The sequence below is a fragment of the Chitinophaga filiformis genome (assembly GCF_023100805.1).
GTDB classification, from domain to species: Bacteria; Bacteroidota; Bacteroidia; order Chitinophagales; family Chitinophagaceae; genus Chitinophaga; species Chitinophaga filiformis_B.
Window position 1 is genome coordinate 1,441,785 of sequence record NZ_CP095855.1, and the last position, 57,671, is coordinate 1,499,455.

The 57,671-nt window shown below is 46.5% G+C and carries 43 protein-coding genes (2 of these 43 cut by a window edge); 35 read left to right on the forward strand and 8 right to left on the reverse strand.

What is annotated here, in order from left to right; all coding sequences use genetic code 11:
* Positions 1-323 carry the 5' portion of a sigma-70 family RNA polymerase sigma factor gene (locus MYF79_RS06060; protein ID WP_199654813.1) on the reverse strand. The gene continues 259 nt to the left of window position 1, outside the view, so only the first 323 of its 582 coding nucleotides appear in the window; it begins with the start codon at positions 321-323; its stop codon lies off the left edge, out of view.
* A 314-nt stretch (positions 324-637) separates the two neighbouring features.
* On the opposite strand from MYF79_RS06060, the gene uvrA reads away from it, so the two are divergent.
* Entirely contained in the window at positions 638-3,454 is a 2,817-nt protein-coding gene (gene uvrA / locus MYF79_RS06065) for an excinuclease ABC subunit UvrA (RefSeq protein WP_247813025.1), read from the forward strand.
* 162 nt (positions 3,455-3,616) lie between these two features.
* On the opposite strand, the gene MYF79_RS06070 is transcribed toward uvrA, so the two are convergent.
* Entirely contained in the window at positions 3,617-4,057 is a 441-nt protein-coding gene (locus tag MYF79_RS06070) for a DUF4293 domain-containing protein (RefSeq protein WP_199654814.1), read from the reverse strand.
* A gap of 121 nt (positions 4,058-4,178) precedes the next feature.
* Here MYF79_RS06070 and MYF79_RS06075 point away from each other — a divergent pair, with 121 nt between their 5' ends.
* The 16 genes from MYF79_RS06075 (at position 4,179) to MYF79_RS06150 (ending at position 30,440) form a co-directional block, all read left to right on the forward strand.
* Positions 4,179-6,470, forward strand: coding sequence for an NADP-dependent malic enzyme (locus MYF79_RS06075; RefSeq protein ID WP_247813026.1), 2,292 nt, complete (start codon positions 4,179-4,181; stop codon positions 6,468-6,470).
* A gap of 99 nt (positions 6,471-6,569) precedes the next feature.
* Positions 6,570-7,601, forward strand: coding sequence for a hypothetical protein (locus MYF79_RS06080; RefSeq protein ID WP_247813027.1), 1,032 nt, complete (start codon positions 6,570-6,572; stop codon positions 7,599-7,601).
* 56 nt (positions 7,602-7,657) lie between these two features.
* Positions 7,658-8,401, forward strand: a complete 744-nt coding sequence (locus tag MYF79_RS06085) for an MlaE family ABC transporter permease (RefSeq protein ID WP_247813028.1) — start codon at positions 7,658-7,660, stop codon at positions 8,399-8,401.
* Positions 8,402-8,473: 72 nt separating this feature from the next.
* Positions 8,474-9,277, forward strand: coding sequence for an ABC transporter ATP-binding protein (locus MYF79_RS06090; RefSeq protein ID WP_247813029.1), 804 nt, complete (start codon positions 8,474-8,476; stop codon positions 9,275-9,277).
* A 64-nt stretch (positions 9,278-9,341) separates the two neighbouring features.
* Positions 9,342-10,223, forward strand: coding sequence for a succinate--CoA ligase subunit alpha (sucD, locus tag MYF79_RS06095; protein ID WP_247813030.1), 882 nt, complete (start codon positions 9,342-9,344; stop codon positions 10,221-10,223).
* A 220-nt stretch (positions 10,224-10,443) separates the two neighbouring features.
* Positions 10,444-16,548, forward strand: a complete 6,105-nt coding sequence (locus tag MYF79_RS06100) for an alpha-2-macroglobulin family protein (protein ID WP_247813031.1) — start codon at positions 10,444-10,446, stop codon at positions 16,546-16,548.
* 97 nt (positions 16,549-16,645) lie between these two features.
* Positions 16,646-17,953 (forward strand): AAA family ATPase, encoded by a 1,308-nt coding sequence (locus tag MYF79_RS06105; RefSeq protein WP_247813032.1) that lies wholly within the window; start codon positions 16,646-16,648, stop codon positions 17,951-17,953.
* Entirely contained in the window at positions 17,950-18,666 is a 717-nt protein-coding gene (locus MYF79_RS06110) for an HNH endonuclease (protein WP_247813033.1), read from the forward strand. The genes MYF79_RS06105 and MYF79_RS06110 overlap by 4 nt, the downstream gene beginning before the upstream one ends.
* A gap of 172 nt (positions 18,667-18,838) precedes the next feature.
* The gene (locus MYF79_RS06115; protein WP_247813034.1) at positions 18,839-21,211 is read left to right on the forward strand and encodes an ABC transporter permease; all 2,373 of its coding nucleotides are present in this window, start codon (positions 18,839-18,841) and stop codon (positions 21,209-21,211) included.
* Between the two features lie 27 nt (positions 21,212-21,238).
* Positions 21,239-22,294 carry an NAD(P)/FAD-dependent oxidoreductase gene (locus MYF79_RS06120; RefSeq protein WP_247813035.1) on the forward strand — a complete coding sequence of 352 codons (1,056 nt, stop codon included), beginning with the start codon at positions 21,239-21,241 and terminating at the stop codon, positions 22,292-22,294.
* A gap of 84 nt (positions 22,295-22,378) precedes the next feature.
* On the forward strand, positions 22,379-24,127 hold the full coding sequence (aspS, locus tag MYF79_RS06125) for an aspartate--tRNA ligase (RefSeq protein WP_247813036.1): 1,749 nt from the start codon (positions 22,379-22,381) through the stop codon (positions 24,125-24,127).
* Between the two features lie 210 nt (positions 24,128-24,337).
* On the forward strand, positions 24,338-24,868 hold the full coding sequence (locus tag MYF79_RS06130; RefSeq protein ID WP_247813037.1) for a glucosaminidase domain-containing protein: 531 nt from the start codon (positions 24,338-24,340) through the stop codon (positions 24,866-24,868).
* A gap of 46 nt (positions 24,869-24,914) precedes the next feature.
* The gene (locus tag MYF79_RS06135) at positions 24,915-26,333 is read left to right on the forward strand and encodes a GDSL-type esterase/lipase family protein (protein ID WP_247813038.1); all 1,419 of its coding nucleotides are present in this window, start codon (positions 24,915-24,917) and stop codon (positions 26,331-26,333) included.
* On the forward strand, positions 26,305-27,579 hold the full coding sequence (locus MYF79_RS06140; protein ID WP_247813039.1) for a GDSL-type esterase/lipase family protein: 1,275 nt from the start codon (positions 26,305-26,307) through the stop codon (positions 27,577-27,579). Before MYF79_RS06135 ends, MYF79_RS06140 begins: the two co-directional genes overlap by 29 nt.
* Positions 27,576-29,060, forward strand: coding sequence for an MBOAT family O-acyltransferase (locus MYF79_RS06145; RefSeq protein WP_247813040.1), 1,485 nt, complete (start codon positions 27,576-27,578; stop codon positions 29,058-29,060). Before MYF79_RS06140 ends, MYF79_RS06145 begins: the two co-directional genes overlap by 4 nt.
* A gap of 72 nt (positions 29,061-29,132) precedes the next feature.
* Positions 29,133-30,440 (forward strand): porin, encoded by a 1,308-nt coding sequence (locus MYF79_RS06150; protein ID WP_247813041.1) that lies wholly within the window; start codon positions 29,133-29,135, stop codon positions 30,438-30,440.
* Between the two features lie 2 nt (positions 30,441-30,442).
* On the opposite strand, the gene MYF79_RS06155 is transcribed toward MYF79_RS06150, so the two are convergent.
* From MYF79_RS06155 to MYF79_RS06165, 3 genes are all read right to left on the reverse strand, one after another.
* On the reverse strand, positions 30,443-31,489 hold the full coding sequence (locus tag MYF79_RS06155) for a sensor histidine kinase (RefSeq protein WP_247813042.1): 1,047 nt from the start codon (positions 31,487-31,489) through the stop codon (positions 30,443-30,445).
* Between the two features lie 149 nt (positions 31,490-31,638).
* Positions 31,639-32,322 carry a response regulator transcription factor gene (locus tag MYF79_RS06160; RefSeq protein WP_199654833.1) on the reverse strand — a complete coding sequence of 228 codons (684 nt, stop codon included), beginning with the start codon at positions 32,320-32,322 and terminating at the stop codon, positions 31,639-31,641.
* A 171-nt stretch (positions 32,323-32,493) separates the two neighbouring features.
* The gene (locus MYF79_RS06165; RefSeq protein ID WP_247813043.1) at positions 32,494-33,240 is read right to left on the reverse strand and encodes a DUF1003 domain-containing protein; all 747 of its coding nucleotides are present in this window, start codon (positions 33,238-33,240) and stop codon (positions 32,494-32,496) included.
* Between the two features lie 125 nt (positions 33,241-33,365).
* On the opposite strand from MYF79_RS06165, the gene MYF79_RS06170 reads away from it, so the two are divergent.
* The 11 genes from MYF79_RS06170 (at position 33,366) to MYF79_RS06220 (ending at position 49,811) form a co-directional block, all read left to right on the forward strand.
* On the forward strand, positions 33,366-35,561 hold the full coding sequence (locus MYF79_RS06170) for a hypothetical protein (protein WP_247813044.1): 2,196 nt from the start codon (positions 33,366-33,368) through the stop codon (positions 35,559-35,561).
* Between the two features lie 161 nt (positions 35,562-35,722).
* Positions 35,723-37,396 (forward strand): ABC transporter ATP-binding protein, encoded by a 1,674-nt coding sequence (locus MYF79_RS06175; RefSeq protein WP_247813045.1) that lies wholly within the window; start codon positions 35,723-35,725, stop codon positions 37,394-37,396.
* Between the two features lie 51 nt (positions 37,397-37,447).
* Positions 37,448-41,215 (forward strand): DUF3857 domain-containing protein, encoded by a 3,768-nt coding sequence (locus tag MYF79_RS06180; protein WP_247813046.1) that lies wholly within the window; start codon positions 37,448-37,450, stop codon positions 41,213-41,215.
* A 127-nt stretch (positions 41,216-41,342) separates the two neighbouring features.
* Entirely contained in the window at positions 41,343-42,479 is a 1,137-nt protein-coding gene (gene atpB, locus MYF79_RS06185; RefSeq protein WP_247813047.1) for a F0F1 ATP synthase subunit A, read from the forward strand.
* A gap of 45 nt (positions 42,480-42,524) precedes the next feature.
* Entirely contained in the window at positions 42,525-42,806 is a 282-nt protein-coding gene (gene atpE, locus MYF79_RS06190) for an ATP synthase F0 subunit C (protein ID WP_012788904.1), read from the forward strand.
* Positions 42,807-42,923: 117 nt separating this feature from the next.
* On the forward strand, positions 42,924-43,418 hold the full coding sequence (gene atpF / locus MYF79_RS06195) for a F0F1 ATP synthase subunit B (protein WP_247813048.1): 495 nt from the start codon (positions 42,924-42,926) through the stop codon (positions 43,416-43,418).
* 95 nt (positions 43,419-43,513) lie between these two features.
* Positions 43,514-44,074: an ATP synthase F1 subunit delta gene (atpH, locus tag MYF79_RS06200; protein WP_247813049.1), complete on the forward strand. Its 561-nt coding sequence runs from the start codon at positions 43,514-43,516 to the stop codon at positions 44,072-44,074.
* Positions 44,075-44,161: 87 nt separating this feature from the next.
* The gene (gene atpA, locus MYF79_RS06205; protein ID WP_247813050.1) at positions 44,162-45,739 is read left to right on the forward strand and encodes a F0F1 ATP synthase subunit alpha; all 1,578 of its coding nucleotides are present in this window, start codon (positions 44,162-44,164) and stop codon (positions 45,737-45,739) included.
* A 188-nt stretch (positions 45,740-45,927) separates the two neighbouring features.
* Positions 45,928-48,078 carry a TonB-dependent receptor gene (locus MYF79_RS06210; RefSeq protein WP_247813051.1) on the forward strand — a complete coding sequence of 717 codons (2,151 nt, stop codon included), beginning with the start codon at positions 45,928-45,930 and terminating at the stop codon, positions 48,076-48,078.
* A gap of 53 nt (positions 48,079-48,131) precedes the next feature.
* Positions 48,132-48,779, forward strand: a complete 648-nt coding sequence (locus MYF79_RS06215) for a hypothetical protein (protein ID WP_247813052.1) — start codon at positions 48,132-48,134, stop codon at positions 48,777-48,779.
* Positions 48,780-48,959: 180 nt separating this feature from the next.
* On the forward strand, positions 48,960-49,811 hold the full coding sequence (locus tag MYF79_RS06220) for a class I SAM-dependent methyltransferase (protein ID WP_247813053.1): 852 nt from the start codon (positions 48,960-48,962) through the stop codon (positions 49,809-49,811).
* A gap of 66 nt (positions 49,812-49,877) precedes the next feature.
* On the opposite strand, the gene pdxA is transcribed toward MYF79_RS06220, so the two are convergent.
* Positions 49,878-50,951, reverse strand: coding sequence for a 4-hydroxythreonine-4-phosphate dehydrogenase PdxA (gene pdxA / locus MYF79_RS06225; protein WP_247813054.1), 1,074 nt, complete (start codon positions 50,949-50,951; stop codon positions 49,878-49,880).
* A 112-nt stretch (positions 50,952-51,063) separates the two neighbouring features.
* Here pdxA and rsmA point away from each other — a divergent pair, with 112 nt between their 5' ends.
* The 4 genes from rsmA to MYF79_RS06245 all read left to right on the forward strand — a co-directional run bounded on the left by rsmA (position 51,064) and on the right by MYF79_RS06245 (position 53,873).
* A complete protein-coding gene (gene rsmA / locus MYF79_RS06230) occupies positions 51,064-51,813 on the forward strand; it encodes a 16S rRNA (adenine(1518)-N(6)/adenine(1519)-N(6))-dimethyltransferase RsmA (protein ID WP_247813055.1) in 750 nt (249 codons plus the stop codon).
* Positions 51,810-52,739, forward strand: coding sequence for an NAD(P)-dependent oxidoreductase (locus MYF79_RS06235; protein ID WP_247813056.1), 930 nt, complete (start codon positions 51,810-51,812; stop codon positions 52,737-52,739). The genes rsmA and MYF79_RS06235 overlap by 4 nt, the downstream gene beginning before the upstream one ends.
* Positions 52,740-52,914: 175 nt before the next feature.
* Positions 52,915-53,388 carry a transcription elongation factor GreA gene (greA, locus tag MYF79_RS06240; RefSeq protein WP_199654847.1) on the forward strand — a complete coding sequence of 158 codons (474 nt, stop codon included), beginning with the start codon at positions 52,915-52,917 and terminating at the stop codon, positions 53,386-53,388.
* 89 nt (positions 53,389-53,477) lie between these two features.
* Positions 53,478-53,873, forward strand: coding sequence for an HIT family protein (locus MYF79_RS06245; RefSeq protein WP_199654848.1), 396 nt, complete (start codon positions 53,478-53,480; stop codon positions 53,871-53,873).
* Here the strand turns inward: MYF79_RS06245 and MYF79_RS06250 are convergent.
* Both MYF79_RS06250 and ruvC read right to left on the reverse strand, forming a co-directional pair.
* Positions 53,851-54,555, reverse strand: a complete 705-nt coding sequence (locus MYF79_RS06250) for a response regulator transcription factor (protein WP_199654849.1) — start codon at positions 54,553-54,555, stop codon at positions 53,851-53,853. The genes MYF79_RS06245 and MYF79_RS06250 overlap by 23 nt on opposite strands.
* Before the next feature lie 157 nt (positions 54,556-54,712).
* The gene (ruvC, locus tag MYF79_RS06255) at positions 54,713-55,273 is read right to left on the reverse strand and encodes a crossover junction endodeoxyribonuclease RuvC (protein WP_247813057.1); all 561 of its coding nucleotides are present in this window, start codon (positions 55,271-55,273) and stop codon (positions 54,713-54,715) included.
* A gap of 76 nt (positions 55,274-55,349) precedes the next feature.
* On the opposite strand from ruvC, the gene MYF79_RS06260 reads away from it, so the two are divergent.
* From MYF79_RS06260 to MYF79_RS06270, 3 genes are all read left to right on the forward strand, one after another.
* Positions 55,350-56,297, forward strand: a complete 948-nt coding sequence (locus tag MYF79_RS06260; RefSeq protein WP_247813058.1) for a lysylphosphatidylglycerol synthase domain-containing protein — start codon at positions 55,350-55,352, stop codon at positions 56,295-56,297.
* Between the two features lie 9 nt (positions 56,298-56,306).
* Positions 56,307-57,095, forward strand: coding sequence for a DUF3108 domain-containing protein (locus tag MYF79_RS06265; protein ID WP_247813059.1), 789 nt, complete (start codon positions 56,307-56,309; stop codon positions 57,093-57,095).
* A 121-nt stretch (positions 57,096-57,216) separates the two neighbouring features.
* Positions 57,217-57,671, forward strand: partial view of a response regulator transcription factor gene (locus tag MYF79_RS06270; protein WP_199654853.1) — the 5' portion only. Its footprint extends 247 nt past the window's final position; only the first 455 of its 702 coding nucleotides appear in the window; the start codon lies at positions 57,217-57,219; the stop codon falls past the right edge of the window.

Consider the following 57,671-nt stretch of genomic DNA (forward strand, 5'->3'; position numbering starts at 1 on the left):
ATATCTTTGTCGTCACTGGTTTTGATGATAGGCGTACGCTTGATCTTACGGAAGTGATCCACACACAGGTTATGCGCAATACGCATGGCCCAGGGCAGGAACTTTCCCTTTTCAGTATAGCGTTCAGCTCTAATGGTATCTATGATCTTTATAAAGGTATCCTGGAAAATATCTTCAGCCAGGAATGCATCTTTCACGAGTAATACGATAGAGGTATAGAGCTTATCCTTGTGCCTGTGCACTAATTCTTCCAATGCGGAAGCATGACCCTTTTTGAAAAGAGTAATCAGCTGCTCATCACTTAGTTTGTACATTATTTGCATAAACTTCTACAATAGCGGGTTTAAAATAAAAATAGGACTTGTGACAGTCGTAGGAAAATGTGTAGAGTTTATGCTATAATAGGTAGTTTTTAGTTTAGTAAAATAGATCCTGAAGTGGCCTTCAGTTCTCTCATCTAATGCAAATATAATGTAATAGTTCAATAAAACAATCCCTCCTTCGTGCAATTTTCGGCTGATTTAATACAGGCTGCAATCCGTCGAATTGACCCATGGTTGCCGGTTTCCCTTATAACATGTTCAGGTAGAACGGAATTAGCCCGGAATGGTTTACTTTCGGTATTTTTGCATCCATTATGGCTACTAAAGTGAAGAAAACGGAAACAATAACTGATGATCAGTCAGTTAGTACACAAGATCAGATTTTCATTAAAGGCGCTCGTGTTCATAACCTCAAAAATGTGAGCGTAGGCATCCCCCGGAGCAAGCTGGTAGTCGTGACGGGAGTATCCGGTTCGGGCAAGTCTTCACTGACCATGGACACATTGTATGCTGAAGGACAACGCCGTTATGCGGAAAGTCTCAGCTCCTACGCCCGCCAGTTCCTCATGAGAATGAACAAACCTGATGTCGACTATATCAAGGGCATCTGCCCGGCCATTGCCATCGAACAGAAGGTGATCACCCGTACGCCCCGGTCTACCGTAGGGTCCATGACGGAAATCTACGATTATCTCCGCCTGCTCTTTGCCCGTATTGGCAAAACATATTCCCCAATTTCCGGTCAGCTCGTGAAAAAACATGAAGTGAGCGACGTGGTGGATTTTATCAAAAAGCTGCCTTCCGGCTCCAAGATACAACTGCTGGTTACCTTTCGCCGTCACGCTAAACGTGATGTGAAGGAGGAATTGCAAATTCTCATGCAGAAAGGCTTCTCCCGCCTGTATGTGAAAGAGAAAGGTGCCGGTTCCCTGCTGCGCATCGAGGAACTGTTGGACGAAAAGAAACCTTCCTTACCAAAGGATGCATACCTGCTGGTAGACCGTCTGGTGGCGAAAGCGTTTGAAGAAGACGACCTGCACCGTATTGCAGATAGCGTGCAGACAGCGTTTTACGAGAGTGAAGGCGACTGCCTGGTAGAAGTGGATGGCGGAGAGCTGAAACACTTCTCCAACCGTTTTGAACTGGATGGTATGCAGTTCGAAGAGCCGGTTCCCAACCTGTTCTCCTTCAATAACCCTTACGGGGCCTGCCCGGTTTGTGAGGGCTTCGGACAGGTGCTGGGCATTGACGCCGACCTGGTGATCCCTGACAAACGCCTGAGTGTATATGAAAACGCCATCGCGCCCTGGAGAGGAGAGAAGATGGGCGAGTACAAGGAGGCGCTGATCAAAGCCGCCAGGAAGTTCAATTTCCCGATCCATAAGCCGATAGTTGACCTTACAGAGGAGCAATACCAGCTGCTGTGGACAGGCAATGAGCACTTCTACGGGCTGAATGAGTTCTTCAAGATGGTGGAGCAGAACCTCTATAAAGTGCAGTACCGTGTACTGCAATCCCGCTACCGTGGCCGTACTACCTGCCATGAGTGCGGAGGAGGCCGTCTGAGGAAAGAAGCCTTGTATATCAAGATAGGTGGCGCAAACATCGCCAACCTGGTGGATATGCCGGTAAGTAATCTCAATGAATGGTTCAAAAAACTGGAGCTGAGTGAATACGATCAGCAGGTGGCGAAAAGGATACTGGTGGAAATTGACCACCGTCTGAAAACCCTGCTGGACGTAGGGCTTGGTTATCTTACCCTCAACCGTGTAGCCAATACACTGAGTGGCGGAGAAAGCCAGCGTATACAGCTGACCCGCTCGCTGGGCAGTAACCTGACCAATTCGATGTATATCCTCGATGAACCGAGCATCGGTTTGCATGCACGCGACACACATCGCCTGATCAACGTACTGAAGGAATTGCGTGACCTGGGCAACACCGTTGTGGTAGTGGAACATGATGAAATGATGATGGAAGAGGCGGATTACATCATCGATATGGGACCGCTGGCCAGTCACCTGGGTGGTGAAGTGATCTTTGCCGGCAATTATCAGCAGATACTAAAAGACACGAAAAGCCTGACAGGAAAGTACCTGAGCGGACAGCTCCGCATAGAGCCGCCTGCCCGCACCCGCAAATGGAAGAAGGCGATTAGCCTCGAAGGCTGCCGTCAGCATAACCTGAAGAATATTGATGTAGACTTCCCCTTACAGGTACTGACTGTGGTGAGCGGTGTGAGTGGTTCCGGTAAGACCACGCTGGTGAAACAGATACTCTACCCTGCTCTCATGAAACTGAAGGGAGAGTTTGCAGAGCGTGTGGGACAACACCGCGCCCTTAAGGGAGCAGTGGATGATATTACCCAGATCGAGATGGTAGACCAGAACCCGATCGGTAAGTCATCCCGTTCCAACCCGGTAACCTACATCAAGGCATACGACGAGATCCGTGACCTGTTTGCAAAGCAGCCCCTGAGTAAGATGCGCGGTTTCCAGCCAAAACATTTTTCCTTCAACGTAGACGGAGGTCGTTGTGATGCCTGTAAAGGAGAAGGGGAAGTGATCGTTGAAATGCAGTTCCTGGCAGATGTGCACCTGCAGTGTGAAAGCTGCGGTGGCAGACGTTTCAAGGATGAAGTACTGGAAGTTACCTATAAGAACAAGAATATCTACGATGTACTGGAAATGAGTGTGGAGGAATCCCTGGATTTCTTCAAGGAAGAAAAGGACGTCTGCAATAAGATCCGTCCGCTGAGCGATGTGGGCCTGGGTTATGTGAAACTGGGACAGAGCAGCGATACCCTGAGCGGTGGCGAGGCACAGCGTGTGAAGCTGGCTTCGTTCCTGGGTAAGGGAAAGGCACAGGGACATATCCTCTTCATCTTCGATGAACCAACTACCGGTCTGCATTTCCATGATATCAAAAAGTTACTGGCCTCTTTCAATGCCCTTATTGAACAGGGACATACCGTACTGGTCATTGAGCACAATATTGACGTGATCCGTAGCGCTGACTGGGTGATAGACCTGGGGCCGGAAGGCGGCGCCGGTGGCGGACAGCTGCTGTATGCCGGATTGCCCGAAGGACTGAAGAACGTGAAGGAAAGTTATACCGGTAAATACCTTTAAGTGCCTGCTTCGTTAAGAAGCATCGGGAATGAAGAAGGATTAAATACAAACAGGGGCCTGGAGAGCATTTGAACATCACCAGGTATCCGGATAAAAAAGAGGCTGTCTGCACTTCGTTTGAAGCAGACAGCCTCTTTTTATTTAATCTGTTTATGGGGATAATTACCTCAGTCTGTCGAGTGATTTGATCAGTTTCTCATCTTTATAGATGCCTCTTGCAGCCATAAAGAGGAAGATCAGGATCAATATTGGCAGGAAGGCACCGGGTAAATAAGAAGAATCAGAAATATGTTTACCTCCTTCCTGTAGTTTATTGGCTGTGCTCAACACTTCAAAATATTGCAGCGCAATAGATGCAATTGCCAGGAAAATGTTTAGTATGGTGAGCCGGAACTGTAGCTTACGGTTCTTGAACAGGAAGATGCAGAAGAGGGCCAGTGCTACGATCAGCATGTAAACTACAAATACAATGAAACTGGACTGAGCCTTGAAATAACTTATGGTTCCGTCGCTTAGCGTGGCTTTCCAGATATTCATGAACCAGGTGCCTATGCCGGCCGCTGCTGCCAATAGAAGATAAAGACTTTGAATGCGTTGTATCATGTTTGTCAGGGAGATTAATCGTCGTAAAAATAAGTAAATATTGTGAACCTACTCTTTTGTGCTAGTGCCTGTTCTTTTAATACTTCGTATATTGCACGCCCAAGAACAATCTTTTATTGAAATGGCAAGAAAACAGAACAAGCAGGATGCATTGGATTATCATGCATTGGGGCGGCCTGGAAAAATCGAAGTAATACCTACAAAGAACACCAAGACACAATGGGATCTTTCGCTGGCCTACTCTCCCGGAGTAGCTGAACCTTGTAAGGAAATTCACAAAGACGTAGAGAATGTGTACAAATATACCGCCAAAGGTAACCTGGTAGCGGTGATCAGTAATGGTACAGCAGTTCTTGGCCTGGGAGATATCGGCCCTGAAGCCGGTAAACCTGTAATGGAAGGGAAAGCTGTATTGTTCAAGATATTCGCAGATATCGATGTGTTTGATATTGAGCTGAATACAAAGAATGTAGACGAGTTTGTACAGGTTGTGAAAGCGATGGAACCAACTTTTGGGGGCATTAACCTGGAAGACATCAAAAGTCCGGAATGTTTCGAGATCGAAGAACGTCTGAAGAAAGAACTGAAGATCCCTATCATGCACGATGACCAGCATGGTACGGCCATCATCTCCAGTGCGGCTTTGCTGAATGCCCTGGAACTGGTAAAAAAGAAGATCGATAAAGTTAATATCGTTGTAAATGGCGCCGGCGCAGCCGCTATGGCTTGCGTAAAGCTGTATGTAGCCCTGGGAGCCAAACGCGAGAATATCATCATGTTTGACAAGGATGGCGTGATCAATGTTTCCCGCCCTAACCTGTCGGATATGCACAGGCAGTTTGCCACCAAATCCAAAGTGACCGAGCTGGCAGAAGCATTGAAAGATGCAGATGTATTTGTGGGATTATCTGTCGGGAATGTAGTAACACCCAACATGATCAAGAGTATGGCAAAGAACCCGGTTGTATTCGCTATGGCGAATCCTGATCCGGAGATTGCCTATGATCTGGCCATTGCTTCCCGTCCGGATGTGATAATGGCTACCGGCCGTTCCGATCATCCTAACCAGGTGAACAATGTATTGGGTTTCCCTTACATTTTCCGCGGAGCACTCGACGTACGCGCTACCCAGATTAACGAGGAAATGAAGCTGGCAGCGGTACATGCCCTGGCGGAACTGGCTAAGGAATCTGTGCCGGATATTGTGAACCTGGCTTACAATGAGAGAAATCTCTTCTTCGGACCAAGATATATCATTCCAAAACCGCTTGATCCCCGTTTGCTCAGCCATGTAGCACCCGCGGTGGCCCGTGCTGCTATGGATAGCGGGGTGGCTCAGCAGCCTATTACCGACTGGGAGGCATATATTGAAGTACTGAACAAACGCCTCGGACTGGACAACCAGCTGTTCCGCGTTATTGGTACAAAAGCCCGTCAGGACCCACGCAAGGTAGTATTTGCAGAAGCAGATAACCTGAAGGTGCTGAAAGCATCCCAGGTGGTGAGAGAGGAAGGGATTGCCTACCCGATCCTGTTGGGCAATGAACTGCGTATCCGCAACCTGGCGGCTGAAAATGGCATTGAACTGGACGATACCGTGATCATCGATCCGAAGAGTGATGAAATGCACGATAAACGTCATAAGTTCGGAGAACTCTTCTTCAAAAAGCGCCAGCGCAAAGGTTTCAACCAATACGAAGCGAAGAAGGTAATGCGTGAGCGTAACTACTTTGGTTGTATGATGGTGGAAACGGGAGAGGCAGATGCGCTGATCTCCGGTCTGACGCGTAATTATCCTGATACGATCCGCCCTGCCCTGCAGGTGATAGGAACTGAAGATAATGCCAAGCGCGTTGCGGGTATGTATATCATCAATACCAAGAGGGGACCGTTGTTCCTGGGAGATACCACCGTGAACTTCAATCCCACAGCGGAAGAACTGGCAGAGATCACCATCCTGGTGGCCAATGAAGTAAGGCAGTTCAACATCACGCCACGTATTGCGATGGTATCTTACTCCAACTTCGGGTCCAGTCCAACCCCTGAAGCACAACTGGTGAGCAGGGCGCGTGAAATAGTAAAGCAGAAAGATCCTACCCTGATCGTAGATGGTGAGATCCAGGCTGCCATGGCCTTCAACCAGGAGATCCTGAAGGACAGCTATCCATTCAGTGAGCTGCTGGGACAGGAAGTGAACACCCTGATCTTCCCAAACCTTGCTGCAGGTAATATTGCATACAACCTCCTCCAGGAAGTAGCGGGTTTCGATGCTATCGGGCCGGTACTGCTGGGGATGAAGAAACCCGTGCACATCCTCCAGCTGGGCAGCACTGTACGTTCCATTGTGAACATGGTGAATATTGCCGTGGTGGATGCACAGCATAAATGTTGCGACGGGAAAAGTAAAAAATAAATGATCAGGAATTAGGTATTCCGGACCTGGTATATGTGAATTGACGCAGTATCAGCTCGGGAATGCTTAATTCCTGATTTTTTTGATTGATATTTGGGTATGCAGCACATATCCAAGAAAAAGGCATTTTTCCCGCTGAACCCTGCATTCAGGGGATATCTCAAACTGTATGAGAGAGAGGTAAGATTACCCGTGTCTTACGAGGAGTTGCGTTATTTTGATAACAGCATTCCGGTCTATGATAAAGCGGGTAAGGATACTTTATGGGAATCCGTATTTTATCCGCAGAGCATGTATCACCAGCTACAGGCCGGCCTGAAAAGGATTTACTCCATCCTGAAGGCTGGTGGTGATCAGACAGCAGAAGAGCACCTGGAGGTGGAACGTATCGATTACTGTACGTTCGGCAATTCCCACCCTTTCCGTATCAGGATCCGGAATACGTACAATGATGTGTACGATTACTTCTATATCAAGATAGCAGATGCCTCCCGTATTTACGGGCTGGAACTGGAACACATACTGTCGCCCTACTGGATCAACTTTATGATAGATGGCAATACGCTGGTGGAAGAGCATATTGCCGGTGTACCTGGCGATCAGTTTATACTACATTACCTGGACAGACCAGAGTTCAATCCGAAACGTATAGCCAAAGAGTTTGTCAAATTCAATGAGCGTTGTTTTGTGCGTTTACTGGGAGATATGCGTTCCTATAATTTCATTTTTGACATTACCCAGGACTTTGATGATGTGCAATTCCGTATACGGGCCATCGATTTTGACCAGCAGTTCTATGAAGGGAAACGAACGCTGTATATGCCGCAGTTCTTCAAAGAGAACCGCGTCTTTGTGGAGCTGGCCATGAAGCACCTGAATGCGGAAGTAGTTAAGCAGTATCAGCAGGAAGAGCGTTCTGTAATAGCCCGGAGGATCAAAACGCAGCGGCACCGTATAAAAGACCTCAGGGATGTGATCATGACGGACCAGGTTTCTTTCCCTGAAAAAGTTTCCCAGCTGGGCCATGAGCTGGCAGAATATTATGACGATCCTGTCTTTTCGCGTTGTAAAACAATGGGTGAGATCATAGAACGCAGTCTGAAGCGGTTGCTGGTGAGAAGTCTTAAATGAGTGGAAAAGGCCCGGGCTATGTAGTCCCGACTATTTTTCGCTATCTTTGGCCAGTTATGGAGTTTAGATTCTTTCATCATTTCGGAAGCTACCTGCTTATGCTTAAAGGCATGTTTTCCCGCCCGGAAAACATGAAAATGTTCTGGCGGGAGTTTATGCGGCAGTGTGTGGATATAGGCATCGGATCGTTTGGCATTGTATTTATCATTTCCTTATTTATGGGAGGGGTGACCACCCTGCAGATCGCTTATCAGCTGGTCAGCCCACTTATTCCCAAGTCCACCATTGCGCAGGTAGTGAGGGACACCATTATCCTCGAATTTGCGCCTACACTGACCTGTATCGTACTGGCAGGGGTGGTAGGTTCCAAAATAGCTTCAGAACTGGGTAATATGCGTGTATCTGAACAGATAGATGCGCAGGAGATCATGGGTATCAATACAAAAGGATACCTGATCATGCCCAAAATACTGGCAGCAGTGATCATGATACCCTGCCTGATCTGTATTTCCGGCTTCCTGGGTATCTGGGGCGGGGAAAAAGCAGGTGAACTGGGAGGAATTCTATCTTCAGATCAATACTGGCAGGGGCTCAGGCAGGAATTCAGGGCGTATAACATCTTTTTTGCCCTGTTCAAATCGTTCGTATTTGCTTTTATTATTGCCAGTGTTCCTTCTTATTATGGATATAATGTGGAAGGAGGCGCTTTAGAGATCGGTAAAGCCAGTACCAGTGCAGTGGTGGTAACCTGTGTCCTGATATTGTTCATGGATTATCTGCTGGCGGCGCTATTGTTATAAAAGCTCCATCCGTTGTAGCGGAAAGGATCAGTCCCGGTTTGCTAGCCCCGGATTTATAATTCGCAATTGTTTATGATTGAATTGGTTAATATTAAGAAAGGCTTTGGAGATAAGATCATTCTTCCGGATGTATCTGCTGTGATGGAGACCGGTAAAGTGAACCTGATCATTGGCAGCAGTGGCAGCGGAAAGACCGTAATGATGAAATGTATGGTGGGGCTGATGCAGGTCGATGCCGGTAAAGTGGTATACGATGGAAAGGATTTTACGGGCATGAACGACCATGAGAAGAAGGAGATCCGCCAGCAAATAGGCATGCTTTTCCAGGGATCGGCCCTGTTTGATAGTATGACAGTGGAGCAGAATGTTATGTTCCCCCTGGATATGTTTGGCAAAGGTACTCTCCGGGAAAAGAAAACCCGTGTGATGGAGTGCCTGGAAAGGGTGAATCTGAAAGATGCAGCAAAAAAGTACCCGGCTGAGATCAGCGGGGGGATGAAAAAGAGGGTAGGGATCGCCCGGGCTATTGTGCTGAACCCCAAGTACCTGTTCTGTGATGAGCCCAATTCCGGTCTGGACCCCCAGACTTCCCTGCTGATAGATAAGCTGATCAAAGATTTAACACTGGAGTATAATATTACCACTGTGATCAATACCCATGACATGAACACCGTAATGGAAAGTGGGGATCATATCGTGTATATGTACCAGGGACGTAAGCAGTGGGAAGGAAGTAATAAAGACATCGTTTTCAGTAAAGATGAGAAACTGAATGACTTTATCTTCGCATCCGAGTTCCTCCGGGATGCAAAAGAAATGAGGCAGATGGAAATGTTCCAGGACCAGAGCTGGCGGAATAAGCTCAAAAAAGATTGATTTGGAATTTGGCATTAGGACTTTAATTTTGCCGATATCATTATAAAACAATAAACCAAGCGCGATGAGTGTTTTAGTTAATAAGCATAGCAAAGTGATTGTACAGGGCTTTACCGGTACAGAAGGCACATTCCATGCCACACAGATGATAGAATATGGCACGCAGGTAGTAGGCGGCGTTACGCCGGGAAAAGGCGGCACCAAGCACCTGGATCGCCCGGTTTTCAACACGGTAGATGATGCTGTAAAGGCTACCGGCGCTGATGTTTCTATCATTTTCGTTCCACCAGGATTCGCTGCAGACGCTATCATGGAAGCTGCTGAAGCCGGTATAGAACTGATCGTATGTATCACTGAGGGCATTCCCGTTCAGGATATGATCAGGGCTAAAAACTTCCTGGTTGGCCGTAAGAGCCGTCTGATCGGACCAAACTGCCCTGGTGTAATCACTGCTGAAGAAGCTAAAGTAGGCATCATGCCAGGTTTCATTTTCAAGAAAGGTAACATTGGTATCGTATCCAAATCCGGTACCTTAACATATGAGGCTGCAGATCAGGTAGTTAAGGCTGGTCTGGGTGTTTCTACAGCTATCGGTATCGGTGGAGACCCTATCATTGGTACCCCTACCAAAGATGCGGTTGAACTGCTGATGAACGACCCTGAAACTGTAGGTATCATCATGATAGGTGAGATCGGTGGTAGCATGGAAGCTGACGCTGCAAAATGGATCAAAGAACACGGTACCAAGCCGGTAGTTGGTTTCATCGCGGGCCAGACTGCTCCTCCGGGCCGTCGTATGGGCCATGCCGGGGCTATCATCGGTGGCGCTGATGATACAGCAGCTGCAAAAATGAAGATCATGGCTGAATGTGGTGTGCACGTGGTAGAAAGCCCTGCTAACATTGGTAAGACAATGGCAGAGGTACTGAAAACCGTGAAAGCATAATAATCAGAAAGTTATGTAATATAATATCCTCCCACGGGTGAAGCCGTCGGGAGGATTTTTTTTGTCCCCGAAGTTATTTTGTTGACTTTTATGCCAAAAACCCTGTGGAATGGAAGCTTTTTTCGCATCCTATTCCGGAGTAAAAGAATATCAAATGCTATCCCATATGCGTCTTATCGTAGCTGTTTTTATTTTTTCAATTTTAAGCTGTAAAACTGTTATGGCCCAGTTTAACTATGACACCCACTGGAAGAAGGTACAGGAATTAGATGGAAAAGGCCTGTTCAGATCAGCATTGCTGGAACTTGATGTGATCTCAGACAATGCTGTAAGACAGCAGAATGAGGTACAGTTGCTGAAGACCTATATTTACCGCATCAGGTATGTGGCCCATCTTGAAGAGGGGAAGAGCGAAAAGGACAAAAATGTAAGCTGGAAAACACAGACCTTTTCCCCGACTGCGCGGGCCATTATGAAAAGCCTGCAGGGAGAGTCCCTGCAGCGATACCTGGAGAACAACAGGTTTGAGCTTTATCAGCGTACAGACATAAAAGGAGACACGTCAACGGATGTCTCCACCTGGAGTGAAGCCCGTCTTCACCGGGAAATAACAGCCGCCTATGAAGCCTCTTTACAGGATGTTGCAGCGCTGAAACGGGTGGACATCAGTAAGTATGAAGATATCCTGCAGGCAGGTACAGGAAATGGCCGGAAACTGCGCCCTACATTGTATGACCTGGTTGCACACCGTGCCCTGGATTACTATAAGTCAGGAGAGAGCCAGATCACCAGCCCGGAAAACCAGTTTGAGCTGACCGACCCGGCGGCTTTCGCTACCGCGGATGTTTTTATGCAACACCGGTTTGCTTCTGCCGATTCTGCCTCCCTGCAATACAAGGCTGTATTGCTGCTGCAGGACCTGATGCGTTTTCATGCGCAGGACAGGGCGGCCCTGCTGGACCTTGACCTGGAGAGAACAACCTATATGAACCAGGTAGCAGTGATGCCTGATAAGGAAGCCCTGTACGTAAAGCTGCTGAAAGCCCAGGAAAAGGCTTATGAAGGGGAAAAAGAGGTGACACAGGTAATGTCTCAGCTGGCTTATTATTATTACAAGGAAGGGAGTAAAAAGGAAACGAGTGTAGCAGAAGGGATGACGCCTGCAGCAGCAATGCAGCTGGCAAAAACAATTTGTGAAAAGGCAATAGCGCTGGCCCCTGTTTCTGTTGGAGGAGCCAGTTGTTTCGACCTGCTACAAGGCATAAAAGGAAAAGATCTCAGGCTGGAAACAGAACTGGTAAACGTGCCGGGAATGCCATTCCGCACCCTGGTGACTTACCGGAATACAGATAAGATCTATGTAAGGGTGGTGCATATAGACGAGGCTTTCCGTAGCTCACTGCGTGCAGCGCAGGAAGACTACCGGGACACGACCAATAAATACTGGCGTTCTATTGTGGGCAGGCAGCCATTGAAAACCTGGGAACAATCCCTGACCGGTTCAGGAGATTTCAGGGAACATGCTGCAGAGATAAAGATAGACGCTTTACCGGTCGGTACATATATGCTGGTGGCCAGTGCGAACAAAGATTTTGCGCTGAAGGAGAACCTGCTGGCCATACAGTTCATCCATGTGTCGAACATCAGTTATATACTTCGTGAATATAATGAAGATGATGTTACCAGCAGGTATTACGCATTGCACCGGCAAACAGGGCAGCCGTTGCCGGGGACAAAGCTGACTGTCTGGGGCACCAATGAATACGGCCGGTCGGCTAAGTTAACGCAGGTGCAGACTTACACCGCCAACCAGGAAGGCATTATAGACGTACAATGGGATAACAAACGTCAGAACGTAAGGCTGGAATGGAAGAATGGGGAAGATCAGCTGTTTATAGACGATTTTAAGTACGTATACAGTTATAAGTATCAGCAACAGTCAGACGAATTAAAAGACCAGCATAACAGCTATATTTTCACAGACAGGGCCATTTATCGTCCTGGTCAGACGCTTTATTTTAAAGGCATCGCGCTGACTGCCAATCCTGGTGGTGCAAAGAGCAAAGTGATACCCGGACTGAATGCAACTATTGAGTTGTATGATGTGAACGGAGAGCTGGTGGATAAACTTGACGTAACAACAAATGAATATGGCGCCTACGCCGGTAAATTTACGCTGCCTACCGGAAGACTGAATGGGGAATTCCACCTGCAGGAATCCGGCGGAATAGCCTATACTGCTTTCCAGGTAGAAGAATATAAGCGCCCGAAATTCTATGTGGAATTTCAGCCCGTGAAAGGTACTTACCGCGTGAATGATTCCGTGAAAGTGAGTGCTAAGGCATTGGCGTATGCAGGTAACAACATAGATGGTGCACAGGTACAATACCGCGTAACAAGGAAAGCACGCTTCCCTTATCCCTGGTTGATGTGGAGAAGCCCATTCCAGAGCGAATCCCGCGAGATCGCTCACGGAGAGGTAAAGACCGCTGCAGATGGTACTTTCAATATCACTTTCCCTGCGCTGCCTGATCTCAAGGTACCTGCTGCCCTGAAGCCGGTATTTACATATGCTGTTTCTGCTACTGTTACTGATATCAATGGAGAAACACATAGCGGAGACCAGACAGTGAGTGCGGGATACCAGGCATTGGAAATAAAGCTGGAACTGCCCGGTACCGTGTTACAGCAGGACCTGGATTCCGTTAAGATCATCACACAAAACCTCAATGGCTCATTCGAGCCTGCAGAAGTAGCGGTAAGCCTTAGTCCGGTAAAACCACCTGCACGTTTATTGCGCAGCAGATACTGGGCAAAACCTGACCAGTTTGTAATACCACAGGCAGAGTATGAAAAAGCATTTCCGCATGATGTCTACAATGATGAAGATAACCATGAAAGCTGGACAAGGGAGAAAGCTGTATTGACGCAATCTGTAACTACCAGTGAGAAAGGAAATATTCATCTCGCAAAAGAAAAATTACCTGCGGGATGGTATGAACTGAAAGCAAGTACCAAAGACAAATATGGTGAGGAAGTAGTGCAGAAACAGGTATTCGAAGTAGTAGACCTGTCACAGAAGAAATTGTCTTATCCTGTATATGTATGGAAATATGCGGATACAAAGAGTGTTGAACCGGGAGAGAAAAAACAGATCCGCATAGGTTCATCAGCTACGGATGTACATGTGCTGCAATTGTTAACGCAATCAGGGAAGAAAGAGACATTCAGCAGTTTTAACATTAATGGAACTATTGAGAACAGGGATTATACGGCATTGGAATCCGACAGGGGCAATGCAGTATTCCAGTATGCTTTTGTGAAGGATAACAGAATATATACACTGGCAGAAACAGTAAATGTGCCATGGTCCAATAAGCAACTGGATGTAACAATTGCTTCCCATCGTGATAAGCTGTTGCCCGGTGAGAAAGAGAAATGGCAGGTAAAGATCAAGGGTTATAAGGGCGAGCAGGTGGCTGCAGAAATGGTAGCTTCCATGTTCGACGCCTCCCTGGATGAATTCCGCAGGCAGGACTGGGCTGTGCCTTCATTATTGCCGCAGCTGGATGCATTCCGCTTCTGGGTGGCGGAAGATAACTTCAAGCGGACAATGTCTATCAACCGAGATGATATTACCCGTAAGAGCAGACCAGAGTTGCCACCCTTCTCATATGATAACCTGAATTGGTTTGGATGGTATCTGACAGGTGCATATGTGTTGCTGGATGACAAGGAAGTGAGCATTGTAGGATATGCTGGTGGAAGGCGCAGACTGTATGGTGCAGTTGCTGGAAGAGCGCCTGGGGTGCTGGCTGAAGCGGCAATGTCGAAAGCAGCGCCAGCGCCAGCCGCACTGGGAGAGGTGGTTGTTGCCGGGCTTGGTGTTAAGAAACAGCAAAAGGAACTGGACGCGGCTGCAGTAGCTGACCAGGCTTCTGTTACTCAGGAAGGTGGGTCTTCTAAACCACCTCAAATTCAACCACGTAAAAACTTCAATGAAACAGCATTCTTCCTGCCTGAACTGCATACGGACAAAGATGGCAATATCAGCTTTGACTTTACAGTACCGGAAGCACTGACCCGCTGGCGCTTCCTGTCACTCGCGCATACAAAAGATGCAGCCTTCGGTATGGCAGAAACCAGCATCGTTACACAGAAGCCGCTGATGGTACAGCCCAATGCGCCCCGATTTATGCGTGAAGGAGATAAGATAGAGTTCTCTGCAAAGATCAGCAACCTGGCCGACAGTGCGCTGAAAGGTGAGGCAAGACTTGAGCTGCTGGATGCAACGACCATGCAACCTGTGGATGGATGGTTCCAGAACCTGTTCCCGGTACAGCATTTCACCGTAGAGAAAGGGCAGAGCACTGCGGTAAGTTTCCCTGTACAGATCCCATACAACTTCAATAGTTCACTGGTGTACCGCGTGATAGCGCAATCGGGTATCTATAGCGATGGTGAAGAAAACGCGCTGCCGGTATTGACCAACAATACATTGGTAACCGAGACATTGCCATTGTCAATGCGTGGTGATGGGACCCGTACATTCACTATGCCGAAGTTGCTGAAAAGCGGAGAATCTGAAACTTTACAGCAACATTCCCTTACACTTGAATATTCCGGTAATCCTGCCTGGTACGCTGTGCAGGCATTGCCTTACCTGATGGAGTATCCGTATGAGTGTTCTGAACAGATCTTCAACAGGTTCTATGCAAATACGCTGGCAAGCTATATTGCCAATGCATTGCCGGGTGTAAAGAACATATTCGAAAAATGGCGTACTACAGATACTGCTGCATTAAAGAGCAATCTTCAGAAAAATGAGGAACTGAAGTCTGTATTGCTGCAGGAAACTCCATGGGTACTGGATGCAAAGAGTGAGGCTGAACAGAAAAAGCGCATTGCCCTGTTATTTGATCTGCAACGTATGAGCAGCGAACAGGAAAGAGCGGCCAATCAGTTACAGGAGCGCCAGATGCCTAATGGTGCTTTCCCATGGTTCAATGGCATGTGGGAAGACCGTTACATTACACAGTATATCATCGCAGGTTTTGGCCGTTTACGTGAAGTAGGTGCGTGGAAAAACGGAGACATGGGTGAAACAGGAGCGATGATCACGAAAGGTCTCGGCTACCTTGATAAAGCAGTTGATGAAACTTATCACAGGCTGAAGCAGCATAAGGTAGATATGAACGCACAACAGATAGGATATATTGAAGCACACTATCTGTATACCCGCAGCCTGTTTAAAGGTGAAGTGCTGCCTGCAGAATACCATGAAGCATATCAGTATTACCTGACTCAGGCGAAGAAATACTGGATGAAAATGGATGTATATCCACAGGCAATGCTGGCCATCGCGCTGAAAAAAGGTGGAGATGTGAAGACCGCTACTGAGATCATCAACTCCTTAAAAGAGCGTGCTACTAATAATGATGAAATGGGCATGACCTGGAAAGAGTTGCGTGGTGGTTACTGGTGGTACCAGGCGCCTGTTGAATCACAGTCTATGCTGATCGCGGCTTTCAAAGAAGTGACCAACGATACCACAGCTGTAGGCGATATGAAAACATGGCTGCTGAAGAACAAACAAACCAATAACTGGAATACGACGAAGGCTACTGCTGATGCATGTTACGCAATGCTGCTGGGTGGTAGCAACTGGCTGGCAGCTACACCGGAAATAGATATTAAGGCAGGCAGTGTTACCATGAGCAGCGATAAAGAGAAAACAGAAGCAGGCACCGGTTACTTTAAAAAGCGTTTCAATACCAATGAGGTGAAACCTGCAATGGGCAACATCGCTGTAACGGTGAAAGGCAGTAAAGGTCAGCCATCCTGGGGCGCTGTATACTGGCAGTATTTCGAACAACTGGATAAGATCACACCGGCAGAAACGCCGCTGAAACTGGAGAAACAATTGTTCATTGAAAGGAATACCAATAACGGTCCCGTGCTGACTGCTATTGAAGATGGCAATAGCCTCAAAGTAGGCGACAAAGTGAAAGTACGTATCGTGATGAGATCTGACCGTGATATGGAATACATACATCTGAAGGATATGCGTGCTTCCTGTTTTGAACCGCAGAACGTGATCAGTGAATGTAAATGGCAGAATGGTGTGAGCTATTATGAAAGCACCAAAGATGCCAGCACTAATTTCTTCTTCAGCAGTTTGAGAAAGGGAACTTATGTGTTTGAGTATACATTGTTCGTTACACATCAGGGTAATTTCAGTAATGGCATCACAACTGCACAGTGTATGTATGCGCCGGAATTTAGTGCGCATAGTGAAGGAATAAGGGTGAAGGTAGTGGAGTGATCACTATAGTGTCAGTATGATAAAACGCTGATCTGGAAAGGGTTTGCCCGCCAGGTCGGCGTTTTTTCTTTATATTGCTTACCCATAATTCACGTTTATGTTAATCAATTATCTGTATATCCAGAATTTTAAAGGTTTTGAGCAGAAAGAAATTTCTTTTAACCCGGGATTCACAGTTGTTATAGGAGATAATAGTTTAGGAAAGTCTTCTTTATTGCATGCGCTGCAGGTAGCGTTAGGTGCATATTTGCAATGTCTGCCAATACCAGCATCGGCAGTTTACAGGCGTCAGTTCAAAAAGCAGGAGGTATTTGTCAGATGGAACGATGGCAAAAGAGATTACAGGGCCAATAACCAGGAAACACTGATCAAAGTATTTGCACAGTTTAACAATGATCAGATTGAATGGTCAAGAGTAATGTTAGCCAATGGAATGACAAGTCATAACAGGAAATATGCCGGGGAGCTAATGGATGCAGTAGATGAACTACTGATGGCGAGGGATCAAACCACCGGAGCGGTTTTACCGGTTGTGGCAAGTTTTGGTACCGAGCGGACTATGGCTCAGCAAAGGAAAGGAAAACGGGCGCAGGAACGCCGGAGCCGTATGGAGAAAGGGTACCTGGCTGCACTTTCTGACAAAGTGGATTTCGACGGGGTAATAGAATGGCTGTACAATTATGATAATGAGTTAAAGTATAACCGCGAATTCGCAGGCACAAGGGAGGCTGTATTTGAAGCTATTGCTGTTGGTATTCCCTATTTGGAAGATGTGGGATTCAATACTCATTATAGAGAATTAGAAGCAAATGTTAAGATAGATGATAAGGACTTTGGCAGAAAGACCCATTCTAATATGAGCGACGGGCTTATTGCCATGTTGAATCTTGTGGCGGAACTGGCTTTCCGGTGTGTTATATTAAATGGATATTTGGGTAGTGGCGCTGTTATTCAAACGAAAGGAGTAGTGCTGATCGATGAGCTGGATATGCATTTACATCCTAACTGGCAGCGACATGTAATCAGGGACCTTAAACAGGCTTTCCCCAATATTCAGTTTATAGTTACTACTCACTCTGCATTTATTGTGCAGAGTATCCGTTCGGAAGAGCTGATTATTATTGACGATGAGATACAAAAAGGCAGTGATCCGTTCAGGAAAACAATTGAAGCAGTAGCTGCGGAGGAAATGGGAGTGGAGAATGTACCGCGGAGCATTGAGTTTTTAAAGATGCAGGAGGTGGCACAGGAATATTTTGAGTTGATACAGGAAGGAAGAACAAGTGACAATGATGAACGTGTAAGTCAATTGAGGGATCAATTAAATGAATTGGAGGAAAGATTCGGAGAAGATCCCGCATTTGTAGCATCACTAAAAATTGAAAGAAAAGCGAAAGGCCTATGAGACCGGTAGAGAAGTTTGAATCCCCCCGGATAAATGGCAGAGAGAAGATTTATAAGCGCCATAACCTTGCCAGGGTTGACCTCGAAAGTAATCTCGGATCTTATTGCAGTTATTGTGAAGTGTTCAGTTCTGACCTGGAAGTAGAACATGTTATTTCCCAGTATCAGGATCCTTCATTAAAATGCAGTTGGGACAACTTTCTACTGGCATGTGGGAGGTGCAATGGAAGAGATAATAAGTCCGCTAAGGCAGTAGATATACATGCCATGCATTTCCCTCATAGAAATAATACATTCTTTTCTTTCAAGTATCTGGAAGGCGGGCATGTCTGCGTTAATCCGTCGCTGCAGGGTGCATCTGCTATAGCAGCAGAAGCAATGCTCAATCTCGTTGGTTTGGACAAATTCCCCGGTAATACCAAATATGCGAAGCATAATAACAATGATACAAGATGGAATCACAGGAGGGTAGCCTGGGAGCTGGCGGTTAAATACCTTCCCGATTTTGAATCTGGTAGATTAAGTGCTGAAGATATCGTCTCATTTGCTCTGCAGAGGGGTTTTTTCTCTGTCTGGTATGCAGTTTATCATCAACACCGCACTGTAAGGGAGCAATTAATTCAATCCTTTCGGGGAACGGCTACTTGTTGCTTTAGTGCGGTTAATTATGATCCAGTTCCCCGTAATCCCGATAATATGGAAGATCCGGTATAGTTTTGCTCTTGTTGAAACCGGACATCCCTGTATCAAAACCGGACACATGTCTTCTTGAGGTGTGTGTTAGTTTATTGATAATCAATGTTTATTTAGCATGGCATTTTTTTTAGGGTGATACGCCTATGAGTACAATATCATACCGGAAAAAACAACCACAAAAATTAACAAGATGTTTAAGAGCTATCTGAAAGCGACATGGCGCAATCTCTGGAAAAATAAGACCTATAGCTTCCTGAATATTTTTGGGCTGGCAATAGGGATTGTTTGTGCTGGTGTGATCTTTTTATGGGTGGAAGACGAAGTGAATTTTGACAGCACGCATGTCAAAAGGAACAGGTTGTACGCTTTGCAGGCCAACTGGGATTATGAGGGAAATATCCGCACGTTCTCCTCAACCCCCGGACTGGCAGGGCCAGCTATCAAGGCAGAGATCCCCGGTATTGCCAATACCTGTCGTATGACAGATTTTGCTCCCTCTTTGCTGTTCAATATAGGCGAAAAGGCAGTTTATGCAACTGGCCGGTATGCAGACGCATCACTTTTTGATATGTTCACATTGCCCTTTGTAGAAGGGAATGCAAAGACGGCGTTTAAAGATCTTTATACAATGGTGATCACACAGAAGACTGCGAAGAGGTTTTTTGGTGATGACAAGGACATAGTGGGCAGGCGGGTAAAGGTGGATAATCGCCAGGAATACGTAATAAGTGGGGTGTTGAAAGACCTGCCTGACAACTCATCATTGCAGTTTGATTGGTTGGCGCCGTTTGAAGGTTATTTTCAACAGAAAAAAGAAGCATTGTCCAACTGGTTGAGCAATTCCCCTTATACTTATGTAGAGTTAGCGCCTAATGCAGATCCTGCAGCGATTAATAAAAAGCTGTACAATTTCATTGAGCAGAAGAATCCGGAAGCTATTAATCACCTGTTCCTGTTCAGCATGAACGACTGGCGTTTGCGCGGGAATTTTGAAAATGGGAAACAGGTCGGAGGACGTATTACCTATGTTCGTATGTTCTCGCTTATTGCATGGATCATCCTGCTGATTGCATGTATCAACTTTATGAACCTGGCTACCGCCCGTAGTGAGAAGCGCGCGCGTGAGGTAGGAGTGCGCAAGGTGATGGGTGCCGGCAAGCGTGGACTGATCGCACAGTTCGTAAGTGAAGCTTTGCTGATGGCGATATTCAGTTGTGTACTGGCAGTGCTGATCATATGGATAGTATTGCCTGCAGCAAATGCGCTGATGGGCAAGAACCTGACAATGGGACTGCAGCAGCCTGCACATATACTGGCATTGGTGCTGATTACGCTCATCTGCGGCCTGGTAGCGGGAAGTTATCCTTCCCTGTACCTTTCTTCATTCAATCCGGTAGCAGTACTGAAAGGACTGAATATAAAAACAGGAGGAGCTGCATTTATCAGGAAAGGCCTGGTCGTATTACAGTTCTCTGTATCCATTATTCTGATCGTTTGTACCGTGATCATCTACCAACAGATTCAACATGTGAAAAGCCGGGATCTTGGATTTAACAGAGATCATCTGCTTAGTATAGACCTGAAAGCAAACATGCTGAACAATTTCAGGGCCATAAAACAGGACCTGCTGAATACCGGAATGGTAGAGAATGTTGCTTTGTCTGATCAGCCCACTATCTACGGTGGTAATAACACCAGCGCATTTAAATGGAAGGGAAAACCGGAGAATAGTGACATACTGATCTCTACAAGACTGGCAAGTTCCGGGTTTATATCCACAATGGGTATGCAGTTGATTGAAGGCCGGGATTTTAATGAAGCGAATACAGATTCAACGAACGTTATCATTACATCATCTCTGGCTAAAATGATGGGAAAGGGAAGTGCATTAGGTAAGAAGATTGAGGCGCCCTCCAATAATGGTACACTTTTCCTGACAGTTACAGGTGTCGTGAAAGACTACGTGTATGGTGATATGTATGCGTCTCCGGATCCTGTTCTGTTCTATAACATGACGCAGTTTGGAAAAATTATGTACCTGCGTATAAAAAGTACAGCAGATCCCATAAAAGCTGTTGCTGCAATTGAAAAGGTAATTACCAGCGCGAATCCAGGTTATCCGTTTGGATACACTTTTGTCGATGATCAGTTCAATGATATGTTCCAGTCTGAGATGCTGGTGAGCAGGTTATCGCGTGTATTTGCAGGCCTGGCCATCATCATTTCCTGTTTAGGCTTGTTTGGACTGGCGGCCTATACCGCCGAGCGCAGAACCAGGGAAATTGGTATCAGGAAAGTACTGGGCGCCAGTGTAGCAGGTATCACCAGCCTACTGTCCAGAGATTTTCTGCAACTGGTGATCATCTCCTGTGTGGTGGCTTTTCCGCTGGCATGGTGGGCAATGTCTTCCTGGCTGCAGCAGTATGCATACCGGGTTAGTATTCATTGGTGGGTATTCCTGCTGGCTGGTATTACAGCTATCATCATATCATTGCTCACGATCAGTTTCCAGTCTGTCAGGGCGGCACTGGCCAATCCTGTAAAAAGCCTTAAAGCGGAATAAGCTTCGGTATCGTATTTTGCAGCCCTGATGAAAGTAGATTTTTTAATTATAGGGCAGGGCATTGCAGGTACCGTATTAAGTTACACGCTGATGCAGGCGGGCCAATCTGTACTGGTCATGGATGAGTATAAGCCCAATAGCGCGTCGCGGGTGGCGGCGGGGGTGATCAATCCTGTTTCCGGCCGCCGGTTTACAGTTGCCTGGCAGTATGACCAGATCTATCCTGTGGCTGTACAGCTTTACCGGGAGCTGGAGCAATTGCTTGGAGTACCTGTATTCAAACCCAGGGATATCTATAATGTATTGCCCTCTGAGCAGTTGAAAGAGGCCTTCATGGAGCGCACTACAGGGCTCTCTTATATGGAAGACCCTCCGGAAGAAAAAGTGAAAACCTACGGGCAATGGCTGGATCAGCCCCATGGGGCCGCTATCGTAAAAGGCGCTACTATATTATTACATAATCTCTTACCTGCCTGGAGGGAGTATCTGAAAGATCATAATAGCTTGCGGGAGGAAAGACTGGATATATCCCGTCTTGAAATCGGCCCGGAAGGCGTTAAATATGCCAATATTAGTGCCCGGTACCTGGTCTTTTGCGAGGGCGCTGCTATTGTGAATAACCCCTGGTTTAACTACATCCCATTTCTGCTGAATAAGGGCGAGGTCCTGACAGTGCAGATCCCCGGTTTTTCTACTCCTGATATTGTTAAAAGAAGTGTATCGTTGGTACCGCAGGGTGAAGATACCTATTGGGTGGGCGCCACATTTGCATGGGATTATCCTGACGAAGTCCCTACGGCTGAAAAGCGGGAAATCCTGGAGAAAGGCCTGCGGCAGTTACTAAAGGTGCCTTACCGGGTATTGGACCAGCTGGCGGCCGTGCGGCCTTCAGGAACGGACCGCCGCCCTATTATGGGCTTACATCCCGGGTACCCCTCTCTGGGTATATTTAATGGGTTGGGAACAAAAGGCTGTTCCCTGGCTCCCGCCATGGCAGCTGAATTTGTGGCTCATGTGCTCCGAAACGAGCCACTGCAGGTAGATACAGATATTAAACGCTTTTTTAACAGGTACAAGGGATAGAAATGCAGGCGGCAAACTGTATCTTTGCCGACCGTTTGGGCCTCGACCCGGAAATACAAAAGTTGAACTTTATAATATAAGTATATGTACAGAACGCACACTTGCGGCGAACTACGACTGGAGCACAAAGGCGCACAGGTATCATTGTCTGGCTGGGTCCAGGCAATCAGGAAATTCGGAAGCATCACATTCGTGGATCTGCGTGACCGTTATGGTGTTACGCAGTTGTTGTTTGGCGAGTCTTTGAATCAGCAGCTGGATAGTCAGCCCCTGGGCCGTGAGTTCGTTATACAGGTATCGGGTACTGTTACTGAACGTTCCAATAAGAACCCAAACATCCCTACCGGCGACATTGAGATCACTATCGGGGAGTTTACCATATTGAACAGCGCAAAAACGCCTCCTTTCACCATTCAGGACGATACTGACGGTGGTGATGAGCTGCGCATGAAATATCGCTATCTCGACCTGCGCCGTAATATCGTGAAGCAAAACCTGGAACTGCGCTACCGCGTGAACAGGGCTGCGCGTAACTACCTGGACAGCAGGGGCTTCATGGATATAGAAACACCGTTTCTCATTAAATCCACTCCGGAAGGCGCCCGCGACTTCGTTGTACCAAGTCGCATGAATGCCAACGAGTTCTATGCATTGCCACAGTCTCCGCAAACCTTCAAGCAGTTGTTGATGGTGAGCGGCTATGACAGGTATTACCAGATCGTAAAGTGTTTCCGCGATGAGGACCTCCGCGCTGACCGTCAGCCTGAATTTACCCAGATCGACTGCGAAATGAGCTTCGTGGAGCAGGAAGATATCCTGAATACCTTCGAGGATATGCTGAAACATATCTTCCGGGAGATCAAGGGAATTACTTTCGATGGTCAGTTCCCCCGTATGACCTGGGATGATGCTATGGAATTCTATGGTAACGACAAGCCGGACATCCGCTTTGAAATGAAGCTGGTGAACCTGACAGATACAGTAAAGGGTAATAACTTCAAGGTATTTGACGAAGCCGAACTGGTAGTAGCTATCTGTGCGAAGGGCTGTGCTGAGTATACCCGTAAGCAGCTGGATGAGCTGACTGAGTGGGTAAAACGCCCGCAGATAGGCATGAGCGGCTTGATTTACGCCAGATATAACACCGATGGAACAATAAAAAGCTCTGTTGATAAGTTCTTTGATGAGGAGAAACTGAAAGGATGGGCTGAAAAATGCCAGGCACAGCCAGGCGATCTGATCCTGGTGCTGGCTGGTAAAGAAGAACGTACCCGTAAGGCAATGAGTGAGTTACGCCTTGAAATGGGTGAGCGCCTGGGCCTGAGAGATAAAAATGTATTTAAACCATTGTGGGTGATCGACTTCCCATTGTTCGAATATGCAGAAGAGGAAAACCGTTGGGTAGCCCGTCACCATCCTTTTACATCACCCAAACCGGAACACATCAGCTGGATGGCTGATCTGTCCAAATACGCAGACATCAAGGCAAATGCATATGATATAGTGCTGAATGGTACAGAAGTTGGTGGTGGATCCATCCGTATCTTCCAGCGCGACCTGCAGGAGAAAATGTTTGCTGCGCTGGGTATGAGCCCCGAAGAGGCCAATCACAAATTCGGCTTCCTGTTGGGTGCTTTTGAATATGGAGCTCCTCCTCATGGAGGTATCGCCTTCGGCTTCGACCGCCTCTGTTCGCTGCTGGGTGGTAGTGAAACAATCCGCGATTTTATCGCCTTCCCTAAGAACAATTCCGGCCGCGACGTCATGCTGGACGCGCCTAGCGCCATAGATCAGGCTCAGCTGAATGAGCTGAAGATCAGCCTGGTGAAATAGATTGGCACGGACTTTGCCTTTACGGGTGGCAAAATAAACTGAATCCCCCTTGATGCTGTAAAAAACGGTGTTAAGGGGGATTGGTGCAAACTAAGGAACGCATCTAAATAACACGATTTAAATAAAGAATAGATTAGTAAATTTTAATAAGTTATAGTCATATTGTACAATTATTTCAACTATATTGCCGGTACAAAAAACAATTCTGCCATGACATCTAAGAAAATGTTTCGCAGGGGATGGTTTTGTGCTTTGTTGGGTATACTTTTGTTTATCAGTAGTACGGCTTTTTCACAACGTTACGCCACCAACTATGTGAATAAATACAAGCCGGTCGCTATTCGTATCATGAACGAGAAGGGGATCCCTGCAAGTGTGATATTAGGTATTGCTATGCTGGAGTCGGGGATGGGGACAAGTAAGAACGCAAGATTATTGTATAACCATTTTGGAATTGTGGGACGTAACAGTCTCCACAAGAAGAAGGGAGTCGCCTATCGCTCACGGTATAAAGAGTTTGCCAACGCAGAGGCCTCATTTAATTACTTTGCCAACATGGTAACCCGCAAAAAATGGTTCCCTACACTAAAGGGAAACGTTGAATACAAGCTCTGGCTCAAACATATGAACCATGCAGGTTATTCCTCTGCAGGACATGAATGGGTGAAAAGAGTGACAAGCATGATCAATCGCTATAAATTATACAAGCTGGATGAGCAAATGGCATATACCGGAAGTTAATTTATAGTCTGTAGTTTTTATACGAACAAATCAGATTCAGCAATCTATGTCCGGCAAAAATAAATCTGCCTATCCTTTTTACATCATCGCGGGGACTTTATTATGTTTAGTGGCACTGTCACTGGTTCAGAACAGCTTCTCCTTCAATGATTTCACAACCCGGCCCCTGGATCTTTTAGCTGACATAAGAAAAGATGCCCCGGTTGCCCCTGAAGATACCGATGCTGACAGCGCGCTAATAGCAGCTGATTCACCCGATACAACGGCCATTGCCACTGATTCTGCTAAGATAACGGCAATACCTGACCCTGATCACCTGCATAATTTTGCTACTTATACAGGCATTATCAATTACCTGCCTCCTGAAGGGGCTGACAGCACTGTCAAAGCAGGCTTGGAACACTTCCTCCTGGCGCTGGACGAGCTGAAAGCAAAGAAAAGAAAGAAGGTACGTATCGCCTATTTTGGCGATTCCATGATAGAAGGAGACCTGATCACAGAAGATCTGCGGGACAGTCTGCAGCATCTTTTTGGCGGAGAAGGCGTGGGGTTTGTACCGGTGACCTCTGTAGTAGCCGGGTTCAGGACCACCATTACACATACGTTTTCAAAGGACTGGAAAGATTACAGTTACAAACAGTTGCCGCCTCCCAACCTTTTCCTGGGCATTTCCGGACATACCTTTATACCTGGAGAGTCCAGCTGGATCAGATACCAGCCGGTTAAGAAACGCGGTCTTAACAGGTTTGCACAGGTAAGCTTACTATATGGTCCTGTCTCTTCCGGCAATATTTCTGTGAACAATAAGGCATATGCACTCTCTGGCCAGCGGGCGGTGAACAAATTGTCCCTTCAGCTGGATTCAGCCCAGCAGGTGATGATCAGGTGGGCTGGTGGCAGCGCTGCGCCGTTCTATGGTGTGTGTTTCGAAGGAGATACCGGTGTATATGTAGATAACTATTCATTCCGCGGTATCAGCGGAATAGAGCTCGGTAAGCTGTCCGGGCAGCTCTTGCAGCAGATGCAGTCTGAACATCCCTATGACCTGATCGTATTGCATTATGGCGCAAATGTGTTGTGGAAGCCCGAACTGACCGACTATAAATGGTATGGAAGTCCAATGAAAAAAGTGTTGGATTCCCTCCGTAATGACCTGCCAAATGCTTCATTCCTCGTAATAAGTACAGCCGATAAATCATACAAAAAAAGTGGAAATTATGTGACCGCACCGGGTGTAACCGCCTTGCTGAAGGTACAGCATGAACTTGCAAAAGAACATGGCGCAGCCTACTGGAACCTGTATGCTGCCATGGGCGGAGAGAATTCCATGATCCGTTGGGTAGAAGGCGATCCGGTGCTGGCAAACAAAGACTACACTCATTTTAACAGACAGGGAGCGGCCAGGGTGGGAGCGCTGCTGTATAAAGCGATGATGGATGAATATAAGCAGTTGGTACACGAGTAAGAAAGTTATTATCAGTCTATTCACAGGGGTGTTGGTCACTATCAGTAGTGTTGCTGTGGGGCAAAACAACAGCATAGCACAGGATACTGCATTGTACCGTTTCTTTGCGGCACTGCATAAGGCTGATAGTAATGTTATATCCATTCTGCATCTGGGAGATTCCCATGTGCAGGCGGGCTTCTTTCCGTTTACCACAGCCTTCTTCCTGCAGCAGGACTTCGGAAGCGCTGGCAGGGGATGGGTATTCCCGTATAATATCGCTAATACAAACGGCCCCTCAGACTATCGCTGGAACAGTACCGGCAGATGGGATGCGGACAGGATCATAGACAGGAATAAATCGACAGATATACTGGGGCCGGGCGCAATAGTGCTCACCTCCAGAAATGATGCGCCCACATTGGCGTTCAACGGCCGGCAGGATGATGACCGGATGGATAACAATATCCGCCAGGCTGAATTATTCTTTGATCCGGGCACTGACGATTCTTCCATCAGCGTGCCGGGAGCGGGTGTGGATATTTCTTCTGCGCCCTTCGAAGGTGGTACGCCTACCCTGAGAAAAGCGTCGCTGACATTTCCAGCGCCCATCCAGGCTTTCCAGGTAAGATGGGACAGGCAGAATGCACAGCCTTTCCGTTTTTATGGCGCCTTGTTGCAAAATGGACACAATGGTGTGTTATACAGTGCTGTAGGAATCAACGGGGCCATGTACCAGCATTACAATGAGAATAATGGGACGCTCATAGCAGAAATGGAAGTGATGCAACCGCAGCTGGTGATCATTTCCCTTGGCACGAACGAAGCCTATGGCAGCCTGAATACGGCAGCTTTCCGTGAGCAGATCGATGAAGCAGTGAAAGTGATCAGGAAATATCAGCCGAAGGCCGCTATTGTACTGACAACCCCGCCCGAGTGCAAACGCGTAAGCAAACGGGCGTACAGGAGAAAGGTGGGCAAGAAATACAAGACCTATTACCGCGTGGCATATTATCCTAATCCTTATATAGCCGTTGTTACCCAGCAGATCATGAGTTACTGCCGGGAAAACGGGCTGGCCTGCTGGAATTTTAATGGCGTGAACAAAGCCATGGCAAAAAGCTTTGCCGGAGGATGGTCCGGAGATCACATCCATTTCAATGCAAGAGGATACCAGTTGCAGGGCAAACTGTTATATGAGGCATTGCGTAATAGTTATGATAAGTTTTTAAAAGTAGAAAAGACCCATAAAATTCTAGCTGAATGATTGATGCCAACAAGCTGCTGGAGATCTTCCTATACCAGAAAGATGATCCCATACTCTTCAACAGCGCTTTTTTCTTTTATTTCTTTGCCTTCTTCCTGCTATGCTACCTGGCAGTGGGCCGTAGCAAAGAGGGTAGGGTATGGGTGTTTACCATCTTTTCACTTTACTTTTTCTATAAAGCCTGCGGCATGTATGTAGGGCTGGTGATCCTTTCGGCTATTGTCGATTTCAATCTGTCCAGGTACATATACGATTCAGAAAGTAAACGGGAACAAAAGGGATTACTGATTGTCAGTATTATTCTCAACCTGGGACTTTTGTTCTTCTTCAAATACACCGACTTTTTCATCGGCATCATCAACGATCTGCACCTGGGTAAGGTAGAGCCGTTGAAGCTGCTCCTGCCTATCGGCATCTCGTTCTATACTTTTGAGAATCTCAGCTATACCATCGATGTGTACAGAAGGGAAATAAAGCCGGTAGACAATTTTATGGACTACCTGTTCTTCCTGTCTTTCTTTCCGAAACTGATGATGGGCCCCATTGTAAGGGCTGCAGATTTCATTCCGCAGATCTCACAGCCTTATGTGCTTGATTCCGAGGATATTGGTAAAGGTATGTACCTGATTATCGGTGGATTGTTCAAGAAAGTAGTGATCTCAGATTTCATAAACCAGAACTTCGTTCAGTATATTTTCGACGATCCCTCCAAACATACCGGGCTGGAATGCCTGTTGGGAGTATATGGCTATGCCATGATCATTTATTGCGACTTTTCCGGTTATTCTGATATGGCATTGGGTATAGCCCGGTGGACCGGCTTCAAGATCCCGCCAAACTTTGACTCTCCTTACCAGAGCTCCAGCATTACTGAATTCTGGCGCCGCTGGCATATATCACTCTCTTCCTGGTTGAGGGATTACCTGTATATTCCATTAGGGGGAAACCGTAAAGGCAAAGTGCGTCAATACATCAACCTGGGGCTGACCATGCTGATAGGTGGCTTCTGGCATGGCGCCAGCTGGAATTTTGTCTTCTGGGGCGCTATGCATGGTGGCGCTTTGGCGGTGGATAAAGTGAGGATCGACTGGCTGAAAAAACGCGGAAGCGTTGTTTCCGGCTGGGCAGGTACTTTGCTGAAGATAGGCGGTATACTGCTTACTTTCCACTTTGTCTGCTTCTGTTGGGTGTTCTTCAAGGCCAGTACTTTCCAGGATTCCTGGGCACTCTTACACCAGATAGTATACGACTTTCAGCCTGAAGTATGGCTGGAACTGTATAATGGTTATACAGCGGTGTTCTGGGTAATGCTGCTGGGTTTTGTGCTGCATTTCCTGCCTAAACAGACGGAGCAGTTCACCGAGCGGTCCCTGGCCCGTATTCCTGTGGCAGGGAGCGTGGTGATCATGGTTGTATTTATCTGGTTATTGGTACAGGTGAAGTCTTCTCAACCAATGATGCCGATTTATCTGCAGTTTTAGACTGTTATATTTTTGTTATCATTTTCTTTTTCCGTTGTTTTGCGCAAATTTTCCTGAATGCGACTTAAACATATGGCAATCATCTGCTTGCCTTTGTTATCTTCCGGTATTGCCAAAGCACAGTTTCTGATGGATATGATAGATACCACTACCAGCGTAGGAAAAGGTATGTTTTCATTATATCAGAAGTACGACGCCGTGCGTTTCAGCGGGTATATTCAGCCCCAGTTCCAGTATGCCAGCTCTAAAGGAATTGACAGCTATGCCGGCGGAAACTTCCCGAAAGAGGTAGACAACAGGTTCACCCTGCGTCGTGGCCGTTTCCGTCTCGACTATGCCCGCTACGACGAGGATCACATGCCTGTTGTACAGTTTGCCTTCCAGTTTGATGGTACGGAAAGAGGGGTATTTATCCGCGATTTCTTTGGCCGCATTTTCGAAAATAAGTGGGATGTCTTCTCCCTGACGGCAGGTATGTTTGCCCGGCCCTTCAGTTATGAGGTGAATCTCTCCTCAGGCGATCGTGAAACGCCCGAACGCGGGCGTATGTCGCAGATCCTGATGAAGACAGAGCGCGACATAGGGGCGATGGTATCTTTTGAGCCCCGCCGTCCTGATCATCCTTTGGGATTCCTGAAGATTGATGCAGGTCTGTTTAACGGACAGGGCCTGACCGCTACCAGTGATTTTGACAGCCATAAAGACTTTATCACCCGTGTGGGAGTGAAACCATTGAAGCTGAACAGCCGTAACTGGCGCCTGTCGGGAGCCGTGTCTATGCTATATGGTGGAATGGAGCAGTTCACCCGTTACATTTACAAAATGGGGCAGTCTGCGGGTAAGCCGGCATATTATGTCGATTCTTCGGCCACCAATCAGGGCAAAATTGCGCCGCGCCATTATTATGGAGCAGATGTCCAGTTCAGGGTGCCTAACGGGAAAAATAAGGGCGCTACCGAGATCAGACTGGAATATATGCGTGGTACGCAGACGGCAACAGCATCTACCAGCGAAACGCCAGGCACGATACCTGTCAATGGCAGTGTGAATGCGCCCCTGTATATCAGGAACTTCGACGGTGCTTATTTGTACCTGTTACAGAACATGGGCGACCCAATGAACCTGATCGTAGTGAAATACGACTGGTATGACCCCAATAAGAAGGTAAAGGGAAAGGAAATCGGTGCAACTAATGGAGGAATGAGCCCGGCCGACATCAGGTATAATACCCTGGGCCTGGGTTTTGTGCATTATTTCAATGCAAATATGAAGGTGATGTTGTATTACGATCTGGTGAAAAATGAATCTACGTCCCTGGAGGGATATACAAAAGACCTGCCGGACAATGTATTTACCTGCAGGCTCCAATACCGTTTTTAAACTTATTCACCGGATTCCAGGGTAAAGCCGAAGGTGGAACCTATCTCCGGTTTACTGCGGATATTGATGGTCTGACCATGGGCTTCAATGATGTGCTTTACAATCGCCAGGCCCAGACCTGTACCGCCTATGTCACGGCTACGGGCCCTGTCGGTACGATAGAACCGTTCAAATACGCGGGGAAGGTGTTCTTCCGCAATACCGATACCATCATCCGATATTTCGATCAGTACGCGTTTGTCGTCCATCACGTATATACTGGCTACGGTATGGCCATCCGGACGGCCGTATTTGATGGAGTTGTCCACGAGGTTGATCAGTACCTGTCTCACCTTTTCTTTGTCGGCCAATACATGGATTGGGGCTTCACAGCCTTTCTTTACATTAAACTTGATACCCTTGGTATTGGCTTTAAGCGACAGCGTGTCAAAGACATCCCTGATAAGGTCCTGTATGACGAAATTTTCGCTGTTAATGGTCATTTCTCCACTTTCCAGCTTGGATATTTCATCCAGGTCATCTATCAGGCGGCAAAGCCTGTCAATATTCTTGGTGGCATTTTTCAGAAATATCTTGTTGACATTCGGATCTTCCAGCGCACCGTCGAGGAGGGTATGAATATATCCCTGTACGGCAAAGATGGGCGTTTTCAGTTCATGGCTGAGATTGAGGAGGAACTCCTTGCGGAATTCTTCATTACGGCGCAACATGTCCAGCTCTTCCTTTTTCTGGCTGGCCCATTTTTCCACATCTTCACTTACCTCTTCAATGGTCTTCAGGGGAAGAATGTTCTTGTTGAAGAACTCTTCTCTTTTCGAGGCTTTGGTCTGGTAAATGAATTTGTAAATGAGCTTTATTTTCCTGTAAATGAAATTCTGCAGCGTATACAGATACAGGTAATAAGACACCAGGAAGGTGAGTACAAACGCAATCAGCACTATTTTCCAGTGAGCATTTATCAATAGGGTGCCCAGTGTAATAACAACCGAAAGTATGAGGGCAGTAAATCCTGCCAGTTTTTGTGGAGAAAGATTCTTGGCTTTAAACATACTCCATAATGAGTAATCGTTATAATAGCGGGAAATTAAACCAATTTTTTCACTTGACATAACACACAAGCTGGATACGCAATGCCCTTTTACGTATCTCTGGTAGAAAGAAATAGCGGTTAAATGGTAAGCATGTGAGCAGGTGCAGTTTACATCTCAAACTTATAGCCCACGCCCTTCACTGTTGTAATGAGGTCAATACCTATTTTCTGGCGTATTTTACGGATGTGTACATCGATAGTTCGGTCGCCGACAATTACTTCTGTACCCCATACCTGGTTCAATATCTCGTTGCGGAGAAATACCCGGCCCGGTTTTGAAGCCAGCAGCTGCAGCAGTTCGAATTCCTTCTTTGCAAGGATGATCTCCTGACCTTTGTAGGTTACTGTGAATTTTTCGCGGTCAATGATCAGATCACCCAGCTGTACCTGTGTATCCTCAGGTTTGTGCAGGCGGCGGAAAAGCGCGTTGATACGGCTTACCAGCAATTTTGGCTTAATGGGTTTAGCGATATAATCATCAGCGCCCATGTTCAAACCATCTATTTCTGATTTTTCATCATTTAGTGCGGTGAGGAACAGCACCATGGTATCTTTAAATTCCGGGATCTTCCGGATCTCGCGACAGGTATCTATACCGTTTTTATTCGGCATCATGATATCCAGCATGATAAGGTCGGGGCGGAATACTTTTGCTTTCTGAACAGCCTCGCTGCCATCTTTCGCCGTAATAGTGTCATATCCGGCCGATTTAAGATTATAGCTGATGATTTCCAGAATATCTATCTCGTCATCCACCACCAAGATTTTACCTGCAACCGCTTGGTCTATCATATATATTGACTTTTTAAAGACGGCACAAAATTATAACGCAGTCTCCGCTATTAATGAAAAGTTAACATTATCTAATTGTTAATTCGGGCATAATGCACAACCGCAAAGGAATACCGGTCATACAAAATTACGCTATTTTTTGCTGAGTACGTGGATGTTAGAATAGTATTATTAGGCAGGATCGCCATTTGTATGTTTGTGATTATTAGTACTTCCGGCGATCTTTTTTAATGCCTGATTCACTTCATTGAGCATCTCCAGCTGGGTTTGCTGTATTTCCATCATATCCTGCTGCTGGTGGAGGATGAGATGGTCTATCTTCTCATGCAGGATCCTCACTTCCAGCTCAGATTTCAGGTTGATCATGTAGTCATTTTTGGCCCGCTGTCTGTCCTTTTCCTCCTGCCTGTTCTGGCTCATCATAATAACAGGAGCCTGGAGCGCGGCAAGACAGGACAAAATGAGGTTCAGCAGGATGAAAGGGTAGGGGTCGAAAGCCCTGTTGGCCAGCCAGTATATGTTAATGCCCATCCAGACCAGGATGAACACCAGGAACATGATAATGAAGGTCCAGCTGCCGCCAAAGGTGGCTATTTTGTCTGCCAGGCGCTGCCCGTAGGAGAGGTTGGCAGGATTATCTCCCCCGTCCAGTTTATCGGTGAGTGTTTCATGCTCTTTCAGCTTTTCCAGGACCATTTTTTCCATTTCGGTCAGTTCCCCTATCTCCCTGGCAAACAGATGCTCCAGGTACTTTTGCCGGTATTCGTTGAGTTCGGAAACTGCCAGGTGGGATTTGGGGGTGACATGTGGATGGTCTTTCCGGACCAGCTCCAGGATGTTCTTGCTAACGTTCCGGCAATGTACTTTCTCTGAACTAGGGAATGATTTTCCCGACATATCACTAATAAAGGTTTGCATATGAAACTCACGGTTTTGAGGGCTTAAAAGTACGCTTAATAGGCCGGAAATGCGGTGCTGTGGTATTTTGGTAGTAAATTTGCTATACTAGCTTTAGTATGTAAGAGTAAAGCATATTTATATTAATGAAAAGAATTATAACTATTATCTTCATGCTGGTCTCCCTGCAGGACCTGCTCTATGCACAAACGCAAAAAGTTGAAATACCTATCGGAAGAATCGGTTTCCACGATAATATTGACAAAGAACAGGCTGCGGCCCTGAAATTTGACGGCAAGGCAGACGACCTGGTACGCGTATCGGACGACCAGACCATCAATTTACAGGTTACGGATGCATTGATCAAACAGATAGACGATATGCAGACCCAGATAGAGCTGGATTCTGCCCTGGATCACCGTTTGAAGATCAAATATCTTTCAGGCCTGTATGTAATGATCCACGATTATAATATCAAACGTAGCTACCGGAGAATAGCGCCGGAAGAAGCGCCGTCCATGGTACAGGCCTATCGCGATATGATGAAGGCCGATATCAGGGGCGCCAGCATCCTGCCTTATGTACAGAACCTGTCGTTCGACGCAGGAGAAAGGATGATAGAACCTTTCCGCGACAATCCCGGCTACAAGGATGCGCGCGGTGTGTTGTTTGCAAAATATGCCTTCAATAACCTGGAAACTGTGATGTCACAGATAGGTAACTACCTGGAATATCCAGCCACCGACACTGTAATAGCCGCGGTTGCCAGGAAATATCCTAACCAGGTACTGACTTACGCTACTTCTTATACACCGGTAGCTACTGCCATTAAAAAGAACCAGGACCCGATCGTTCAGCTGATCGTGCAGATTGGTAATTCAGGGCAATCTACCCTGATACTGCCTTTCATCGATGAACTGATGGCGGGTACTACTACCGTGGAAAAGCTATCTGCCATTGTTGATAATGAAGACATGTACTTCAAACAACTGGTAAAAAGTGCTATCAAGTTACAGAATCGTAAAAATAACGGCGAAAACATCATTGGTCTCAAAGCAATGATGGAAAACCTTCAGGCCCGTTCGCTGCATTATATACGCGAGATAAATGACCTGCATGAAGAGCCTGCAAATGTACGTTTCCGTATAGTAAAGGATTTTACGCCGGAGGAACTTTATTACCTGATCATCAATGGCCAGGAGGAACTGTATACCTCCAGCTATACCAACCACAATAATGCAGGCATCTATGACCAGATGATGGCGCGGATGAAACCGCCCCGTGGAGACAGTCTGCTAATGCTGGTGGAATTTGACAGGTTCAAGAAGTTCATTGCGATGGCCGCCGGCTTCAATACCCTGGACAACTTCCTGAAATCCATGGCCCCGGAAAATGCGAACTATCTCATGAAGAAATATGTGAGCAGCCTGGAAAAGACCGAAGACCTGGAAGACGCTGTGGACGTAGCAAACTCTTTTGGCAGCATCCGCGATCCAAAATTGCTGGCCTTCCTGCGGGAAGAAGTGCGGAAGAATTACCTTTTCGTATCCCGCAAGAAGGAGAGAAGAGGTACTGTGATCTATGAACTGCTGGGAAGCCTGTTTGACACAGAAACGGAGAAAGGCAGTGATTCTTCAAAAGCCAGCGAAATGGCTGCCAAACTGCAGTTGCCTCCCATTAACTTCGTGACTTATAATGCATTACTGAGCGATAGCGGTATGGTATACCAGCAGGTATTCTTCTACGGTGATAAAGACGGGCATGACTCTTATATAAGTTTCATGAGCAACTTCCCTGCAGGTGAGTGGAAGGTCACCAAGAACAAGTACTGGGCCACTATTCAGTCTGTCAAAGGCAAACCGGTGACTATTTACGCCAACCTGCCGCTGGAAGAGCCTGAGGATAAAACGGCCATTCAGAAGCTGAGCGAATACCTGGACGAGAACGACATTCATCCAACCGTTTTCATTCACCGTGGTCATAGTTATCATGTGAATACCACACTCGATAATCTGCAGAGTTCAGCCAAGATCGTTGTACTGGGTTCCTGCGGCGGCTATCACAACCTGGCTATTGTACTGCAGAAATCGCCGGAGGCGCATATCATTTCTTCCAAACAGGTAGGGACCCGTTTCGTTAATGAACCGATCATCCGTACCCTGGACGAGACCATTCGCAGTGGTAAAAATGTGGACTGGGTTCAGATGTGGGCTGCGCTGGGCAAACGCTTTGCAGGAGATGCCCGCAATAAGGAGCTGTTCAGTGACTATGTACCACCACATAAGAACCTGGGCGCTATATTTATCAAGGCCTACAAACAGATCATGAAAGAGGATAAATAAACGAATTGTGAAATAAAGAAAAAGCCCTCTGGCAATATTGCCGGAGGGCTTTTTCTTTATACTTTTGTAAGGTGGAAAATACAGCGGTTAAGAAGGTTTTTGATATTAGCTTATTAAGGAGGATATTCACTTTTGCAGTTCCATACAGGCGCTCGTTCTATATGTCGATGTTCCTGACGGTATTACTTGCCGTTATATCGCCTATGAGGCCATACCTGATACAGCTAACAGTAGACAAATATATCGCGGGTCAGCTTATGCAGATGCTGATCATTATTACTGTTGTCCAGGTGCTGTTGTTGCTGCTGGAAACAGTGATGCGCTTTTACTTTTCCTATCTCACCAACTGGCTCGGACAATCTGTGATAAAAGACCTTCGTGTCACAGTGTATAAAAAGATCGTTCATCTTAACCTGGGTTTCTTCGACAAAACAGCGATCGGTACCCTTACTACCCGGACCATCAATGATATTGAGGCTATCAATGATGTTTTCTCTGAGGGATTGATCTCAATTATAGCTGACATGCTGATGATCATAGCGATCCTCGTTGTGATGTTTATGGAAGACTGGCGGCTAACGCTGATCAGCCTTTCTCCTTTTCCCATACTAATCATTGCGACGTATATTTTCAAGGAAAGCGTGAACAAGTCCTTCTACCGTGTGAGGAATGCCGTATCGGCACTGAACGCGTTTGTGCAGGAGCATCTGACCGGCGTAGTGATCGTACAGGCATTTACCGGCGAAAAGCGCGAATACGCCCGTTTCCGTCAGATTAATAAAGAGCATCGCGCCGCTAACATAGATGCTATTTTTGCTTATTCTGTATTCTTCCCGGTTGTAGAAATTATCCTGGCTATATCGCTTGGGCTGATGGTATGGTGGGGCGCCAACAAGGTGCTGAATTATGAGGTGACCCAGGGAGTAATGATCGCTTTCATTATGTACCTGAACATGTTGTTCCGTCCCCTGCGCATGCTGGCTGATAAGTTCAACACATTGCAGATGGGGATGGTAGCGAGCGAGCGTGTGTTCAGGATCATGGACAGCGATGATCATATTGCCGATACGGGAACGAAGGATGCCACCGGTATGAAAGGCGCCATTACTTTTGATCATGTTTACTTTGCGTATAAAGACGCCGAATATGTGCTGAAGGATATTGACTTTGCTGCCCGTCCGGGCGAAACCATCGCTATTGTGGGGCACACCGGTTCGGGTAAAACAACGATCATCAGTATTCTGAACCGCCTGTATGAAATACAGAAGGGCCGGATCCTGATAGATGGTACTGATATTAAAGAATATTCATTGTCAGCCCTCCGCAGTAAGATAGGCGTAGTACTGCAGGATGTATTCCTCTTTGCTGGCTCTGTGTATGAGAATATAACGCTTCGTAATCCCGCTATTACAAAAGAACAGGTAGAACAGGCTTCCCGTTTGATAGGAATGCATGACTTCATCATGCAACTGCCCGGTGGTTATGATTACCAGGTGATGGAACGGGGAAGTACCCTGTCACTGGGGCAGCGCCAGCTCATCTCGTTTGTCCGTGCGCTGTTGTATAACCCCTCTATCCTGATCCTGGATGAGGCCACTTCTTCCGTAGATACCGAATCGGAAATGCTGATCCAGCAAGCAATAGACAAACTGATATCTGACCGTACCTCTATTATAATCGCACACAGATTATCCACCATCAGCAAAGCCAATAAGATTATCGTGCTGGATAAGGGCGAGATCAGGGAAATGGGAACCCATGAAGAATTGCTGAAACTGGGTGGATTTTATCATAAGTTACACAGTATGCAATTCAAGCAGACAGGGGTTATGTGAGCGAGTTTCATTACATTAGAGTAGTGAATAATTATAATCCCTTCCTATTTTATGAGCTGCTCTAAAAAATCTATTATTGTCTGTGCACTACTGTCACTTTTTTCGTTTGTTACCTTTGCCGGGGACTATGACAAAGGCTGGGACGCACTCAATAAAAACGACAAACCTCATGCAATTGAGTATTTCAGGAAAGCGCTGAAAAGCGATCCTGCACGTAAGAGTAATGCCATGGCGGCATTGATCCTGTTGGAGGCCTACGAAATGAACAGCGTTGGTTTCCTTGACAGATATCCCAATCCACTGGATGTTTTTACCGACATTAATCCCTATGTATATGCCCTGTGGTTCAACGATGCCATTCTGGGAGACTATGGCGTAAAAACAGGTAAACAGCGGGCAAACCTGGAAAGGGTCCTGGCGGATCCCCGTTTTCATGGATCTCTGAAAGCGGCTGCCAACTATTTTAAAGGATTTCATTATTTCAGCGGGCAAATGATGGATAGCGCCGCACTGGCCTTTCCGAAGATAGGAGCCCTGGAACGCTGGCAGTTTATCGGCGCTTTCGATAACATCAGCGGCAGTGGCTTCAACAAAGAATATGGTCCTGTAAAAGAGCCTGCCGCGGGCAAAGGGTTCTCTTCCTACAACAATACTACTATCGACTGGTTTAAACCTTTACTGATAACCCAGCAGGGCTGGGTATTTGTAGGATCTTTGTTCCCCGCCAATACAGCGGTGGGATATGCGCAAACCTTCGTGAAAGCGGATGCCGACATGGATGCAATACTGTGTCTGGGAGGCAGAGGTTCATTGAAGGCCTGGGTAAATGACAAGCTGCTGATCGCTGAAGAAGAGGAACGCGCAACGGAACTGGACCAGTACAATGTGCGGTGCCATCTTAATAAAGGATACAACCGTATCCTGATTCAGATAGGGTATACCAGCGATGAGATGCCGAACTTTATTGTCCGCCTGGCAGATGAAAAGTATGAACCATTGAAAGGTATCAGTATCAGCAATGACGTACAATCATATCAGCCTGATAAGAATACAGATGCACCTAAATTGTTGCCTCATTTTGCAGAAACATATTTCAAGGCGCAGATAGCAAAATATCCGCAGGATCCCATTTATCCTATTCTGTTGTCCAAGGTATATACACGCAATAAAGAGCGTGATAAGGCCAAGGCGGCTATGTACGGGTTGTATAAAAAGTACCCGGACAACGCCCTGGTGCTTTATCAGTACATGGACTGCATGTCTTACCAGTACGACAGAACTGCCCTGGCTGAGCTGACAGAGAAGATCAAACAGATGGATCCTGAGAACTACCAGGTAATGCAGAATAATGAAGATCAGCTGGAGAAAGAGAAGAAGTATGCAGAGGCAATGGATATGATCAACCAGATGGACGCGAAAAATGGTCCGAAGGTTTGGTCTGTTGCGAAACGCTTATATCTGAATGCATACCTGCAACGGGTGGATAGTATGGTGTACCTGCTGAAAGAAGCCTATGCGAAATATCCGGAAAGTCCCCAGTTTGCCGCCGCTATGTCCCAGTATCATGAACATATGCTGAAAGACCCGGTGGAGGGACTGAAAGTACTGGAAAAATACCTGGACAAGTATTATGAATATGATATGATGAAGGCGCTGGCAGAAGCCTATTTTCAGCAGAATGATCCGGTAAAGGGCGTGGCTACGTTGAAACGGATCATCGCTTCTGCGCCTTACGATGTCAATACCTACACACCATTAGTGTCGCATTTCTTTGCCCGCCAGCAATATGATTCTGCAATATACTACCTGGAAATAGAACGCCAGATCAGCCCCTACCGGCACCAGGCCCTGGGTGATATTGCAAGCTGTTACCTGCAGATGGGCGATAAGAAAAAGGCGCTGGAATACTATAAGCAGGCATTGCAACTGTATGCCGGTGGATACACTTACAGGGAAAAGATCCGGGAGCTGGAAAACAAACCGGATGTATTTAGCTATTTTCCGCAACAGGATTATTATGCGGAGATCAATAAAAATCTGAAAGCAAAGAAAGATACCTCCAAGAGCTATTATTACATTTTTAATGAGAAGAAAGTGGTGTTGTATGCGGAAGGAGCCAGTGAGCAGGTAAACAATATTGCTGTTTACATCAACAACAAAGATGGCCTTGAACGCTGGAAGGAAGTGAGTATTCCGTACAACAGCGTATACCAGGATATGACCATCATCAAAGCGGAAGTGGTGAAGGCAAGTGGTGCAAAAGTGCCTGCGGAAACATACGATAATGAGGTGGTGTATACGCGCCTGGAACCGGGAGATGTTGTGTATCTGAACTACAAGGTGAGCAACTATGGTATTGGCCGGCTGGGACGTGAATACTGGGACAAGTTTTACTTTTCTACTTTCAGTCCCACACTTATGGCCAGGTACAGCATATTAGTGGCAGACCAGTTGCCGATGTACTACGAGCTGACAAACAGCCAGGGCCTGAAACCGGTTGAAAGCAAGCATGAGAATTTCCGCATGTATACATGGGAGATGCGTAACATACCTGCCTTTAAAGATGAAGGGTATAGTCCCAACGTCAATGACATAGGTCAGGTGTTACATGTGTCCACTGTGAAGTCCTGGGACTTTATTGCGGAATGGTATAGTGACATTACCCGTATCCAGTCAAAAGAGGACTTTGATGTCAATGCCGCTTATAAGGAAGTGTTCCCGAACGGGGTAGCCGGTTTAAGCGACAGTGAGAAGGCACTGCGTATTTACAATTACATCGAGCAGCACATCAGCTACAGTTCGGTTTCTTTCAGGCAGGGGGCATATGTACCGCAACGTGCCTCCAAGACGCTGAATACCCGCCTGGGAGACTGCAAGGACCTCTCCACACTGTTTGTATCTTTTGCCCGTAAGGCCGGTATGGACGCTAACCTGGTGCTGGTGAGCACCCGTGGTAATGGTCAGCAGGGTATGCGCTTGCCATCCATGGAGTTCAACCACTGTATAGTGCGCTATAAGGACGGCGATAGCTACCGTAGCCTGGAACTGACTGATAATCACCTGCCGTTCAACGCAATGCCACAGAGCCTGGTAGGAGCACAGATCTTGAATATTCCTTATGAACATAAGCCAGGGGAAGTGATCCGCTTATTTGAACCGGCCGGTCACTTTGACGTTACAAAAACCAGGAAGAGCCGTATCCTGGTGGACAATGCCGATCTGCACATCAATACTATCCTGACAGCCAATGGGGAAGTGGCCTCAGGTTTGAGGAGCAATTATGGCGACAAGGCGCAGGATGAACTGAAGAAGGACCTGCAGGAGTCTGTATCCGGACAGTTCAGGAACCCGGTTACCCTTGAGAAGTTCGCTTTCAGCAACCTGGACAACCTGAAGGACACGGTGATCATGGATGCGACCTATACAGTAAAGAATGATGTGATCAGTGTGGGAGATCTCAATATGGTGAAGCCGCCATTACTTGATATAGTAGCGACTGCCGACATTTTTAACAATGAGCCCCGTCAATATCCGTTTGAGTACTGGAGATATGAGAATGTGGACCATTATAACACGGAAGTGGAGATCGAGTTGCCGGCAGGGAAAGCGTTTGACCAGGTGCCTGGTAATGTTCAGGCCAGCTTCGGAGATATGAAATATGAGCTTACTTATGTGAAAACGGCGCCTAATAAGCTGTTAATCAAGCGTGTATTTCAAACAAATATCCGTGACAACATACAACCGGATGCCTTCCCGAAGATGAAGGATTTCTTTAATCTGATTGTAGCAGCTGAGCAGAAATATGTTTCATTTAAGTAAATAATTCAATATGTTATGAAGGCGAGGGACCGTTGTTTACGGTCCCTCTTTAGTTGTACATATTTTTTGTAGTCGCTCACCTTTTTGATAATAAAACTGCTATCTTTGCGCAAAATTTCAGAAAGCGGTGATTTCCTACAATCTGTCCAAATATAGACTGGTAGCCCTTATTGTTGCACTTAGCATAAGCGGTTTTAGTACGTTTGCGAATACTTCGGAATCTCATGAAGAGGAGAAGAAGGGTTTTGATGCCAAGGAAGTGCTTCTTGGTCACGTAAAGGACGCGCATGACTGGCATTTGTTCAGTCTGGGAGAAACACATGTTACTCTTCCCCTGCCTGTTATTATTTATAGCAAAGAGAAAGGAATTTCCGCCTTTTCATCTGCTGCTTTTCATCATGGCCATGAGTCTCACGATGGTTATCGCCTGGTAAACAAGCATTACCGTGAGGAAAAAGGCCTGGAAGAGGCTAAATATCCTGACGAAAGGATCATTGCGGTAGACGCCAATGACAATCCTACCGGAGCGGAGATCTATGATCTGTCTATCACCAAGAACATTACTTCCATGATCCTGGCGGCTGTTCTGCTGATCTGGCTGATGACCAGTGTAGCGAAAGCCTATACCACCAGAGGCGCCAAGAAAGCGCCAAAAGGTATGCAGAGCCTCCTGGAACCGGTGATCATCTTCATCCGTGATGAAGTAGTTAAGCCGAACATTCCGGGTGGAAATGCAGAGCGTTTTGCTCCGTTCATTCTGACTATTTTCTTTTTTATATTGATAAACAACCTGTTAGGCTTACTGCCAGGTTCTGCTAACGTGACCGGTAACATTGCGGTTACTTTTGCCCTGGCCCTGATCAGTTTCGTAGTAACCACGTTCAGCGCAAATAAGCATTTCTGGGCGCATACACTGAACCCACCGGTTCCGGGATGGGTAAAGCCTATCTTAGTACCTGTTGAGATCATTGGTATCTTCACTAAGCCGGTGTCTCTGATGATACGACTGTTCGCCAATATCCTGGCTGGTCACATCATTATCCTGAGCATTATTTCCCTGGTATTTATCTTCGGTTCCCTGAACAAAGCGGCAGGATATGGTTTCTTACCGATCACTGTGCTGTTCAACATCGTGATGATGATGCTGGAACTGCTGGTAGCATTTATTCAGGCGTTCATTTTTGCGAACCTGACGGCGGTGTTCATTGGACAGGGCATGGAGCAGCCACATCATGATCATCATGATGGCCACGGGCATCATTAATTATTGTAGGACAAATTAGTAATCAAATATAAATACACATTCATTATGGCAATTTTAACTGTTTTATTGCAGGCTGCTCCTGAAGCTGCTGCAGCTGCTGCTGCTTCAGCAGGTCTGGCTAAGGCTGGTGGTGCTATTGGTGCTGGTATCGCTGCTATCGCAGCTGGTATCGGTGTAGGTAACATCGGTAAAAGCGCGCTGGAATCCATCGCTCGTCAGCCAGAAGCTGCAAACGACATCCGTGCAAACATGATCCTGGCTGCGGCGCTGGTAGAGGGTGTTGCCCTGTTCGGCGTTATCGCTGGTCTGTTGGCAGTAGTGCTGTAAGGCTAAACTTTTTACTGCATCCGGCGCACAGGGCAAAGGATGCAGTAATGTTTTACAAAGGATGTGTATCCGGATTGCTTATCAATCAACTTGCGAACCAAATAAATATTCATAATCATGGATCTGTTGCAGCCCGCGTTAGGCTTGTTTTTCATTTCATTACTCATATTCATTATTGTATTCCTCATCCTGAAGAAATTTGCGTGGAAACCAATTCTGTCCACGTTGAAAGAAAGGGAAACCTCTATTTCTGATGCTATTGCATCTGCGGAAAGAGTGAAGGAAGAAATGGCGCAGATGAAAGCTGAACATGAGCACGTACTGGCAGAAGCAAAAGCTGAGAGAAGTAAGATTCTGAAGGAAGCAAAAGATGCTAAAGATCAGATCCTCAGCGAGGCGAAAGCACAGGCGCAGCTGGAAGCTAAGAAGATCATCAGCGAAGCTTATACGGCTATCGACAACCAGAAAATGGCTGCTCTGACAGACGTTAAGAACCAAGTAGGTAAACTGGTGATAGAAGTAGCAGAGAAGGTGTTACGTAAAGAACTGTCTGACAAGACAGCTCAGGAAGGTTACATCAAAGAACTGGCTGGAGAAATCAAATTAAACTAAAGAGATAGGCTGGCAAGCCGGGAGCTACAGGAGATAGATGACAGGATTGTCTTTCCTCTGTAGCTTTCCCCTTGAAAAGCCCAAAGATTATAAATATGCAGAATCCCCGTTTAGCATCCCGGTATGCAAAATCTCTGGTAGATCTGGCCTCTGAAAAAGGGCAGCTGGAAGCGGTACATGCCGACATGCTGTTCATGCAGCAACTGTCTAAAACCAATCCAGACGTTGTTGCGTTGCTGAGAAGCCCTATTGTTAAGCCTGACAAGAAACAGCAGATCCTGGCTGCCATCTTTGAAGGCCGTACAAACGCTATTACCGCAGCTTTCGTGAAACTGCTGGTAGCAAAGGGAAGGGAAGGCAACCTGCCGGAAATTGCACAGGAGTTCAGTAGGCAGTATGATGTGTTAAAGAACATCAGCAAAGTGAAGATCACGACCGCAGTTCCACTGGATGCAGCTGTTCTGGAGATGATCAAAAATAAAGTACAGGCCGGCACAGACAAGCAGGTAAAGCTGGAAACAGCTGTAAATGCAGACCTGATCGGTGGTTTTGTACTGGAAACAGACAACAAGCTGTTTGATGCTTCCGTACTGCGCGATCTGAATGATATCAAAAAACAGTTTGCAGAGAACATTTACGTACCTGCAATCAAATAAGACAATTCACAGCAGCCGCTGCGTACACGCAAAGCTGTTGTCGTTATATTTAATCACTTTAACGACCTTTTATAAAAAGCATACATTATGGTGGAGATAAAACCTGATGAAATTTCGGCGATATTACGCCAGCAACTAAGCAACTTCAATGCTGCTGCCGACCTGGAAGAGGTAGGTACTGTGTTGCAGGTAGGAGACGGTATCGCTCGTATATATGGATTGAACAACGTTGGTTATGGAGAACTGGTTGAGTTTGAAAATGGTGTAAAAGCCATCGCTTTGAACCTGGAAGAAGACAACGTAGGTGTGGTATTGATGGGTGAATCCGGAGAGATCAAAGAAGGTTTTAAAGTACGCCGTACCGGTCAGATCGCTTCCATCAAAGTTGGTGAAGGCATGGTTGGCCGCGTCGTAAATACACTGGGTGCTGCTATCGACGGTAAAGGCCCTATCACTGGTGAACTTTATGAAATGCCGCTGGAACGTAAAGCTCCGGGCGTTCTGTTCCGTGAACCGGTAAAAGAACCGCTGCAGACCGGTATCAAGGCTATCGATGCCATGATCCCTATCGGCCGTGGACAGCGTGAGCTGGTGATCGGTGACCGTCAGACCGGTAAGACCGCTATCTGTATCGACACCATCATCAACCAGAAAGAATTCTTCGATGCTGGTAAACCAGTTTATTGTATCTATGTAGCAGTAGGTCAGAAAGCCTCTACTATTGCAGGTGTAATGAAAACCCTGCAGGAAGCCGGCGCTATGGCTTACACTACCATCGTTGCAGCTTCTGCTTCCGATCCGGCTCCTCTGCAGTTCTACGCTCCGTTTGCCGGTGCTGCTATCGGTGAATTCTTCCGTGACACCGGTCGTCCTGCGCTGATCATCTATGATGATCTGTCCAAACAGGCCGTTGCTTACCGTGAAGTGTCCCTGCTGCTGCGTCGTCCTCCTGGCCGTGAGGCTTATCCTGGTGACGTATTCTACCTGCACTCCCGCTTACTGGAACGTGCTGCGAAAGTGATCAGCAAGGATGAAATCGCTAAACAGATGAACGACCTGCCAGAATCTATCAGGCACCTGGTAAAAGGTGGTGGTTCCCTGACAGCGCTGCCTATCATTGAAACACAGGCCGGTGACGTATCTGCATACATCCCAACCAATGTGATCTCCATTACTGATGGTCAGATCTTCCTGGAATCCAACCTGTTCAACGCCGGTATCCGACCTGCAATCAACGTGGGTATCTCTGTAAGCCGCGTAGGTGGTAACGCTCAGATCAAATCCATGAAGAAAGTAGCCGGTACCCTGAAACTGGACCAGGCGCAATACCGTGAAATGGAAGCGTTCTCCAAATTCGGTGGTGACCTGGATGCTGCTACCAAAGTAGTACTGGATAAAGGTGCGCGTAACGTGGAGATCCTGAAACAGGCCCAGTTCGCTCCATACTCCGTGGAAAAACAGGTCGCAATGATCTACCTGGGTACCAACGGTTTGCTGCGTGAAGTGCCTGTGAAGAATGTAAAAGCATTCGAAGAGGCTTTCCTGCACGAAATGGAAGTACGCCTGCCAGAAGTGCTGGGCGAATTCAAAAAGGGTAACCTGCCTGAAGACGGCCTGAAACGTATGGTGACACTGGTAAACGAACTGAAACCAAGATTCGCTTAATTCAGCATACATCTTTTTATCTAGCTCACCGGTTTCGCCGGTGAGCTTTTTTTATTCCCTATCTTTGCGTTCAATTCCTGCCGACAAATCCCCTGTTTTCACCGACAATCTTCCCTGTCTTTACCTTTTATGGATTGAAAAGGGGCGGGTGTCAGAGTAGCTTTGTTCTGTTAAATATCGAATCCCCCATGAAACAACTCAACCTGATTCTGGCAACATTATTCTTACCGGTTTGCATGATGGCACAACAGCGCATTACCGGTAAAGTTACCGACGGCAAAAAGCGCCCTTTGCAGGGTGTGAACATTGCCGTAAAAGACACCTACGATGGGGCTACCACCACCGCGGACGGAAGCTTCTCCTTTACCACTGATGTAAAAGGCGTTCAGTACATCACTGCCACGCTGTTGGGATATACCACTCAGGAACAAAAAGTGTTCATTAACGGGACACTCGAGGTAAATATAATCATGCGCAATAATGTCAATGATCTGAAGGTGGTAACGATCACTGCCGGAAGTTTTGAAGCAAGTGATGAAGGGAAGACCACCGTACTGAAACCCCTTGACATCGTGACCACTGCCGGCGCAGGCGCTGATATCGTGAATGCACTGAAAACCTTACCTGGTACACAGCAGACGAACGACAGGGAAGGGTTGTTCGTACGTGGAGGTACCGGCTACGAAACACAGACCTACATAGACGGTATGATGGTGCGTAACCCGTTTTACTCCGGTCTCCCCGATCAACCCGGCCGCGGCCGTTTCTCTCCCTTCCTGTTTAAAGGCACGACCTTCAGCAGCGGTGGATATTCTGCCCAGTATGGTCAGGGCCTGTCCTCTGCGCTGATCCTCGAATCGACCGATCTGCCTCAGCGCTCTTCTTATTCCCTGGGCGCCTCTGTGATAGGAGTGAGTGGTGGACTGGAAGAATTGTCGAAAGATAAAAAAGGCTCCTATGGTCTTGAAGCTGATTATACCAACCTGGGACCCTACCTGGATGTACTGAAGCCAAAGTATAAATTCAGTGCCAATCCCGAAATAATGGGCGCTTCCGCCAATTTCCGGAGAAAGACTTCAAAAACTGGTATGCTTAAGTTCTATGGATACGGTAACAGGACCCATATGGGTACTATCCGTCCCAGCCTGGAGCATCCGGGTTATGATGAGCAGTTTGAATTGAGGAACCATAATATCTATACCAACCTGACATACAAAGAAAGCCTGGGCAATGATTGGAAGTTCAATGCGGGCCTCTCTTACAGCGTGAATGTTGATAAGATTGACCTGGACACACTGAATAAGAGTGAGCCTGCCAAAGTAAAGAACCAGTCAGAACTGGCACAGGTAAAAGCCATGCTGACAAAAGGCCTGGGACAATATTCCCTGCTGCGTTTCGGAGGAGAATATCAGTATGCAGTGGAAAAGTCTGCCTTTAATAACTGGCCGGCCAACTATGCCGACAACTATGCTGCCGGTTTCGTGGAAGGTGATATTTATGTTACGCCACGATTGGTAGGCCGCTTTGGTGGCAGAATGGAATACTCTTCCAGACTGGATAAAGCAAATGTGGCGCCCCGTGTATCGTTGGCTTATAAACTGACAGGCTTAAGCCAGGTATCTCTCGCTTACGGCGATTTTTATCAGAAGCCGGAACAGCAATACCTCCGTTTCAAACCTGATCTGGGTTACATGAAGGCAACACATTACATCGCTACTTATCAGTGGGTGGCTAAGCACTACACATTAAGAGTGGAGGCCTTTTACAAGAAATATCATGACCTGGTTAAAACCAGTCCCGATACTACCACTTCGGGCACAGGCTACGCCAAAGGTATTGAGTTGTTCTGGCGCGACCGCAAAACGATCAGAAACACCGATTACTGGATCTCTTATTCTTACCTGGATACAAAGCGTAACTACCTGAACTATCCTTTCGAGGTGCAGCCTGATTTCGCGGCAAAGCATACTTTCAGCGTGGTATATAAATACAATATCCCGGCTATATCCACCAATTTAGGTATTACATATACTTTCTCAACAGGAAGACCATATTACAACCCGAATCTGCCGGATAGCAAGTTTATGTCTGAAAAAACCATGACCTATAATTCCATCGGATTAAGCGCCAGTTACCTGACTTCCATCCGCAAAGCATTTACCATATTTGTACTGTCAGTGTCCAATGCACCGAACTTCAGACAGGTATATGGTTACCGCTATTCATCAGATAAATTGCGGAGGCAGGAAATCGTGCCTAATATTCCCCGGTTCATTTACCTCGGTATGTTCATGAACTTCGGAATAGACAGAAGGCAGGATGTGATCAATAATCTATAGCCCATTCTAAAACCGTTATTATAAACTACAATTAACACTTAAACACTTTTACAATGAAGCGTATTTTGTTTTCCATTTGTCTGTTCGTTGGACTTGCATCAGCATCTATGGCGCAGAGCGCCCAGTACGAGGGTGTTATGGCAAAAAATGTTGCCATGCTGGATGACTCCACGAATTTTAACCCTGACAGATTACTCGAGATCGGTAACACTTTTGAGCGTATCGGTGCAGCAGAAAAAACACAGTGGTTGCCCTTTTATTATGCCAGTTATTGCTATGTAATGAGCGCATTCATGCAACGTGATAATGATAAAGTAGACGACCTGGCAGATAAGGCAGCAGTAAATATTGAGCAGGCGGAAGCAATCAGTCCTAAGAATGACGAGATAAACTGCATCAAGTCATTGATAGCGTCTTCCCGTATTCGTGTAGATCCAGCCAACAGAGGTATGAAATATGGCATGGAATCAGTCGAATTATTGACACAGGCTAACCAGATCAACCAGGAGAATCCGAGAGTGTATATGCTGCAGGGACAATCTCTGTTCTATACACCGGAACAATTCGGTGGCAGTAAGACTGAAGCCAAAAAGAAATTCGAGATAGCGCTGCAAAAGTTCAGCACATTTAAGCCAGCCAGCAGTATAGCGCCTCATTGGGGAGAAGCATATACAAAAGGGCTGTTAGCGCAGATAAAATAACAGACCGGAAATCAGGCATCCCGAGCCAGGAATTTAACGCGGATTATCTTCCCGTTAATTCCTGGCTTTTCTCTGTCCATTCAGCTCACCTGCAATACGGTATCAGTTATTCGGGGTATCTTTAATGAGACGCGTTAACAAATTAACCCTGTCATCTGTTAACCTTGAAAAGTAAATTCCATGAAAACTGGTGGTGTGAACAAGCTGAGCGTGGCCTCCACTTCTGCACTGGTACTGACCTATGTCAAAAGTTTGTACGAAGAAGGACTGGGAAGAGAATATCTTGCCCATATTGATTTCAGCCAGGTAAAGAACCTGGCAGATGAATTGAGCCGTATTACTCCTTTATTCCGCGAAGCATTATTACTGAGAAAAAGAATGATCAGGTACCTGATCAAACAACTGATGGCGCAGCATCCCCGTCAGCAGGTGTGTATCCTCGCGGCTGGCCTGGATCCTCTTGCCCTGCAGCTGACAGAATATTTCCCTGAGCAGCAGCTTGCAGGTATTTACGAGGTGGACAGCGCCAATATGCGGGAAAAGCAGGAGATATATGCAGCTATTGCTTTCCACGATGAAAGATTACATACGTTGCAGGCCGACATTAATAATACCCACCAGCTGATGAATACATTGATTGATGCGGGATATGATCCGCAACAGCCGGCATTGATCATATTTGAGGGTATCATACATTATATCTCTGAAGAGCAGTTCCTGAGCATTATGCGGAACTTCTGCTCAAGAACGAAAACAAATGCAGTAATTATGGATTATATGGTCCATGCGGAAGGCTTGCCCCTCGGCTCCACCTCAAAGGCAGAAGAAATGCTGGATACTATGGAGAGTTATATAGGCAGCCGTTTGCAGCAGTTCAGCCGCAAAAAGATACAGAACCTGTTATCACTGCTGGACGCCGATCAGCTGGATATATATGATATGCAGGCTGCTGAAAATGTGCTGAATGGCCAGAACAAGATCTACCGTGGAGAGCGGAAGGGTTTACTGGAGATTATTTCCTTTCATATCTAAATCTGATTGTAAAAAGAAAGGGAGTGCTGTGTGAACGGCACTCCCTTTCTTTTTACAATTTATAACTTAAGCTAACTTTTCTGAAACCAGTTCTATTTTCTTCAGAGGATTGCTGGTATTCTCTGCATATGTTTCTCTTTTTTCCAGGATGTCCAGGCAGGTAAAGATGGCCTGGCGGAAAGAGTCGGCATCTGCCAGGTTCTTACCGGCAATGTCAAATGCGGTACCATGATCCGGAGAGGTGCGTACAATAGGGAGACCGGCTGTATAGTTGATGCCGCTGCCGGTAGCCAGCGATTTGAACGGGATCAGGCCCTGATCGTGGTACATGGCCAGCACACCGTCGAACTGGCTGTGCATATCACGGGCGAAAAATGCATCGGCACTGTAAGGGCCAAAAGCGAGAATGCCTGTATTTTTCGCCTGCTGGATAGCGGGGACGATCTCTTTGATCTCTTCCTGTCCTATCAGGCCATCGTCTCCGGCATGAGGGTTCAGGCCCAGCACAGCAATCCGGGGTTTATCAATCCCAAAGTCCCTGATCAGGCTATCCCTCATCATCTGGAGCTTGGCAAGGATATTTTCCTTTGTCACGTATTTCGAAATATCTGCCACCGGCACATGTTCGGTGAGCAGGCCCACCCGCATGTTTTCTGCTGTCATGAACATGAGCACGTCTTTCGCTTCGAAAGCATCCCGCAGGTAGGGAGTATGGCCGGTATAATTGAATTGCTCGCTCTGGATATTCTTTTTGTGGATAGGAGCGGTGATCAGGCCCTGGATATGGCCTTCTTTCAGGCACTCAATGGCCGCTGCCAATGAACGGGCTGCATATTTACCACCTACTTCATTCAGAACGCCGGGGGTGATCTGTACTTCTTCCTCCCAGCAGTTGAAAACATTCACCTGTTTGTGGTTCAGACGGGTGAAGTCTTTCAGGCTCTGGTAATTGAAGTTGTTTTCATTCATCAGCTTCCTGTAGAAGTTGATGGTTTTATTGGAAGCAAATATCACCGGCGTACAAAACTCCAGCATTCTGTTGTCTGCAAAGGTCTTGATGATGATCTCAGCGCCGATGCTGTTGATATCGCCGACAGTAATGCCGATTACCGGTTTATTTGTGTGGGTGTTGCTACTCATGTGTATTGAGAATAATAGGCAAATATAAGAATAATAGCCGGGAAGCTGTACAGGCAGTTCCCCGGTATCTTGCAGCATTGCGCCAAGTTTTCCGTAATTTTGCGGGCTAATCATGTATACACTCAAAAAATCGCTGGGGCAGCATTTCCTGAAAGATGAGAACATCTGCAGGAAGATTGTGGACTCCTTACCTGTAATTCCTGGTCAGCAGATAGTAGAAGTAGGTCCGGGCGCGGGCGCTATTACCAAATATCTGCTGGAAATACCTGATGTTCACTTCAAGGCAGTGGAACTGGATGCTGAAAAGGTGCAATACCTGGAAAAGACCTACCCTGCCATACAGGGAAAGATCATACATGAAAGCATCCTGGATACGCCTGTGCCTTACGAAGGTCAGTTCACGGTGATCGGTAATTTCCCCTATAATATCTCTTCCCAGATCATGTTCCGCATCCTGGAATGGAAGCAGCAGGTGCCAACGGTAGTGGGTATGTTTCAGAAAGAAGTGGCACAGCGTATTGCGGCTACGAAAGGGAAGGAATATGGGATATTGAGTGTACTGATCCAGGCTTACTACAGGGTGGAATACCTGTTTGAGGTGCATGAGAACTGTTTTAATCCGCCTCCCAAGGTGAAGTCGGCAGTGATCAGGTTGCACCGGCTGGAGCAACCATATGATATCGCCAGCGACCGGAAATTCTTCGTACTGGTAAAAACAGCTTTTGGCCAGCGTCGGAAGCAGTTACGCAATCCGTTAAAGCCGCTGTTTGACAAGGAATATCTTCAGGACAGCATTTTTAATAAAAGGGCAGAAGAGCTGAGTATAGCAGATTTTGCAGCATTATCCCATAAGATGATATGAGCAGGAAAGTATTGATCACCGCGAAGGTGCACGATTATTTAATCAACAAACTGGAAGAAAAAGGATATGAAGTAAGCTACCGTCCATCCATCACATACGATGAGGTGGTGGCAGCCATCCCTGAATTCATGGGAATGATCGTCACTACCAGGATAAAGGTAGATAAAGGGCTGATAGACCGCGCTGGTCAGCTGCAGTGGATCGGCAGGCTGGGAAGTGGTATGGAGCTGATTGATGTGCCTTATGCAGAGAGTAAGGGCATTCACTGTGCCAGCAGTCCTGAGGGGAATTGTGATGCCGTGGGAGAACAGGCATTGGGCATGTTACTAAGCCTCATGAATAATATTCAGAAAAGTAACCTGGAGCTCCGGCAGGGTATCTGGGAACGGGATGGTAACCGGGGCTTTGAGCTGAACGGGCTGACGGTAGGTATCATTGGCTTTGGTAATACAGGTGGCGCCTTTGCCCGCAAGCTCAGAGGCTTTGACGTGGAGATCCTGGCGTATGATAAATATAAGACGGGTTTCAGTGACAACTATGTGCAGGAAGCAACAATGGACCAGCTGTTTGAAAAAGCAGATGTGGTAAGTGTACATCTGCCGCTCACAGCAGAAACGCACCACCTGGTCAATACCGCCTTCCTGCAGTCTTTTAAGAAACCGGTATGGTTCATTAACGCCGCCAGGGGAAAGATCGTTAATACGGATGATATGTTGAATGCTCTTGAAGCGGAAACAATAAGAGGAGCCTGTCTCGACGTGCTGGAAAATGAAAAATTATCTACTTACAGCCCGGCGGAAAAAGAGCGCTTCGAAAAGCTCCTACATATGCCAAATGTGATCATTACCCCGCATATAGCAGGTTATTCCCATGAGGCCAGCGTAAAGATGGCCAGGATCGTACTGGAGAAATTGCATGTGATCTAGGTGATTTTACATTTCAGCCTCTTCTATTATAAATACCGTAAATATGACAATATTTGTTAGGGGTATTTAAACAAGGTGATGTAAAAAATATTATATTTGCGGTATACCAATTTTACAACGCTTCTGTGCAAACGGGGGCGTTGATTTTTTTTCTTTATTCTAAAACAATAACGTTATGTCTGGTATAAACTACGTTACCAAAGAGACCCTGGACCAGATGCGGGAAGAGCTCAACTACCTCAAGACCAAAGGTCGCGCGGAGATTGCCAGAGCTATTGCAGAAGCGCGGGAAAAAGGTGACCTCAAAGAAAATGCTGAGTATGATGCCGCCAAAGAGGCGCAGGGAATGCATGAAGCAAGACTTGCCTCGCTGGAAAGTGCGATTGCAACGGCAAGAGTGGTGGAAGCTGATTCCATTGATACCTCCAAAGTCTCCATATTATGTAAGGTAACTATTACAAATATGGCTAATAAGAAGACGGTTACCTACCAGTTGGTTTCTGAAAAGGAAGCTGATCTGAAACTGAACAAGATCTCAGTGACCTCTCCTATCGGAAAAGGCCTGTTAGGCAAGACTGTAGGTGACATTGCAGACGTGCAGGCGCCAAACGGTAGTTTGAAATTTAAGATTGAGAATATTACAGTATAAACGTATAAGATCATTATATGAAAAGCCCGCCTTTGTTCGACAGGGGCGGGCTTTTTTTTATACCTTTATGTGCATTAAAAATGAGGACCATGACTGTTTTTACAAAGATCATCAAAGGTGAGATCCCCAGTTACAAAATAGCCGAAAACGATAGCTTTTATGCCTTCCTGGATATTTTCCCCTTGGTCAAAGGCCATACCCTTATCGTACCTAAAGTAGAAATAGATAAGTTTTTTGATGTAACCGACGATCTGCTGGGAGAGTGGTTATTGTTTGCAAAACCTATTGCAGAGTCCTTAGAGCGTCATTTCCCCTGCAATCGTGTAGGTGTAAGCGTTGTCGGTCTGGAAGTACCACATGCACATATGCATCTGATACCGATCAATACGGCTGACGACATGAACTTTTCACGCCCCAAGCTAAAGTTGTCGGAGGAAGAATTTAAAGCAATACAGCAGAAGATTACAGCTGACCTGGGACGTTGAAGCGGAAACCTACTCCATGAAGGGTTTCCAGTTTGATGGAGGGGTCTGAGCGGAAATGTTTTCTGAGTTTGGTAATGAATACGTCCATGCTGCGGCCAAGGAAGTAGTCATCTTTGCCCCATACATGAAATAATATTTCCTCCCTTTTCAGTGTCTTATTGGCATTATCGCAGAGATATTTCAGAAGGTCGGCTTCCTTTTGGGTAAGTGTACTGGAAACGTCTCCGTTCTTTTCACGGAGTATGAGGTCATTGTAGTCAAAGGTCAGTTTGCCTATATTGTATTGCGTACGCTTTTCCGCTGCGCTGTTTGCAGTTTTACTCCTTTTCAGGAATACTTCAATGCGCAGCAGGAGTTCCTGCATACTAAAAGGCTTGGTAATATAGTCGTCGGCGCCGGTTTTGAAACCTTTGATCTTATCCTCATCCAGCGCTTTCGAGGTCAGAAAGAGTATGGGAATGAAGTCATTTTTTCTACGGATCTGCTCTGCCAGTGTAAAGCCATCTTTTTTCGGCATAACAACATCCAGTAAACATATGTCAAAGGTCCGCGACTGGAACTGTTCCCAGGCCATTTGTCCGTCTGTGCTATGTACCACATCGTAGCCCGCTTCTTCTAATCGTTTCTTTGTTACCGCACCAACATTTTGATCATCTTCCACCAATAGGATTCTTGCTTTCATAGCTTGTGATGCTGATTATAAATACCATAGTTCATGGTGTAAAGCCCCAATTACCGTCTGGGAGCGTTTATGAAGATTTTAATTCAAAGTAAATACAATTTATCAACTTCTGGAAAAACGTCCGCCTTAAACCTGGAATTATCTGTCATAACAATGATTATTCTGCTATTCTTTCGGGGTTCTGTTTGAGGAACTGTTCCCAGCCCTTGGCTTTGCGTGTATCCGGTAAAACACTTGACTCCTGGAAGAAATGGCACACCGCAACGGCGAGAGCATCAGACGCATCCAGGAATTCAGGTCGCTCCTTGAAATGTAGTATTCTTTGTAACATCTGCCAAATCTGCTCTTTATCTGCATTACCATTACCCGTAATGGATTGTTTAACTTTTTTGGGAGAGTACTCGGTCACAGGCACTCCTGCCTGCATTGCAGTGGCAATAGCTACGCCTTGAGCACGGCCCAGCTTTAACATACTTTGCACATTCTTACCAAAGAAGGGAGCTTCAATTGCACAGGAAACCGGTTTGTGCACACGTATCAGTTCATTTACACGGGCGTGTATCAGTTGTAGCCTTTCGTAGTGGTCTTTATGACGGGACAGCTTCAGCACATCCATTTCCAGCAGGCTGGCCTTAGATCCTTCCACCAGTATCAGTCCGTAACCCATCACAAGCGTACCGGGGTCGATGCCCAGAATTATTTTTGACTTGTTTGCCAACCACAGTTTATTTTTGCCAAAATCTTGATGTCTGAACAAAAATACCAAAATAATTCTCAATTATCTGCTGGGAGCAGTGCTTTTTACCTGGTTAGCCTATTCCATCTATACACAATTGCTGCATCACCCCAACCTGAAGGCATCTTTGTGGCAAATGATGACCACCCTGGAAACCAGGGGGGCTATGGGTTTGCTGGCAGTGGTGGCGGGGATGTTCCTCAATTGGGGCCTGGAAGCCCGCAAGTGGCAGTTGCTGGTCAAGCCGTTACAACATATATCTTTCCTCCGGGCGTTCAGTGCGGTGCTCTCAGGCGTGTCCTTTTCCATTAATACCCCTAACCGTATCGGTGAGTACGGAGGAAGAGTGTTATACCTCAGGAATAACAGGAGTAAGCTTAAAGCCATTGCTGCCACCATGGTGGGCAGTTTCAGCCAGCTTATCGTCACTATTATCTTTGGGTTAACTGGCCTGTGCTATTATATCAACAAATTCCCGCTGGTAAAGGGAAATGGCTATTTCGCTCCCCATTTCTGGGAGAAAATACTGTTAGGATTGTTAATAGTTATTTGTGCCTTGGTCATATTGTTATATTTTCGGTTACAGATCATCCTGGCGATATTTGAAAAGATCCCATTGTTGAGAAAAGCCCGGATATTTGTCCAGATCATTGTTCGTTACTCAGCCGGCGACCTTGAGCATCTACTGCTGCTTTCCGCCATCAGATACATTGTCTTCTCGGCACAGTATTTGATTTTGCTTGACACATTGGGCGTGGAGATGCTTTGGTGGCAAGGTTTTTTGATGAATGCTGTTGTTTATCTTGTAATGGCCCTGGTACCTACTATCGCTATTGCGGAACTTGGACTCAGAGGAAAGGTCAGCCTGTACTTTATGGGATTACTGAGTACCAATAGTCCCGGAATTATCGCAGCCACTGTATGCATCTGGTTTATCAACCTGGTTCTGCCAGCTATCCTGGGAAGTGTGTTGTTGCTGGGAATAAAGATTTTTAAGGAAAAATAGCTTTCATCAATGAGGTGTCTTCTACTGATTATCATTAGTCTGGCCGCTATCCGTCCCGCAATTGCACAGAACGAATTCTGCGGAATTACCAATACCAGTTTTAAAGCCGGGGAAAGCATAACGCTCAAAGTTTATTATAACCTCGGCAAACTCTTTATAGGCGCCGGCGAAGCCGTATTTAACTGCCAGCTGGAAAAACTCAACGGGAGAGACGTCTACCATGTAACAGGGGAAGGTAAAACATTCCGTACCTATGACTGGTTCTTTAAAGTAAGGGACAAGTACGAAAGTTATATAGACACCGCCACGCTGCTGCCCCAACACTTCGTCAGGAACGTAGATGAAGGCGGTTATAAGATATACAACAACGTTACCTTCGACCACGTGCATAATACCGCTGTCAGCGAGAAAACTACCATTAAAACCCCCGCCTGCGTGCAGGATGTCATCAGCGCTATCTATTATGCAAGGAACATCAATTTCGATAAATACAAACCCGGCGACAAAATTCCCTTTGACATGTACCTGGATGATAAGATCTACAATATCTATATCCGTTATATAGGCAAAGAGACCATTGAAACCAAGTTTGGCAAGTTCCGCGCTATCAGGTTCGCACCACTGCTCATCCAGGGAACGATGTTCGAAGGAGGTGAAAAAATGACCGTATGGGTAAGTGACGACGCCAACAAAGTGCCCCTGCGTATCGATAGCCCTATCTCCGTAGGCAGCGTAAAGGTGGATATGGTGGCCTATAAGAACCTGCGTTATAACTTTACATCCCTGATCAGTAAATAGCCCCGGAAGGGACGCCCCTTATACCCTTTTTACCTAATTTTAACTTTCTGTATGCAAGGGCCTGGCATTGGCGCACTGTAATAATACCTATATTTGTTTGCACATTAATACTTTATTGAATATGGAAGAACGTAAACCAAAAATATTGCTGGCGGAAGATGATACCAACCTGGGAATGGTGTTGAAGAATTATCTTGAACTGAATGACTATGACGTAGAGTTGTGCCGCGATGGTATACTTGCGCTGGCAGCCTTCAGACGCGAGAAATTTGATATCTGCCTGCTGGACATCATGATGCCCAATATGGATGGTTTTAAGCTGGCAGAGGAGATCCGTGACGTGGATCCCGACATTCCGCTGTTCTTCCTCTCTGCCAAAACAATGAAGGAAGATGTGATCCATGGTTATAAACTGGGCGCTGACGACTATATAGCAAAACCTTTCGACAGCGAACTGCTGCTGCTGAAAATAAAGGCTATCCTGAAGCGTAACCAGGAGCTCAACAGTAAAGAAGAAGAGCAGCATGAATTCAGGATCGGGCGTTATGCATTCAATGCCCGCCTGCGTACCCTGAC

Excerpts from the sequence above, each read along its gene's own strand:
- uvrA (WP_247813025.1), top strand. The coding sequence starts at position 638 with ATGGCTACTAAAGTGAAGAAAACGGAAACAATAACTGATGATCAGTCA.
- MYF79_RS06070 (WP_199654814.1), bottom strand. The coding sequence starts at position 4,057 with ATGATACAACGCATTCAAAGTCTTTATCTTCTATTGGCAGCAGCGGCC.
- MYF79_RS06075 (WP_247813026.1), top strand. The coding sequence starts at position 4,179 with ATGGCAAGAAAACAGAACAAGCAGGATGCATTGGATTATCATGCATTG.
- MYF79_RS06080 (WP_247813027.1), top strand. The coding sequence starts at position 6,570 with ATGCAGCACATATCCAAGAAAAAGGCATTTTTCCCGCTGAACCCTGCA.
- MYF79_RS06085 (WP_247813028.1), top strand. The coding sequence starts at position 7,658 with ATGGAGTTTAGATTCTTTCATCATTTCGGAAGCTACCTGCTTATGCTT.
- MYF79_RS06090 (WP_247813029.1), top strand. The coding sequence starts at position 8,474 with ATGATTGAATTGGTTAATATTAAGAAAGGCTTTGGAGATAAGATCATT.
- sucD (WP_247813030.1), top strand. The coding sequence starts at position 9,342 with ATGAGTGTTTTAGTTAATAAGCATAGCAAAGTGATTGTACAGGGCTTT.
- MYF79_RS06100 (WP_247813031.1), top strand. The coding sequence starts at position 10,444 with ATGGCCCAGTTTAACTATGACACCCACTGGAAGAAGGTACAGGAATTA.
- MYF79_RS06105 (WP_247813032.1), top strand. The coding sequence starts at position 16,646 with ATGTTAATCAATTATCTGTATATCCAGAATTTTAAAGGTTTTGAGCAG.
- MYF79_RS06110 (WP_247813033.1), top strand. The coding sequence starts at position 17,950 with ATGAGACCGGTAGAGAAGTTTGAATCCCCCCGGATAAATGGCAGAGAG.
- MYF79_RS06115 (WP_247813034.1), top strand. The coding sequence starts at position 18,839 with ATGTTTAAGAGCTATCTGAAAGCGACATGGCGCAATCTCTGGAAAAAT.
- MYF79_RS06120 (WP_247813035.1), top strand. The coding sequence starts at position 21,239 with ATGAAAGTAGATTTTTTAATTATAGGGCAGGGCATTGCAGGTACCGTA.
- aspS (WP_247813036.1), top strand. The coding sequence starts at position 22,379 with ATGTACAGAACGCACACTTGCGGCGAACTACGACTGGAGCACAAAGGC.
- MYF79_RS06130 (WP_247813037.1), top strand. The coding sequence starts at position 24,338 with ATGACATCTAAGAAAATGTTTCGCAGGGGATGGTTTTGTGCTTTGTTG.
- MYF79_RS06135 (WP_247813038.1), top strand. The coding sequence starts at position 24,915 with ATGTCCGGCAAAAATAAATCTGCCTATCCTTTTTACATCATCGCGGGG.
- MYF79_RS06140 (WP_247813039.1), top strand. The coding sequence starts at position 26,305 with ATGAATATAAGCAGTTGGTACACGAGTAAGAAAGTTATTATCAGTCTA.
- MYF79_RS06145 (WP_247813040.1), top strand. The coding sequence starts at position 27,576 with ATGATTGATGCCAACAAGCTGCTGGAGATCTTCCTATACCAGAAAGAT.
- MYF79_RS06150 (WP_247813041.1), top strand. The coding sequence starts at position 29,133 with ATGGCAATCATCTGCTTGCCTTTGTTATCTTCCGGTATTGCCAAAGCA.
- MYF79_RS06155 (WP_247813042.1), bottom strand. The coding sequence starts at position 31,489 with ATGTTTAAAGCCAAGAATCTTTCTCCACAAAAACTGGCAGGATTTACT.
- MYF79_RS06160 (WP_199654833.1), bottom strand. The coding sequence starts at position 32,322 with ATGATAGACCAAGCGGTTGCAGGTAAAATCTTGGTGGTGGATGACGAG.
- MYF79_RS06165 (WP_247813043.1), bottom strand. The coding sequence starts at position 33,240 with ATGCAAACCTTTATTAGTGATATGTCGGGAAAATCATTCCCTAGTTCA.
- MYF79_RS06170 (WP_247813044.1), top strand. The coding sequence starts at position 33,366 with ATGAAAAGAATTATAACTATTATCTTCATGCTGGTCTCCCTGCAGGAC.
- MYF79_RS06175 (WP_247813045.1), top strand. The coding sequence starts at position 35,723 with ATGTCGATGTTCCTGACGGTATTACTTGCCGTTATATCGCCTATGAGG.
- MYF79_RS06180 (WP_247813046.1), top strand. The coding sequence starts at position 37,448 with ATGAGCTGCTCTAAAAAATCTATTATTGTCTGTGCACTACTGTCACTT.
- atpE (WP_012788904.1), top strand. The coding sequence starts at position 42,525 with ATGGCAATTTTAACTGTTTTATTGCAGGCTGCTCCTGAAGCTGCTGCA.
- atpF (WP_247813048.1), top strand. The coding sequence starts at position 42,924 with ATGGATCTGTTGCAGCCCGCGTTAGGCTTGTTTTTCATTTCATTACTC.
- atpH (WP_247813049.1), top strand. The coding sequence starts at position 43,514 with ATGCAGAATCCCCGTTTAGCATCCCGGTATGCAAAATCTCTGGTAGAT.
- atpA (WP_247813050.1), top strand. The coding sequence starts at position 44,162 with ATGGTGGAGATAAAACCTGATGAAATTTCGGCGATATTACGCCAGCAA.
- MYF79_RS06210 (WP_247813051.1), top strand. The coding sequence starts at position 45,928 with ATGAAACAACTCAACCTGATTCTGGCAACATTATTCTTACCGGTTTGC.
- MYF79_RS06215 (WP_247813052.1), top strand. The coding sequence starts at position 48,132 with ATGAAGCGTATTTTGTTTTCCATTTGTCTGTTCGTTGGACTTGCATCA.
- MYF79_RS06220 (WP_247813053.1), top strand. The coding sequence starts at position 48,960 with ATGAAAACTGGTGGTGTGAACAAGCTGAGCGTGGCCTCCACTTCTGCA.
- pdxA (WP_247813054.1), bottom strand. The coding sequence starts at position 50,951 with ATGAGTAGCAACACCCACACAAATAAACCGGTAATCGGCATTACTGTC.
- rsmA (WP_247813055.1), top strand. The coding sequence starts at position 51,064 with ATGTATACACTCAAAAAATCGCTGGGGCAGCATTTCCTGAAAGATGAG.
- MYF79_RS06235 (WP_247813056.1), top strand. The coding sequence starts at position 51,810 with ATGAGCAGGAAAGTATTGATCACCGCGAAGGTGCACGATTATTTAATC.
- greA (WP_199654847.1), top strand. The coding sequence starts at position 52,915 with ATGTCTGGTATAAACTACGTTACCAAAGAGACCCTGGACCAGATGCGG.
- MYF79_RS06245 (WP_199654848.1), top strand. The coding sequence starts at position 53,478 with ATGACTGTTTTTACAAAGATCATCAAAGGTGAGATCCCCAGTTACAAA.
- MYF79_RS06250 (WP_199654849.1), bottom strand. The coding sequence starts at position 54,555 with ATGAAAGCAAGAATCCTATTGGTGGAAGATGATCAAAATGTTGGTGCG.
- MYF79_RS06265 (WP_247813059.1), top strand. The coding sequence starts at position 56,307 with ATGAGGTGTCTTCTACTGATTATCATTAGTCTGGCCGCTATCCGTCCC.